The sequence below is a fragment of the Paenibacillus sp. FSL M7-0656 genome (assembly GCF_038003225.1).
Classification (GTDB): Bacteria; Bacillota; Bacilli; order Paenibacillales; family Paenibacillaceae; genus Paenibacillus; species Paenibacillus amylolyticus.
Map to the genome: position 1 here is coordinate 5,248,097 of NZ_JBBOOT010000001.1, position 57,671 is coordinate 5,305,767.

Genomic DNA, 57,671 nt, shown 5'->3' on the forward strand with positions numbered 1-57,671 from the left:
CGATGATCATGGTAGCAATACCTCCAAACAAGGCGATACCCACAATTAAAACATAAGGCAACCAGGTCATGAAAGGACCTCCTTCGCGAATAATATGATATGTCCTTATTGTACTTCAGGATAACCCTTGATGTAAGCTTTAGTTGAGAAATAAAGGAAAATGAAGTATCTATATTACAGTATGTATGTGGTCTTGGATCGGAAAGATCACTACAATTTTATATTTTTTTAATTCAAAAAAACCTTGATATAACAGGCGTTCGCAGCTTTCTTCACTGAAGGCTGTGAATTTTTTTTTGTCCACAGAGTGATCCAGAATAGAGAACCCTGCGTTACACCCTATGAAGACGACGACGAGGAAAGAAATTATACACACAACATAATCGAGGAGTGAACACGTAATGAAAATGAAAATGAAGAAGTTTATCGCACCTGTACTTAGCTTGACACTGTTGATGCCGGGGATCGCTGGAGCAGCTGCCGCACCACAGACACCAATGACCATGATGAAAGCATCCGTGAACACACCTGCGGCTGACCTGAGAGCAAACCTGGACCACCTGTTGTCCGAGCACTTTGCACTCGCAGTAACGGCAATGGCCAAAGCATATGACGGAGCAAAAGATGCAGATGCAGCCTACAAAGCACTCGACCAGAATGCACTGGATATGCAACCGGCAATCGCTTCCCTATACGGTGACGCAGGTGCCAAAGAATTCGAACGCATCTTCCGCGCTCATAACAAATACACAGATGATCTGGTGAAAGCAACCAAAATGGGCAACCAGGCTGGAATCAAACAAGCACAAGCAAACATCAACGGTTTCGTGGATGAGTTCTCCACATTCCTGAGCACAGCTACCGAAGGCAAGTTGCCAAAAGCAGCAGCCAAACAGGCGCTGAAAGTACATGAAGATCTCGTGCAAAAAGTATTTGATGAGTATGTAGCTGGAGATTACGCTGATGCATACAAGGCTTACCGTGAAGGTTTCAAAGAAATGTTCGACGTAAGTAAAGCACTCTCCACAGCAATTACGACACAAATGCCTGAGAAATTCGAAAATACCAAAGCGGATACAAAAGCAGCTGATCTGAGATCTGCACTCAACCACTTGGCTTCCGAGCACTTTGCACTTTCGGCTCTGCAAATGCAAGAGGAATTTGATGGACGCACAGCAGCTTCCAACGCACTGGTTACAGCTGAAGCTGGAAACACAACTGACTTCAAAGCAGCGATTGCTTCCGTTTACGGTAACGATGGTGCCAATGCATTCGAGAAAATTTGGGTAACGAACCACGTTAACGCACAAAGCGACTATGTAAAAGCTGTTAAAAACAACGATGCTACCGCTCGTGTAGCAGTAGAGAAACGTATTGCTGGATTTACAACAGAGTTCGCTACATTCCTGGATTCGGCAACAGCTGGCAATCTGCCAAAAGCAGCAGGACAACAAGCGCTGACAACGCATGAAAATCAAGTACAAAACGTATTGAATCAATATGCAGCAGGTAACTATGATGCTTCGTACACAACGAATCGTGAAGGCTTCAAAGTGATGTTTGGTGTAGGTCAAGCCTTGGGTAACGCAATTGTGACTCAATTCAACGACAAATTCCAAGAGCCAGCAACACCTGCACCAGCGCCAGAAATGACAACGGTGTGGATGCAACTGAACAGCAAAATGCTGAAAATTAACGATAAAACAACCAACATGGATACCACACCAGTGCTTTGGAAAAACACAACATACATTCCATTGCGTTTCCTGAGTGAAGGTATCGGTGCAACGGTGAAATGGGACAAAAAAGCACAACAAGTAACGGTAATGGCTGGCGATGATACCCTTGAATTCTGGGTGAACAACAACGTTATGGAAGTGAACGGTGTGAAGAAAAACGTGGGTGCAACGGTATTTGTAAATAAAGATGGACGTACGCAAGTGCCTCTGCGCTTCATTGCTGAACTTCTGAACTGGGACGTGAAATGGGCACAAAAAGATGGCTCCATTACGCTGACGAAATCGATGTAATAGTAGAGTGAAACAAGATTAAAACAAAAAGAGCTGCCCCATACGGCAGCTTTTTTGTATTCACCCAAAAGTTCAAATATTTGGTATAATCATCGAGTAATGACCTACATAACAGCTTGAATAGCCGATGGAGTCTAGAATGATGTATGATAATTTGGTATAAGCAAAATGAAGAGGGGGACAGAGGAATGAGTACATCATCAAAATCGGAGCGTCCAGCGAGAAATGTGGATACCCGGTTATTTGTCGCTTGGGCCGTTTCCGTTATCGCAACAGGGGGGAGTCTCTATTTCAGTGAGATCAAGGGCTTTCTTCCATGTGATCTGTGCTGGTACCAGCGCATATTCATGTATCCACTAACGATTTTGCTGGGCATTGCCTACTTTAAGGATGACGTGGGCATCACCAAATACGTACTCCCGCTTAGTTTCGTCGGTGGCGGCATTTCGTTATATCATGTAACGATCCAGCGTATTTTTTCGGCTACAGGTAATGCCGTCGCGTGCGGTAAGGTTCCATGTTATACCGACTATTTGAACTGGTTTGGTTTCATCACGATTCCATTACTGGCACTGATCGCCTTTATTATCATCATCGTGATGTTGTGGGGTATCGGCAAAACACCAAAATCTTCTTAATAAGAAAGGATAGATGGTGATGAGCGGACAAGCTCGTTGGTTCATGCCCTTCCTGGTGTTAATCCTTTTGGTCGCTGGCTGCTCCTATGAGGAGCAATCTGCTTCTGGGGAGATGCCGGAGATGATCCGGGTGAAACTCATGATGCCGGATAAGGCAAAAGTGAATGAAGAGGTCGCTTTGCAGATCAAGCTGACACAGGGAGAACAGCCTGTAAATGATGCGGATCATGTGCAGTTTCAGGTATGGAATGAGCAGGATGAACCCGAAGCCCCTTCATTCGATCAAGGAATGATGAGTGCCGAAGAACTTGAATCTCGAGGAGCGACGAAGGCTGTATCTATAGGCGATGGTGTATATGAAGTAAAACATGCGTTTCAGGAACCCGGAGTGTATGTCGTTCAGGCGCATGTAACCTCAGGAGCGATGCATACCATGCCTCGAACAAAGGTAACCGTGGAGTAATCGTTGTAGTTCACCCGATGAATATACCGTGCAAGCTCTTCCAAGTGGTACGGTATATTTACCGGGTGTTTCAGTGTGTCTACGATTTTTCGCATATATTCAGCCTTGACCTTGAAGTATACTTCAAGGTTTATTCTTTTTTTATCAAGAAACATTGGAGGCTGAATAATGAGAATTTTAGAATGGATTTTGGTAATCGTGACAGTTATTAGCGCAGTGGTTATTTGGGTGGCTCCCAAACATCGGGTAGTGGGGGGCGGTACGTTGTCGGCACTGGCACTGGCTATCCTTTTGCATGGGGGAATGGATCATTTTCGTTTGCAGTTGATGCCTACCTATATCGTGGCCTTTGTTTTACTGATTGTATTGTCCGTTCAATTATGGAAGTCACGGCGCAATATTCAGAATACACAGAAACAGAAACGTCGATCGTGGTTCAAAACCATTTTGGCATCCATTCTGGTGCTGGCTCTTAGTGCAGGTACAATGGTGTTGACGTCGTTATTCCCTGCATTCACGATGCCCGAATCGACGGGTTCATTTGCCATAGGAACCTTTTCGCAGCAGTTAACGGATGATTCCCGGGAAGAAACGAAATCGGTTGAACCGGGCGACAAGCGGGAACTCATGATCAATGTCTGGTATCCTGTAGATCAGGAAACAGCCAAAGGATTGCCGCTAGAGCATTATCCTGCCGAATTGGGAGAGGCGATCAGCCTGGTATTTGGTATTCCACCAGTGGTATTCAGTTACCTTGACACGATTCCGACGCATGTTGTTAAAGGTGCCGAGGTATCTGCCGCACAGAGCAAGTATCCTGTTTTACTGTTTTCACCAGGGATACGTTCTACTCGCTTTCAAAGTATGACCGCGATTGAGGAACTTGTGAGCAACGGCTACATTGTGGTTGGTATCGACCATCCGTATACATCTGCACAAGTTACATTCTCGGATGGCGATGTCGCTTCTTATCAGCCGGACCCTGACTTCCCAACCTCCAAAGAACTATATCAATATAATATAAAAGGTATAGGTATTCGTGCAGAGGATGCAAGCTTTGTACTGGACACTCTCACACAGTGGAATTCATATGATCCGAATCAATTGCTCGAAGGCAAGCTTGATCTGGATTCTGTCGGTATCTTTGGTCACTCCTACGGCGGTGCAACCACGGCGGAAGCGCTGGCTCAGGATGACCGTTTCAAAGCAGGACTTAGTTTGGAAGGCGGTTTCTGGGGTAAAGTATCCACAACAGCCTTGAAACAGCCGTTTATGTATATCATGTCGGGTGGGACAGCCAAAAGTCTGGACCCGGACGCCACTGCCAAGGATAAAGTATTTTATCCCGAGTTTGAGCCTGATTTGGATCGGGTGATGTCAAACAGTCTTAATGATACCTATTATCTGACAGTGGAGAATTTATTTCATCAAAGCTTTACGGATATTTCGTTAATTTCACCAAAAATGTTTGCCAGAGGTATGACGCCAGAACATAATGTGGATATTACCAGATCCTATACGCTGGCCTTCTTTGATCATTATTTGAAGGGGGAGGAGCAGCCGTTGTTGCAAGGCCCTTCATCTAAATTCCCTGAGGCCACTTATGATACCAAGTATACCAAGCTACGTCACCAAAAAGCGGAATAACCCAGCAGAAGGATGGAGGGTATCTATGGAAACCATGACAAGAGGAGAGCTGGCTAAGCGTACCGGTGTAAGTATGGCAACCCTCCGTTATTATGAGGACAGCGGGATTCTGCCCGCTCCCGGTCGTTCCTCCAACGGATACCGGGTGTATACTGAGGATTATTTGGTGAAGATTAAATTTATTAAGGATGCCCAGTCGCTGGGTTACTCTCTAAAGGAAATACAGGATACGTTACAGTTACTCAGTCAGGAAGACATGGAAAAGGAAACGTTAAAAACCCTTGTACGCGAACGCATCACTGACATTCAGAAGCATATTGACCATCTGGAACAGCTGCAGATTAATCTGGCACGACTGTTGCATACACCGGAGGACGATATCGACAATTATATTCAATCGTTCAGGGTGCAAAAGAAAGAGCCGTAATCGCGGCTCTTTTCCTGTTTAGCAGAAAACAGGAGTTGACTAACGAGCAGGGAATCGGAGATTTAGAAAGAATACATAGTGTAGTTTGCCAATACATAATGGTGTTTAACGTGATTTCAAAATTTCAATAATGAAACTCACACCACAAAAGGAGTAACATTTTCTATGAGGGATTTGCAAGGTTTTGTATCCGATTACATCAAAGGAAAGAAACATCTGCATCTTGAGATTGGCGTTATTACAAAGGGAGATATCGAATATCATTCATTGGGCAATCCCAAAAAGAAGAGCGTGGCTTCTCCTGAACACAGGTTGTTCGAAATCGGCTCTGTAACCAAAGTTTTTACATCGATCCTTCTGTTAGAATTGGAACGTGAACAGCAGCTTTCTACGGATGACACGGTTGGCAAGTACATATACAACGCTAAAAACGATTATTTGAATAAGGTTACCTTAAAAAGTCTTGCTACGCATACCTCTGGATTGCCTAGACTTGCCACAAATCTGAACCCCACGAAAAACCGATTGAATCCGTATTCAGATTATACGGAGGATGATTTACTTGCTTTTTTATCAGATGCTGACTATACGGATCAGATGGGTTCATTTGAGTACTCCAATACCGGCGTGGGCTTACTAGGTTATATCCTATGTAAAGTATCAGGAAGTACATATGATGATTTGCTGAAAAAATATATCACAGGTCCATTAAACATGACGGAGACAGCAGCTATGCTGAATGCAGAACAGAATGGCAGATTTGTGGACGGACATACGTCAACGGGGAAAAAGATGCCTCACTGGGATCTTAGTGTACATGCAGGGGCTGGGGCGATCAAGTCATCTGTTCACGATATGAGTTTATTTGTTCAGGCCAACCTTAATGATGATCATCCGATAGCCTCTGCAATACAAAAAAGTCATGTTCCTATAATGATTGGAGATTCGGACTTATATTTAGGATGGCATAAGGATAAGCTCTTAGATCAGAATATTCTCTGGCATAATGGGGGGACATTTGGTTTTAGCAGTTATTTAGCCTTAAACAAGGAACAGGGTATAGGCATCGTATTATTGTCCAATTATTGTTTTGGATCAGCCTCAATTGTGGATGAGTATCTGGATGCGATATTCAAGTTTATAACTAAAAAAGACCTTTATCCACTTATGCCGCTGGACCCTGTGGGTAATAAAATACTGGAAGCCATGATGCAGAGATAAAAAAACACCTCCAATAGAGATCACCTGAGGATGTACTTCGGCGCTCTCTGTTGGAGGTTTTTTTCGTTCTATCTTAATAGTCTTGATCATGACATACCCGCTTCACGCAGAAAATGGTGCACAATCTTCGTCTGATACTTGATACGGGTCGAGCGTTTCAGACTCCAACAGGTCTCCACTGTGACGGAACGGGCTTGTAATAGTCTTGAAGCCGCTGTACGGGCAGATCCCGGCAATTCATGTTGCTTGAGGTTAAAATGACGATCACGAATGGCAATCGACCGATTCATCCGTTCGATAACTCTTCTGCAAGCTGGAATCGTCTGACTGCCGGGATTAGTGATCAACGTCTGTCCAAGCACTCGTGAACTCAGTTGAGACAGGCCGTTGGCTTCATGCAGATCGAGCCACCAGTCGGCCCGATGTTCACGCGCCAGCTGAAAAACTGCCGCAGCGAGCGGATGCTTGGCCTTGCCTGACATACGGCGTGGAAACGTACGATTCAGATCTGGCTTGCCTCTGATTTTCTTAGCGTAGGCTTGTTGGTTCACGCGTGGCACGATAATTAGCAGCCCTCGCTGAATGGCGTGACGACCTGTCGCAATATCATCTGCGAGTTTTTGCGCAGCGGCCATACTCGCCGTTTCATTCCCGTGAACCCCGGATGTAATGAACATCACGGGTCCCGGCATCATGCCACGTACAATGAAGTAGGGAGTAGCGTGTACGGTGGATGCTAGAAGGACATGTTTGGTCACAAGCATGACGCTTCACCTCCGTTATTACAGTACGCCATGTCCCTCTTTCATGTAACGGCGTAAGAACAGGTCTTCATCCTATTTCCTCACAAGATGGGCCGACTAATACACCCGATGAATGATATCTTCAAAATCGGGTTCTTTCATCTCTACATCTTCAATCTCACCCCAGTGCTCCAACTGTTTCAGAATGTCCATTGTGCTCCATTCCTTCCGGTTCACTTCGACGGTGACAATTTGCCCTTCCACTCCTGTAATATGTATCGCGGACGATATAACATCCGGGATGTGAAACGCTCCTCGGAACGTTACCCGAATCAGCGTAGGTAGTCCGATGGTTTCGCGAAGTGACGAGATCGTACCGTCATATGTCAGTTGACCATGGTTAATCACCATGACCCGGCTGCATAACTGCTCAATGTCGTCCATGTCATGTGTGGTCAGCAAAATCGTTTTGCCAAACGTTTCATTTAATGTTCGTAGAAATTGACGAATGTTCCGCTTTGCGTTCACATCCAGTCCAATCGTTGGTTCATCGAGAAAAAGCAGTTCGGGATCATGCAGCATGGAAGCTGCGAGATCGGCACGCATGCGTTGCCCAAGCGAGAGCTTGCGGACAGGCGTGGCCCAGAACGATTCAAGGTCCAGCAGCTCGGCGAACTGGGACAGCCGTCTCTTTTTGTCCTCGGCACTGACACCGTACATCTCGGCTAGAATATCATATGAATCTTTCACGGGCAGATCCCACCAGAGCTGACTGCGCTGTCCAAACACAACGCCCAGTCGACCAACGGTCCTGCGCCTGTCCTGATGCGGGTTCATACCGTCAAGCCTTACCTCACCCGAGGTTGGGTGCAGAATACCTGTCAGCATTTTGATCGTGGTAGACTTGCCAGCCCCGTTCGGACCGATGTAACCCACAAACTCCCCTGGGCCGATATCAAAACTGATATCGCGTACCGCTTCCTTGGACACATACTCACGTGAAAATAACGTACGTAGACCTGAGAAACGTCCTTCGCGAATAACAGGAGTTTTGAATTCCTTTTGCAGATGCCGTGCTGTGATCATGTTCATGATTCGTTACGCCTCCTTAGCTACCTGTACTTTGATATTTGGTCATGCCGAATTGCCAGAAACGCAGACTTGCAGCCAAACTCAGTACGGCAACCGCCGCCACAGCAACAAGAATCCACGCTCCTCCTTCACCCCGTAGCAGGTACAGTGACGGAATGTAGTTGACGAATCCCACCGGAATCACCGTTAGCAGAATGCCAGACATCCATTTGGGATATAACGTTAGCGGATATTGGGCAGCTGTTCGTGCTGCATCCTCAGTGATCGTCTGTAATTCCTCGATACGTGTGGTCCAGAATCCGAGTGTGGCGGTAGCAAGTCCTATGGAAAAGAGAATGACTGCACCGGTCAGGATAATGAACAGGGAGAAGGGAATGGCTATCCAGCCAATCTGTCCGATATGCATCATGCCTGCCAATGACCAGCAGAGAATGAACCCGCCTTGCAGGACTTCTCCAGCCATGATGCGGAAGTTTTGCGGCAGCAGTGCCAGCAATACGGGCATGGGACGTGTTAACAGTTGATCAAGCTCACCATTAACCAGATATTTTTCCAGATGGTGAACCTCATTACCGAATGTCCGATACAGTGTTTTGGATAACGTCATGATGGCAAAGAGATAACCGATCTCATGGAGGGACCAGCCTTTAATTGCTCCGAATTTGTGCAGCACGAGAGCAACCATCAGAAACTCGGAGATCTGAATTAAAGCGGCCAGTACGGACGCCATGATGAAATTGAACTTGTATTGCATCCGACTGCGGATGCTTGTTCGAATGAGCATTTTATATAAATTGAACCAGGAAGTTCGCTTCATCCGCCTTGTACCTCCACTTTACGACGTAACACTTGGGTAATCGCAAGACAGATCAACGTCATAAAGACACACCAAAGCAAGGTTCCCCATAACAAGGAGCCATCTTCGAAACCAAGATAGATTCGGGTAGGTACATAGAGCAGGAAAGGGTAGGGTGATATCCAGGCAAGTTGTTCAAGCCAGTTCGGTAGCCATTCCAGCGGAATGAAAAAACCAGCCAGCAGATTCATCATCGCGTGATTGCCCCAGTGAAGCCAAGAGGACTCCGTGGTCCACATCGACGTGGCACCAATGATGTAGTTCATACAGATGGATAAGTATGCGGCGCCGGCAAGACCAAGTGCGGCATAGAATAGTGTTGAAACGTCTGAGGGCCAATGCAGGGAAAAGACAATGGAGAAGAGCAGGTAGATCGGAATACTTTTGTACACGAACTGGTAGGCAATCTGCCCCCATTCGCGTGCCATCAGGTGGGTGAACAGATGAACAGGCCTCATCAGATCCAGTGCGATCTGCCCTGTCCTGACGGATAAGGGAATACCCAATCCGTTCGTGAGAAAACCCGAGATCCAGAGAGAGGATTGCGTGAACGCAATGTAACTGATCATCCCCTGTGTCCCATATTCTCCGAGAGTATGGTCGGCCCCGATGCCGATCCAGAGGCAGGCATACATGTAACCAAACATGGCGCTTGCCAAGTTATGTACCATGTGTGCCCCGCGGTATTGCAGATTCCGGGAGTAGGCTTTGGAAGCCAGAGTGAAATAAAGCATGTGACACCTCCGATAAGTGGATTGAACGGCGTTTCCGTTCACTTCAGTCAAGGCGAAAAAGAGAGAAGGACAACAGCATACCAATTTATTCCTTCACAGGCAAGACATTTTTTTAGCTAATAATGGTATTAACAGGGGTGTTCATGATTGCGCCACAAGACAACGGTCTGTCCATTCATTTATAATTGAGACGTAGTATCGCAAACGTTTACAATGTGAAATATTCAAATTTTAAATAAACCGCCGGGCTTGTGCTTGACGATTGAGGATACAGAACGAACAATCCGGCAAGAGAGAAGGATGTCATGAAGAAAATTGCATGGGTCACCGATAGTACCAGTACACTGGATCCCGTTTTTGCGGAGCAAAATCATATCTACATCGTACCGCTGCGCATCGTATTTGGAGAGGAATGTTACCGGGAAACCGATGACATTACATCTGAAATGTTCTATGAGAAACTTGCGGAGGCTTCACGTGCGAGCAGTTCGCAGCCACCTATTGGCGAATTCATTGAACTGTATGAGTCGCTCAAAGACAAGTACGATGAGATTATTACGATTCATTGCTCTACAGAGCTTAGCGGAACGCTGCATACGTCCATGCAGGCTGCAGAGATTGCAGGAGTGACGGTGACCGCAATTGATTCGAAGGCAGGTGCCTATCCTCACCGTGAGATGATTATGCAAGGACTGGAATGGCAGAAGCAGGGATGTTCAGCTGCCGAGATCAAAGTAAACATTGAACAGATGATTGATAATATGTCCTTTTACCTCATACCGGCCAGTCTTCAACATCTTCACCGCAGTGGACGAGTGTCGGGCACACAGCTGATCATCAGTCAACTGCTCAAGATCCATCTGTTGCTTCGATTTGAAGAGGGCAAAGTGGTTGTGAATGAGAAGATTCGCACGTTCAAGCGGACAAAAGAGCGCATGCTGGATATGCTCAAGCTGGATGTGGAGAAAGTAAAGCATGTGTGCATTATGCATGCGAACAATCAGGAAGAAGCCGTCACGATCAAGAAGCAGATTGCCAATCTGCTCCCTAAATTAAAGACCGAAATCATGCCGTTTATCCCTGTGGTGAGTATTCATGCAGGTGCAGGAACCATTGGACTGTGCTGGATACACAGCGAGAACGGATATAGAGACTAGAAGCACCAGCATTGATCTACAGACACTCATAGACCTGGCAGGAAACACACTTATACCAAAGTGGTGCTCCTGTCAGGTTTTTTCGTATGTCATTGCCAATTCAAACAAACTGTGAGGTAATAAAGAAAACTGTTCATGTTGGAGGGAAACATGTGTTAAGTCACCGCTTGTTGCTTGTTGAAGATGATCGTTCAATTAGTGAGATGGTCGGGCCGTACTTGGAAAAAGAGGGCTACGACGTCACTTATGCATATGACGGCTTAGAGGCAGAACGTCAGTTCAGCCAGTCACAACCCGGGTATGATCTGGTTATTCTGGATCTGATGCTGCCCCGCAAAAGTGGGATGGATGTGCTGCAAACCATTCGGGCAGTCAGTCTGGTACCTGTGCTCATTCTGTCTGCGAAGGATGGGGAGGTGGACAAAGCATTAGGTCTGGGGTTCGGTGCAGATGATTACTTGAGCAAACCTTTCTCGTTAATAGAACTGACTGCCCGCATCAAAGCTGCGATTCGCCGCGCCAATTATACCACTCCGCCTGTGGCTGAAGTGGCTAAGGATCAGCGTATTCACATTGGAGGACTTGTAGTTGACATGGAGACGTACGAGGTGGAGCGTGAAGGGACACCCGTCAAACTGACATCCAAGGAATTTGGAATTCTGAAGCTGTTGGTTACCCATCCTGGCAAAGTGTTCACCAAGGCCCAGATCTACGCTTCCGTCTGGAACGATCATTATTATGGAGACGAAAATATCATTAACGTACATATGCGTCGTCTGCGTGAGAAACTGGAGGCAGACCCTTCGGCTCCCCAGTATATCAAGACACTCTGGGGCATCGGATATAAGCTGGAGGCGGAGCAGGGATGACACTGATTTTTGCCATCACGACGGGTATTCTGGCCATTGCCTTCATTGTATTGTGGTTGAAATTCCGGAAAAGAAACCAACACCTGACCTATATTCATCAGAAAATATCCGATATTTTGGATCAAGGCACCTTTGAGCGCTTGCTTGTATTCAATAGTGATGAACAAGTCAGTCAGCTTTTGAAAGACATGAACCAGCTGCTGGATCATGCGCACCGCGCGAAGGCTGGTTATACGAACCAGGAGAAGGAGATGCGTAATATGCTCTCCAACATTTCTCATGATCTGAAAACGCCACTCACGGTTGTGCTGGGTTATAGTGAGACCTTACTGCACAGCCCATCATTGACCGATCAGGAACGGAAGATGATGACGGAGAAAATACAAGATAAGGCGCAGGAAGTGCTGCGTTTGATCCATTCCTTTTTTGATCTGGCGAAGCTGGAATCCGGAGATACGGAACTGGTACTTAGTCGGGTGAATTTAAGTGAATTATGCCGGTTGAAGATGCTTTCCTTTTATGAAATGTTGACGAATCTGGGGTTGCACGTGGAGCTGGAGATACCTGATGGTGATATCTTCGTGCAAGCGAATGAAGAAGCCTTGGACCGTGTGCTGGATAATCTCATTACCAATGGAATGAAATATGGAGCAGAGGGTAAGGTACTGGGACTTTCACTTGATCATTCAATAGGTGCACCTGTGACGTTACAGATCTGGGATCAGGGAAAAGGGATTCCTGAGAGCGAGCATAGCCGTGTGTTTGAACGCATGTATACACTGGAGGATTCCCGCAATCGACTCTATCAAGGCAGTGGCCTGGGTCTGACCATTACGAAACGGCTAGTTGAGCGGATGGGTGGAAGTATTCACTTGCATAGTGTGCCACATCAACGGACTGTATTCTCGGTTACCTTAAAGGCTTGGTAGACCCTGCGTTGGCGTGTCCGGTCAGACTTAAGGTTTTTGTAAGATTTGATTAATAAAAAAGAAGACTTTTCTCTTTACAATATAGATATAGGAACCCGGACAGGGGACGTAAAGGAGAACAAGGACGATGAATTATATCGCACGAACAATAGATGTGACTAAAGTATATGAAGGGGTGGAGGTTGTATCCAACGTCAATATGAATATTAAGCAAGGTGAGATCTATGGATTCCTCGGTCCAAATGGTGCTGGTAAAACAACCATCATGAAGATGCTCACCAATCTCGTCAAACCAACCACAGGGGAGATAGAACTGTTTGGGGAGAAGCTTACGCCGACCTCGTATGAAGTGCTGAAGCGAATGGGCAGTATTATTGAATATCCTTTTTTCTACGATAGACTGTCTGCTCGCGAGAATCTGGAACTTCACTGTGAATACATGGGATTCTACAACAAAAAGATCATCGACAACACGATGGAAATGGTAGGGCTGAAGGATACGGGCAAGAAACCGGTCAAAGACTTCTCCTTGGGCATGAAGCAAAGGCTCGGACTGGCTCGTGCACTAATAACCACACCTGAACTGCTCATTCTGGATGAACCGATCAACGGATTGGATCCTGTAGGGATTCGGGAGATGCGAGATTTGTTCAAGCGCCTTAGCAATGAGTATCGCATTACCCTGCTGGTCTCCAGTCACATTCTTGGCGAGATAGAGCAGATTGCGGACACAGTTGGTGTCATTCGCGGCGGTCGCTTGGTGGAGGAAGTATCGATGGAGAGCATTCGTGGAAGTCAAAATGAGTACATCGAGTTACAGGCGGTGGATATCCGCAAAGCGACCTATGTCATTGAACACCAGCTTGGTTTGAGTAATTATAAACTGGTTGATGACCAAACGTTACGCATCTATGATCCGGGAATCATTCCATCGGAACTGAACACCAAGCTGATCCAACACGGCATTGAGATCGAATCGATATCCAAACGGGCTCATTCCCTGGAAGAACACTTCATGAAGCTTGTGAAAGGGGATGAAGACGTTGCTTAAACTAATCAGACTTGAGATGCGGAAGCACCGTTTTGCACGTAATTTTGCAGGAGCAGGTATTGCCAGTATAGCCATTCTTCTTTTCCTGATCATGATTGGATTCGTGGATGTGGGGGCAGAAGATTATGCCTATGCCGATTACCAGACCGCCTTTATGATTATCGATACGTTTGTGAGAGCGACCTTTATCATATTTGCAGGGGCTTTATTATCCAAGCTGGTGATCAGTGAGTATAGAAATAAAACGATGAACGTCATGTTCACCTATCCCATCCAGCGTCATAAAATCATCGCTGCCAAATTGATTATCGTGTTTGGTTTTACATTTGTGATGATTATGGTTAACGATCTGTTCATGGGCTCACTATTGTTGATTGTTAATCAATTCTACTCCTTCATTCCTGAATCACTGACGAATCGGGATATATTGGGACTTCTGGTGAAGTACAGTATAAGTTCTTTATCGGCTGCGTGTATGGCACTCATTCCCCTATTCTTCGGTATGCGTAAGCATTCTGTTACAACTACAATGGTCTCGTCCATTTTGCTGGTTTCGATTGTCTGCTCCGGATTCAACGGGTCGGAAGTTTCCATTCATTCTCTTATTATTATTCCTCTGACCCTTGGAGCAATAGGGATATGGATTGCTTCGATGTCCATGGTTCGTCTGGAGACAAAAGATGTGAACTGAATCATTCGGAAAACCATGCTCTGTATGGCTTCAGATGCCATTGACATCCGCTCGTACAAGGGATAGGATAATGTCAACTGAGACACGAAGGAGAATGCAACTACCATGACGATTCCAAAAACATTAACAATAGCTGGTTCGGACACGAGCGGCGGTGCAGGTATTCAAGCTGATTTGAAAACTTTTCAGGAGCTGGGTGTGTATGGCATGACCGTACTGACTACGGTTGTGGCAATGGAGCCCGAAACATGGGATCACCAGGTCTTTCCTGTTGAATTAAATGTAGTTGAAGCGCAGCTTCGCACGGTTCTGGACGGCATCGGTTTTGATGCAATGAAGACAGGTATGCTCGGTTCTGTAGATATTATTGAACTGGTAGCAAAACATATTCGCCGCAGCGGTCTGCCACAGATCGTTATCGATCCGGTAATGGTCTGCAAAGGTACGGACGAAGTACTGCAACCGGAAAATACGGAAGCGATGATCGAATTCCTGTTGCCAGGTGCCGATCTGGTTACACCTAATCTGTTCGAAGCATCCCAACTGGCGAAGAGTGGACCGATTCGCTCCAAGGAACAGATGGAAGCAGCGGCAGCAGCAATTCATGCCCATGGCTCGAAACATGTTCTGATCAAGGACAGAGGTGTCATTAGCCCGGGTAAAGCAATGGATCTACTCTATGATGGAACCAACTACGAATGGTTTGAAGCCGATGTTGTCGGCTCCGGATATACTCATGGTGCGGGCTGCACAACGTCTGCGGCGATTACCGCAGGATTGGCTCGTGGTCTTTCAGTGAAAGAGGCTGTTCGTGAAGGTAAAGCCTTCGTGACCAAAGCGATTGCCGGCGGATTCCCGCTAAACCGTTTTGTTGGCCCGACACTGCATGTGGCACACCGTCTGGAGCAACAACGTTAAGTGTTGCCAGGGAGCGCGCAGTAGCGCATCAATTCTGGATAACACACTTCGATTTCATTCAAGTAGCTGTCAATGAGCAGGAGCTTGCTCGTTGATGGCTTCTTTTTTATGCGAATTTTTATAAAAAATAGTAACTTTTGGCTTATATTAATCGTATATATCATGGGAGCATTCCAAAACATGTGTGGACACATGAACGACACATGGAATAGGTATGTTATCATCAGAAATCTAAAAGGAGAGTCGGCCATGATCAGAACAGTGCTTCTGGTGGAAGATGAAAGCCGCATTCGTGAGATTGTGGCCGATTATTTCATAAAAGAACAATGGAACGTCATAGAAGCAGAACATGGAGTACAGGCACTGGAACTGTTGGCTCTGCATGAGGTGGATTTGGTTATTCTGGATGTTTTGATGCCTGAAATGGATGGATGGACGTTATGTGGGCATATTCGATCCCAATCCACCGTACCTATTATCATGCTGACTGCACGGTCCGAGGATGACGATAAAATTCATGGATTTCAGCTGGGCGTAGACGATTACGTTACCAAGCCGTTTAGTCCACGTGTGCTGGTTGCACGTGCAGAGACATTAATGAAGCGTGTTGAAGGTGCATTTGGACGAGAGCAGGGTGTGATTCGTTTCGGACAGGTAACCCTTGATCCATGGGCCAGACGTCTGGAGAAGGACGGAATTGAAGTGGAACTTGCACCAAAGGAATATGATCTGTTGCTTTATTTGGTACGTAATGCAGGCATTGTGTTGTCCCGGGATGCCATTTTGAATCGGATCTGGGGATTTGATTTTGAAGGGGACTCACGTGTTGTAGATACCCACATCAAGAAGTTGCGCAGCAAACTGGGTGATGAAGCCAAGTGTATCCGGACGGTGATTGGCACTGGATATCGTTTCGAGGCAGAAGCATGAGAAGAAATGGCGTAACGATGAAGCTTTTCCTGGTCATGGCAGGATGTCTGGTTCTTCTATATGGGACGACGGTTTTTGCCCAGTTGTTCTGGTTCCCCGACTTCTATCAGCATCAAAAAGTCAGCAGTATGAAGAAAAAGCTGTCCAAGTTCGAACAGCAATATTCCAATGGACATTGGAGTGATCTACAGCTAGCCAAGGAGACCGGGAAGTTCATGCGTCAGAATCAATCACATCTGGTCATTCTGACGAATACCGGAAGACTGGTTAATGACCCGTTCCACATTACGTTGCTTCAAGAGGATGGAAGTCACGTGAAAGTGTCCTTGTCCTTGTTTATCAATAGTGAGAATGCTGGCTGGATTACATCCCATCTGAAATATGGGCAAGAACTGACGGTGAAAGGTCCGGCCAGCGAATCCATGGTCTATCCTTTCAAAATCCAGGATGCCACTTCCGCCGCATGGGGAACAGAAAGCTTTCAGGAATCAATTGAACCGGTAAAGGAATGGTCAGGCGTATTAACCGAGGTAGTTCTTCCCAATCTGGCAACGTGGAGTCAAAGGCAGGGACTGCTGGTGCAAGCACTGGATAGCCGGTTCCCATTATCCACCGAAGACCAACTTGCCTTGGCGAATGGCAAAATGCTCAATGAAGAATGGATGGATAGCTGGAGCGGTGTTCGCAATGTCATCACCATTGCTCCAGTGCATCGTTCCGGACCCGAGCAACAACTGATCTTTTCGCTCACCTCTCTACAGGAGATGAGGGAAGCGAATGAGGCAACACGTTTGTTCTATGCGTATTTTGGCATAGGGGCATTTATATTGATTCTGTTGCTGGCGTTGCTCCTGTCCCGAATTATAACGAAGCCGCTTTTGGCCTTGAACCATGTCGCCAAGAAAATGTCTACGCTGGATTTCACGGTGAAATCACCCATCCGGCGTAATGATGAGATCGGGAGTCTGTCTAACAGCCTCAATGCCTTATCGGGAACCTTGGGTCAGACACTGGAAGAGCTGAGGCAGGCCAACACGCAGATGCGTACAGATATGGAAATGAAGCAGGAGATTGAACAGCGTCAGCGCAAGTTTTTTGCCGATGCATCACATGAACTTAAGACTCCAATCAGCATTATTAAGGGATATTCTGAAGGGCTGAAGGATGGCGTGAGTGAGAGCAAACGGGAGCGTTACATTGAGATCATTGCCGATGAGGCGATCAAAATGGAAACGATGGTTGAAGAGATGCTGGATCTGGTGCGACTGGAATCCTCAGCGGTTCAATTGAATACGGATGCTGTTGCACTGGCTGACATGATTGAAGATATCGCTGGCCGTCTGGGTCCGCAACTGAAGGACAAAGGATTGGATGTAGTGCTTGTATCCACAACAGAACAGACGGTTGAGGGTGACCGAAGCAAGCTGGAGCAAGTTATTTTCAATATCATGATGAATGCTATACGTCATGCGATACCACATACCGATATAACTATTGAGATTAGCAGGCGTGAAGGTTTTGTCCATATTTCCATTGAAAACAAGGGTGAGCAGATTGCTGAAGCTGAGCGGCAGTATATATGGGAGAGGTTCTATCGGGTAGAGCGCTCACGTAATCGTAAAATGGGGGGGACCGGGCTTGGTCTGGCCATTGCGAAGCAGATTCTTGATCTGCATGGGTGCAGTTATGGAGTGGAGAATACACCGGATGGAGTCCGTTTTTATATTATTTTTCCTAAAGCCTAGTACGAAAGGGAGTCAAATCTTATGAAGTCTTTACCATCGATTTTAACCTTGGGGAATCTGAGTTCAGGCATGCTGGCAGTCATTATGGCTATTCATGGTGAATTTGCCCTGGCTGTGATGATGATATGGGTAGCGATGTTCTTTGATCTGTTTGACGGGTATGCGGCTCGTAAATTGCATTGTGAGGGTGAGTTCGGCAAGTCCCTGGACTCGCTTGCGGATGTAGTTTCATTCGGAACAGCGCCCGTGCTGATTCTGTACCTGAATTCCATGATTGAAGTGAGTGTGCTGGGGATGGCACTGACTGCATTGTTTCCGATTTGCGGTGCTTTGCGTCTGGCCCGTTATAACTGTCAGAAGACACCAAGCAGTGGTTTTGTCGGAATGCCGATTACATTTGCGGGAGGTCTGATGTCCTTTTTCGCACTCTGGAGTCCTTATTTCACACATGGTGTAGCCTATCTTGTCATTATTGTATTATCCGGTCTCATGGTGAGCCAAATCCGATTCCCGTCTCTAAAACAAGTGTTAGCCTCACATGAGAAGGATATTGTGGAACCGAAATAAGGAGCGAGTCAGTATGGAATTTGCAAAAGAATTTATTGGTCAATATGGTTATTTCGCAATATACGGACTACTGGCTCTCGGCGTTATTGGCATGCCAATTCCGGATGAGGTGATGATGACGTTTGTCGGTTATCTCGCCTCCATCTCGGTATTGAATTACTCCGTATCCATCGCCGTCAGTTTTGGTGGCGCATTTACCGGAGGGCTGCTTAGCTACATGATTGGCAAAAAAGCGGGCAGGCCGCTGGTTGAAAAATACGGCAAGTGGGTCGGCGTTAATGCCAAACGATTCAGCAGGGTGGAGTCGTGGTTCCTCAAATATGGGTATTGGTCCATCATCCTGGGTTACTTCATTCCAGGCATTCGTCATCTGATGTGTTGTTTCTCTGGAATTAGCAAGATGGCAATTGGCAGGTACGTAGTTGTATCGGGCATTGGTGCATTCGTCTGGTGTGTTGTCTTTATCTCGATTGGTTTTTATGTTGGCGTGTTAACTTAAAATAGGACAGCCTGTTGTAACAACAGGCAAAGATCGAAGACCTCTTGAGTGTAAGGTGGTCTTTTTTTGTTTTTCTATATATGGTCGGAGACCTCATTTTAAGTGATTTAATCGACTACAAGTAATTTATCCTTGGAGCTGTAGGCTAGCCCGCAAGCTATTTCAAGTAAATTCAAGCTCAGAGCTATTCCTCCGTGTAAATCTCCGTGTAACTCTCCATGTAACTCTCCATGTAACTCGTTGGTGACGCAAGTATCTGACACTCCAGTAGCTAAAGTGGTTCGCAATTAGGTTTAATAGTAGTAACTCCAAAAGTTATAATAATAACTCCAAAAGTTTCGGAGTCATTTCTAAAATTCTAACGAACTCAGGTGAGCTTATTATCGAGATAAGAGGCATGTTGGAATTCTAACGAATCCCAGCAAACTTATTTCACGAAAAGGCCCGAAAAAGTGCCCTGATCTACTTCATATCATCACAATAAGATGTCCTGAGTTCGTTAAAAAATGGATATGTACGATATCGGCGAAATAGAGTGTCTCATGTTCGTAAGATATACGTTCGATATCGTTGAGCGCCACTAGCGACATGTAATACTTGTTGATCAATCAGGCTGTGAAGAACTCTTCGAGCATGTTGATCCGTGATTCGCAGGTGTGTTGCTAGTTCCGAGGGGGCAAATGGACGGATGATGCGTCTGGCATAACGAACAGTCTCGGCTTCTAGCCAATTTAAGGATGTCGGAACGTCCGTAGCAATGAATTTTCCCATAAAAGAGAGCACAAGTTGTTGGCACCATTTCGGTTCGTCTTTAATGGAGAGATACGCGATCGGCAGAAAAATCCAATCATCAAGCGTTAGCAGACAATGCCGCCAGCATAAATCTTTAAAACGCCGTACATCCAGATCACGGGCATGTGGCCCGTATCCCTGAATCTCAATACCTCCCTTAACGCCGTTACCTGGCATGTATGCAAGATCCAAATACCGATAGGCGTTATGAAAGTCTCGAACTTCTCATTCGGGTTGCAAATGGTTAAAGTTTTTCATCACCGGAAACCAGACTGAACGCAAAAATTCCAACGTGCCATGTTCAAGTCCATTTTCAAGTCTGGACAGCACTCTGGGGTTCGTTTCCTTCTCCAGAAGGGAGTGCATCCAAACTTCGTAAGCCTCATCAAAATCAATGCTCATCGTCTTCATCTCCTCTAAAAATAAAATAAACGAACGTGAACGGGCTTTAGGTCGTCATGTCAAAATACAAAAAGCCGCTCTGACCATTTCCAACCTTCGCGTTGAAGGGGAGGAATTGATCAAAGCGGCGTGTGCTTCACGACCGATATGTTACATTTCTAGATCAAGTATAGCTTTAAATATGGAATGATTTCAATACCTTTTCCAATAGAGGATATCTCAAGCCAAGGTCTGAATGCCAGAACGAGACTGGACGTATTCCGAGCTAGTAGGTGCTACACTTTAAATGTGTGAGAACGCGTCCCTTAATGTGCGAGTAAGCGATATAGACGCTGTAAAAGTAGATTATTCTCGCCTTCAAGGCTGTTTACATTTAAATTAAGTTCTTCGTACCGCGGGTATGCGTCTTCTCTTGCTCATGCTTGGAAAGAAGCGTAGAGCGGGCAATAAGAGCTAAGGAATCTGAGAAACGTTATTTCGGAATGTACAGCCATTTTCAGCGTTTTGTTATGAAAATTTGGGAAATAAGGTGTCTGATGTTTCTTACAATTGAAAAAGAGAGCCAGAGGACCAAATAAGATGTACTGGGTTCCTTAGAAAAAATGAAGGGTTATTCTTAAGGCGCAGCCGGCCTACATTTCAGGAATTTTACGCCCGTTGATGCTTCAAGACCGTGTTAGTATGTGTGACGACTGGATGCCTTGGGTGTGCCAAATGCGAAAAGCTAAAAGTGCAGCATATCATCAAGACACAGCTTACCTGAGTCGCAAGACACTCATAGTAATTCTAGGGACACAACTGAAGTCTAGAGTTCAGAGTGCCACAATGGAATCTTTATTGTTAAGTTTTGAACTGAGACATACCTCACCCGTTCAAATGAGAATCTTCAATTCCTTTTTCAACCCGCTGCTCCCCTTTTTTACGTGCAAAGGTGATTTTGAGGAGTGGCGGAGTAACCAGTGTAGTCACAATAACCATGATCACAACGCTGGTAAAGTATTCCGAATCAAGCAAGCCCGAAGCAAGTCCGGTCGAAGCAATAATTAGAGCAACTTCCCCTCTGGAGATCATGCCTGCACCAATAGCAATAGAAGAGGAACGGTCGAACCCGGTCAGCCGGGCACCAGCTCCACCACCGATAAGTTTGGTAACAATGGCGATGAGGCTTATAACAACAATAAACCAAATCTGTGAACCCACACCATCAAAAGTGACATTTAAGCCGATACTGACAAAGAAAACTGGGACAAATATTCCGTAAGCAATCGGCTCGATTTTAGTTTCAACCTCATGTTTGTATTTGGTTTGGGAGATGGCGATACCAGCGGCAAATGCACCTATGATTCCAGCAACACCCATCCACTCTGCAAAGTATGAGAAGAGGAAACAGATAATGAGTCCTGTCGTAATCACGGTTTCCGTGACCCGCAGTGGGGCCATCCATTTCATGACCCGTGGCACAAGCCACCAGCCTGCTGCAAAGATGATGACAAAGAACAAAAGTTTCTTACCAATCAACAATCCAATAGAGACATCCCCTGCACCTGTGCCGAGCAAGCTCATCATCACGGCGAGCAGAACCACAACGAGCACATCATCCACAACGGCTGCACCCAGAATGGTGGTACCCTCCCGTGAACTCAGCTGATTCATATCCTTCAACGTCTGAACTGAGATACTGACGGAAGTAGCACAGAATAAAAGTCCAAAGAACAGCGCGTGTGTCTGTGACATACCAAATGCTATGGCCGAACCGTATCCTCCGATAAAAGGTAAAATAACACCGCCGACTGCTACGGCAAAGGCCGCCTTCCAGTTTTTCTTCAACTGCTCCAGATCGGTTTCCAGTCCCGCAATGAACATTAACAGCAATACCCCGATCTCAGCCATATAATGAACGAAATCCGTCTTCTCCACCCAACCGAGCAGCGCAGGTCCGAGGATGACACCGACAATCAATTTCCCCAAAACGGATGGCTGACCCAATCTTACGGATAGATCACCAGCGAGTTTGGTAAAGATTAAAATAAGTGCAAGAACCAAAATAAATTCCATAGGTGTTCTTCCCTCCAGTAGTAGCGTCAATAGGTTAACCAACCCAAGGGCGATCCATCCTCCGCTTCAAACAGACAAAAAGGCACAGAACGGCATTAGCAGAGTGCCGTTCTGTGCCTGAAAAAGACAAAGAGGGGCCCTTGGTGACAGGCTCCTCCAGTTTCAACGCGTATGTGATTAATTGCATTAATTATACCACAAATGTAGACTCGGGTAAATGGGAGCCGGTTTGGATTTGATTGAAAAAGGCCATAAAGGGGCATTTTATAGGGAAGTGTAGCGGCTTTTGTTCAGAGTGTTGTCACTTAACAGCCCGGAATTGGCGAGATATAATGATATAGAACATAGAAGTTAGGATATGAGGAGGATTTTGCATTGGGCAAAAATAACAAAGGGGAGCCGAACATTCCATCCCCGACGAGTAATAAAAATTTCGCAGGCATCATTATCACGATTTCCATTCTCGCTAATGTCATTATTTTATTATTGTTCTTCGCACCGTCGATTGGTTACAAAGGTGATGTAACCTTTGATATTACGGTGTTGCCGCGGTTTAATGCCGTGTTTAACAGCTTTACCTTCATATTCCTGCTCGCAGCGCTTATTGCTATTATTAAGCGGAATGTGAAGCTGCACAAACGATTTATTCTTGCTGCATTCTCAACAACACTGTTATTCCTCGTGACCTATCTGACGTTTCATTACCTCTCACCAGAGACGTCCAAATACGGCGGCGAGGGCATCATTCGTTCGATCTATTTCTTCATTCTGATTACCCATAGTATACTGGCAGCCCTGATTGTTCCATTGGCGTTGTTCACACTGGTATGGGGTTGGACGAATCAATTGAAGAAACACCGCAAAATTGCACGTTGGACGATGCCAATCTGGCTGTACGTCAGTTCTACAGGTGTCGTGGTATACCTGATGATGGCACCATATTATTAATGTGATGAACGTTTCACTGTGCTAATTAGTTGGACTTGTGGGTAATGTTTCCATGGAAGGAGGGTTCACGTTTATGTACAGAGTTGTTTTGATTCGCCATGGACAGAGCATGTGGAATGTAGAGAATCGTTTTACCGGATGGACTGATGTGGATCTGACGACGGATGGTTACGCAGAAGCACGTAAAGCAGGGAAGATCATGAAGGAACAGGGATTTGATTTTGATTACGCCTATGCATCCGTGCTGAAACGTTCTATCCGAACACTCGATATTGCGCTGGATGAAATGGACCTCATGTGGATTCCCATTGCGAAGACTTGGAAGCTGAATGAACGCCATTATGGTGCGCTGCAAGGACTGAATAAACAGCAGACTGCTCTGAAGTATGGGGAAGACCAAGTAAAGGAATGGAGACGATCCGTGAACGTATCTCCCCCGGCACTGGACGAAACCGATGACCGATATGTGCAGGATCTGGACAAGTACAAGCGGCTCGGATGCACCATCCCGTTTACGGAGAACCTGATGGATACCTCGAAGCGTGTACTGGATTACTGGAATGCGGAGATTAAACCGATGGTGTCTGCTGGCAAAAGAGTGCTGATCTCTGCGCATGGGAACACGCTCCGTTCACTCGTCATGCATCTGGACCAATTGTCCGAAGCAGACGTGATGGCGCTCAATATCCCGACAGGCATTCCGCTTGTCTACGAATTGGATGAAGATCTGCATCCCATCGGACACTTTTATCTGACAGCGGATGGTTCGACCTACAAACATGAAGAAATGACCCATGTGGCAACGCCATCTGATTAATTGGACATGGACGTTTGTCTTGATTGTACGAAAGCTTATATGATTTATCTCGTTCGGTTGATGTTTCAACAGGACGATTGAAAGATGACCGCTGAATTGAATTCGGAGGTCATCTTTTTTTCTGCGATCAAGCCTGTACTTCGTTTCGTTTTGCTCCCACAGGGTAATTGTCAAACAAGACACGATGTACATTTATCCTGAAGGAGGAGAAGCACATGTCTAAAAGAAGAGGAATACTCATGACGGCTATCGGCGCAGGTGTGACTTATCTGATGAGGAACAAACAAGCAAGAGATAAGCTGTTTAGCACTGTCTCGGGTATGATGAAAAACTCCAATTCGTCCAATGGAACAAGTAAAACCAGACCACGTGTGGAAGTGAAATAGATTGCGATAGTTCGTTTATCGATTGAATTTAAATGATGATCATGATAAACCTGGAGATGAAGTCGTTCCAGGTTTTTTTGTGCAGTTGAAAACTACCTTATGTTTCGGTGAGGCATGCGATTTTTGCCAGTAAGAATGATACAATGGATACTTGCAGAACGTATGGAGGGAGATGCACATATGAAGAAAAATCGTCTGGGTACATCCGAACTGATGGTGTCTGAGATTGGGCTGGGATGTATGTCACTTGGAACTGAAATGGAGCACGCTGTGGGCCTGGTTCATGAGGCTCTGGATCATGGGGTCAATCTGCTGGATACAGCCGATCTGTATGACGAAGGGCGTAATGAAGAGATTGTAGGACAAGCTATTAAAGGGCGTCGGGACCAAGTCATTGTGGCGACCAAAGTAGGTAATCGTCGTCTGCCTGGCAAAGAGGGCTGGTCATGGGACCCGTCCAAAGCCTACATTAAGCAGGCTGTACATGAAAGTCTGAAGCGTCTGCAGACCGATTACATCGATCTGTATCAGCTACATGGCGGGACCTTGGACGACCCCATCGAAGAGACGATCGAAGCGTTTGAGGAACTGAAGAAGGAAGGACTTATCCGATATTACGGAATTTCCTCCATTCGTCCCAATGTGATTCGGGAGTATGTAAAGAGGGCATCCATCGTCAGTGTGATGAACCAGTACAGCATTGCTGACCGCAGAGCGGAAGAAGAAGTGCTGCCTTTATTGGAACAAAAGGGGATCAGCGTAATTGCCCGCGGGCCCGTAGCTAGCGGTGTGCTTGCTGATTCCGGATCTGCCAAGGCAGACAAAGGTTATCTGGACTATACGCCAGAGCAACTATATACCATTCGGCAAGGGCTAAGTCGTCTTGTTACAGACCAACGCAGTATGGCTCAGACAGCTATCCGCTACGCGTTATCCCATCCTGCCGTAGCAACTGTTGTCCCTGGTGCCAGTTCAAGAGAGCAGTTGCTGCACAATATTGCTGTTTCGAATTCGCCTGCACTCACCGCTGCGGAAATTCAGGAAATACGAGAGCTCAGTCCCGCTAATCTGTACAAGCAGCATCGTTAACTCGATCCAGCCTATTTTCAATTGTAACTATACGAGGTACAATGAAGATCAGCCAAAAAAGGAACATATAAGGGAGAGAAGACATATGGAAAGAATTCAAAGTGAACAACAGTATTTGGATACAATTAATTCTGATGGTTTTACCGTCATTAAATTTGATACAACCTGGTGTCCGGATTGCAAAAACCTGGATCGTTTTATCGGGGATGTTATCGATCAACATACGGACAAAACCTTCTATGCCCTGGATGCAGAAAAGTTCCAGCCGTTTGCCGAAGAGAATGGTGTACGCGGCATTCCAAGCCTGCTCGTCTTCCAGAACGGCAAGAAAATCGCACATCTGCATAGCAAATGGGCTAAAACACCTGCTCAAATCTCCGAGTATCTGGAGACGCTTGAATCCAAAGTTTAAGCGTACGAGACTCAGCAGTTTATTTAATTAACTTAGTTAATTAAACCTCTTCCTGTCCTGCGACAGGAAGGGGTTTTTCTGCTTCATTCCAGCACGCATGATGTGCATTCAAGTGTGCACTCGAATAACTGAAGTTGAAAAGCAACGCTTGTTTAGAATTTGTTCAGTGCTCCCATGTATACTGTGAGAACAAACTGAATATTTGGAGTGAACAAGATCCGTATGAAGAATGAAATTTTTGAAGAAATGCACCAATTAAGTCACAATGATGACCGAAGATACCGATTGTTGATGATCGGGGTGAAGCAATTGCTGCAGGAACAAAAGGAGAATAGATATAATCTGCGTGAGAGATTAAAGAATCGAAAGAAACACCGGAACTTTCAAGTAAAAGAGTGGTATTAGACAGGCTGCTTTTCAGAAGTGAACATAAATATGGTTGTCCATGATACATAGTAAACCTAGTCGGCATCACCAACGATCCAACCCACTAAAGAAGGAAGTAATGAAGAATCAGACTTCTTCTAATTACGGATGTTCCTGTCTCTGGAGCAGTAACAGAAACATGAAGTAACGGAAGTATAGCAATATAAAATATGGCGGCCTCGCTTCCCAAGGGAACGTGAGGCCGCCATTGATTTTGCCTGTCTAATTACTTGAATTGTAATGCTTACATCAAAATAATAAAGAACACGGCTGCCAAGACAAAGCGATACACAGCAAAGACGGTCAGGCTCAATTTTTTCAAAATGGACAGGAACGTTTTGATCGCAAGCATGGCGACGATGAAAGCAGCGATGAATCCAATCGCAAAGATTGGGAAATCACTGCCGTTCAGGTGATCGATACTTTTGTACAGGTCATATCCCGTAGCACCAATCATAATTGGCACAGACACGAGGAATGTGAACTCCGCAGCGGCTACACGGCTTACCCCTGCAAAGAGACCGCCTGAGATCGTTGACCCGGAACGGGAGAAGCCTGGCCACAACGCCAAGATCTGAAATATACCCACCGCGAATGCCTGTTTGTAGGAAATATCATCGACATCATGGGTAGTAATCCGCCCACTCTTCCGGCTCCAGCGTTCGGCTACGATCATCAATATACCACCTATAACGAGGCTGTACAGCACTGTTTCCGGACCAAACAAATGTGCCTTGATCCAGTCGCGGAATACAAGTCCGATGACTACGGCAGGAACCATCGCCAGGAAAATATGTCCCAGATTGAGGCGGCGGGAGTAAGGTCTGCTCCCTCCGGTGAAGCGGAACATATCAATGAATTTGTTCCAGTACAGTACAACAACAGCAAGTACAGCTCCGAGTTGAACAACCACCTCAAACGTTTTGACTGACTCGTTGTCCTCCGATAAACCCAGCAAGTGGGCAGTCAGAATCATGTGTCCAGTAGAGGACACGGGCAAAAACTCAGTCAAACCTTCGATGATGCCCATAATAATGGATGATATAATGTCCAATTCTCTTCCTCCTTGAAATGCAGGTGACAGCACAGGCTGTCCTGCTTGACCATGCCTGTTCATTTGAACAAGGCTATCACCTATTATGATCACAAATGCACTCAACTTCAACTTATGCTTGTAACCATTTGTTTAAAACTATATTGACAAAAACCTAGTTATCCTATAGGATATAACTTAACTGACTGACTGATCAATCGGGAGGGTTACATGAATGACCAAAATTAACGGTTTGGAACCCGGTGAAGAACGCCGGGACCAAATAATACGCATAGCGATGGAGCGTTTTGCAACCCAAGGCTACCATCAGACGAAAATTTCCGATATCGTCCGCGAGGCCGGTGTGGCGCAAGGGACATTCTACTGGCACTTCAAGAGTAAAGAAGCCATTGCTTCGGAGATTGTCTTAACGGGCAAGGAGGAGTTACTTGAGTCGATTGGACAAGGGTACCGCAAGGATGCAGGATCGGTAGAAGATATGGTGAAAGCATCGGAAAGGCTGTTCACTGACTTGTTTTTGTTTGCCGCGCAGAATCGTTATTTTATGGAATTGTTGCTCAAAGGCATCGTGACGGAAGAGTCCGTACAACGCCTGGTTGAGGAGACACGTAATGCTGTGGAAACTGCGTTTCGTCACAATATGGAACGTGCCATCGAACTCGGCATGTTGCCTAAGGGCATGAATGTTCCACTTCGAGCAGCCCTATTGGTAAGCATGATTGAAGGCATGATATCACGCTGGTTGTTCGGTTCCGATGAGTTGCACAGCAAATTTTCAGCCATGACAGCTTCATCGCTGGCAGCTGAGGCAGCAAGCTTTGAGTTTTACGGACTGCTAGGCACATAACATTCACATGATTAAACAAATAGCAGGGAATAATGGGTACAACTGCGGTTTAGTCACAATAAAGTAACCCAATGTACATCCAGATTAATACACGACTGAGAGGAAGTTAACGTAATGAACAACACATATGGATCGAAAACTCGTAAAGGCTGGTCTTTGACAGCAATTCTGCTGATGACCGTGCTGGTACTTAGTGCTTGTGGAAGTAAGGCAACAGATGGTGGAAGCACAAATGGTGCACAGGCAAGTAATGAACTGGAGCAGATCAAGTCGGCTGGCGTTATCAAAGTGGGCATGATGGGCACATACGCACCGTACAACTTCCTGAACGATAAGAAAGAAATGGACGGCTACGATGCCGATATCGCACGTGAAGTTGCGAAGCGTCTGGGTGTAGAGGTTGAATTTGTATCCCAAGAGTTCTCCGGTTTGACACCAAGTCTGCAAGCGAAGAAGCTTGATGCCATTATCAGCCAAATGACGATTACCGATGATCGTAAGAAAGTACTGGATTTCAGTGATCCGTATATTACGAACCAAGTTAAAATTATTGTAAAAGAAGACAATAACGATATTACCAAACTGGAAGACTTCAAAGGTAAAACGATTGGCGTAGGTCTGGGTACAAATGATGAATCATATCTGCGTAATGAAGTGTTGCCAAAAGTGGGAGACTTCACGATTAAAACCTATGACGATGTCATCTCTTCACTCAAAGATCTGAATGCTGGACGGATTGACGCAACAATCAACAATATGTATGCTCTGAAACCGATTGTGGATGCCAACGGATTGAATATCAAAGCTGTAGGTGAAGCTATTAAGAGTGACCAGGCAGGTATTGCTGTTCGCAAAGACAATCCGGAACTCGTAGCAGCACTGAATGATGCTCTCAAAGGCATGAAAGATGATGGCACGTACAATACCATTTTCAAAAAATGGTTTGGTGAAGAGCCTGCGCAATAATGAACCTGCAAGGCGAAGGGAAGATTTGACCCATGGAACTAGTATTTGAGAATATCCCCTTCTTTCTGAAGGGGGCTTATTATACGCTGTATGTAACTGTGATCTCCATGTTTTTTGCGTTCATCATCGGGGTGCTTGTTGCAATTGCTCGTCTGAAGGGACCGATGTGGCTTAGGTTGATCGCAAGGTTTTATGTATCCATCATGCGGGGAACCCCGCTGCTGGTGCAATTATTCGTTATTTATTACGGATTGGTCGATTATGGAGTGACCTTGGGATCGCTCACCGCAGCGTGTCTGGGACTGAGTCTGAATGCAGGTGCATTTCTGTCGGAGACGTTCCGTGGAGCCATTCAGGCTGTGCCTAAAGGACAGACAGAAGCTGCATATGCAACGGGAATGACACCGGCTCAAGCGATGAGACGCATTATCTTCCCGCAGGCTGTGCGCATTGCCATCCCGCCGATGGGGAACACGTTTATTGGCATGTTGAAGGAAACATCACTTGTGGCGGCGATTGGTGTTACCGAGTTGTTGCGTTCAGCACAACTGCTGGTATCACAATATGCATTGAACATGCCATTTTATCTGGCGATTGGTGTGATCTACTGGATCATGAGTATCGGCTTCTCGGCCATTCTGGAACAAGTGGAGCGCCGGTTGGCTCGGGCTTACTGATGGGAGGAGAGAACCGATGATTACAACAACTGGACTTACTAAACGTTTTCAGCAAAATGAAGTACTTACGAACATCGATCTTCATGTCGATGCCAAAGATATTGTTGTATTGCTCGGCCCAAGTGGTTCAGGCAAGAGTACCTTGCTGCGCTGTCTGAATGGACTCGAAGAGTTGTCCGGAGGACAGATCGAAGTGAACGGCATTGTGGTCAACAGCGCAGATCCGCTGCGAGTCCAACGTGCCCGGGTACTGGAGATTCGTCGCCAGACCGGCATGGTATTCCAGCAATTTAATCTGTATCCGCACAAGACAGTGCTGGGTAATGTGATAGAAGGTCTTGTTACGGTGAAAAAAATCAAAAGGGACGAGGCGGCTGAACGCGGCCGGATTCTTCTGGATCGGGTGGGTCTGTCGGACAAGCAAGATCAGTATCCGTCCCGATTGTCTGGTGGGCAACAACAGCGGGTAGCCATTGCACGTGCACTTGCGATGGAGCCGGAAGTGATGCTGTTTGATGAGCCAACTTCAGCTCTTGATCCTGAATTGGTCGGAGAGGTACTTTCCGTCATGAAGGAACTGGCAGAGGAAGGCATGACGATGCTGGTTGTGACACATGAATTGAAGTTTGCCCGTAATGTGGCAAACAAAATCGTCTTTATGGCGGACGGGTCAATTGTGGAAGAAGCAAGTCCACAGGCGTTTTTTGAACATCCAAAGCAAGAGCGCACCCGTCGTTTCTTGCAACAGATTACTGAATTCTAATTACATTACTACAATTTATACTGATTGATACGATGATTACAGAGATAAGCTGCTGAGTGAAGGGGACGGAATCGATTCTGAAGAAGCGTAGCGCTCGCCTTTGTCTCCGAATATTGTCCTTTGTTAATAAAAATCAAAAATATTTGGAGACAACAGCGATCGGAAGAACGAGCCGTACCCGGAACGGAGTTCTGCAAATCGTAAACTATTGTAAGAAAGAAGGATCTAACATCATGAATGTAACAACCGTATGGAAAGGCAAACGCGCGTTTACTTCCGAAGGACCCTCTGGCTACGCCGTTGGCATGGATGCCACTGCTGCTTATGGTGGTGACAGCAAGGGTGCGACCCCGATGGAATTGTTGCTGGCGGGTCTCGGGGGCTGTATGGGAATCGATATTACGATGATTCTGGACGCTTTCCTGGACAAAATTGAGTCGATTGAGATTGAAGCGCAAGGCACACGCAGTGAAGAGATGCCCAAAGGCTTCACATCCATTGATCTGATCTTCAAAGTCGATGGCGATATCCCGGATTATCGCATCTGGAAAGCCATCCAGATGGCTGAGGAAAAATATTGTGCAGTTTCCGCTTCGTTGAGCGCCGATATTCATCCTAAACTGATCCTCAATGGGGTAAGTACACCTCGTCCTTAATAACATATGAGTAAATCTCTTATACTGAGAAGGCACTTCCAATCGTGGGAGTGCCTTTTTTGGCTTTTCCAACACTTCAACAGGGATTTCGCCCATCTAGGAGTCACTAAACTTCTGTCAGTAGAAAAAATTCGGTAAGCCCGGTCGCCATGTTAATGGCGGCCTCTTCTACTAGAGGTAGGTTGGCTTGCAGCCTGGCAATATAGTACCCATTGCAATGACAATCCGAATTCTGACGGTTATGTGGTATGATTAATTCTGAGGACAGAACATCCTGATCCTGCTGTTTATATGTAAGCGCTTATACAGATGACGGAAGGTGCAGACATGTTTAAAAGGCTGATACGAACCACTAATAATCTCAAATTAAAGCATAAATTGCTCATATCCTATGTACTGGTTGTCATGATTCCGGTCCTGATTGTTGGTCTTGCTGTGACCAGTTATTTTCGCCAGCAAGCCCTGGACAATGCAATAGGACAGACGATCATCAATGTGGACAAGATTAAGAGCCAGACGGCAACCATGCTACGTGTACCAACCGATATATCCAATCTTTTAATGTTTAATGCGGATCTCAAGGAGATCGTGAATAAACGGTACAAGAGCGTTGTGGAGTTAACCTCAGCGTATCTTGCATACAAAGACTTTCAGGAGTACAGGCGTTTGTACCGTGAGATAGCGGGCATTCGTTTTTACTCAACTAACCCAACATTGATCAACAACCTCGAGTTCATCCCGGTAGACAAGCAGACGGAAGAGAGCTACTGGTACCAACAGGCACTGAAAACAACCAGCATCGGTTGGTTCTACATTCCGGACAAGGAAGATAATCCTGTACACAAGCTCAGTCTGGTGCGCAAAGTACCTTTTGCCGAGTATCGGACAGAGGGTGTGTTGATGATTGTGATCAATCAGGATGAGCTGAATGGATTGTTGCGTCAGGAACAGTTTGAGACGATGATTACGGACGAGCAGGGGTATGTGGTTGCAGCCAAGAATACCGAACTGGTGGGTAAAACGCTGGACGAACTTGATTTTGGTGTTAATCTGCAGAATCAGGCAAAAGGCACCATAGAGGGTGATTTCCGGGGGGAACCGTCTAATATTGTTATTGATGAGCTGGGCCCTGGATCGAGTATGAATAGCCTGAAGGTGATTTCGGTTTTTGCCACCAAAAATATCGTCAAAGACGCCAACACGGTCAGCTTGATCGGCATGATTTTTATTATACTTGTGCTGGTCATTGCCCTACTTTTCGTATATATCATCTCGTTCCTCACTTCGAACCGATTGCTCCGGCTGAGTAAACACCTCAACAAGCTTGCACTAGGAGACCTGAACGTGACGTCAAGGATTGATGGAAACGATGAGATTGGGCAACTGTCACGACAGTTCAACTATATGGTGAAAAGTATCAATGAACTCATGACGCAGGTGGTAGAAGCGACCGAACAGAACAATCAATTGGAAATCGCCCAAAAAGAGATTAAATTGAAAATGATGGCGAGCCAGATCAATCCCCATTTCTTGTTTAATGCACTGGAGTCCATTCGGATGAAGGCGCATATCAAGGGAGAAGCAGAGATTGCCAACATCGTCAGGCTGTTGGGCAAGCTAATGCGCAAGAGTCTGGAGATTGGCAGTGGAAAAACAACTTTCCGGGCTGAACTTGAAATGGTACGTTCCTATTTGGAAATTCAAAAATTTCGTTACGGCGACCGCCTTGCATTCCAGATCCATATCGATCCCGAGGTGGAGAAGATGTACATTCCGCCTTTGATTATTCAACCTCTGGTTGAGAATGCGATTGTCCATGGTCTGGAGAACAAAGAGGGCACAGTCCGTGTTCATATAAGTATTCGTTTAGTAGAGAACATTGTGCAGATCCGTGTGGATGACAATGGTGCAGGCATAACGCCAGAACGACTGGCTGAGGTGATGCAGTTTATCTGTGGACCGGAGGAGCAGGAGAAGAGTCGGATCGGTATGCGTAATGTACATCAACGCTTAACCTTGACGTACGGGGAGCCGTATGGAATACAGATTAAGAGTGTATATGGGGAAGGAACAGAGGTTTCTTTCACTTTGCCAGCAGGAGGGGACCAACATGTATAAAGTGTTTTTGGTGGATGACGAACCGAGCATACGTGAGGGACTGACAACCATTATTGAGTGGGAAAAATACGGATTCCAGGTCATTGCTACAGCTGCCAGCGGGCGTGAGGCCATCTCCCGGTTTGAGGAATTGGAGCCTGATCTGACGATTATTGATATTCGCATGCCCGGTATGACCGGGCTGGATGTGATTGAAGAAGTGCGCCGGAATCATCCGGATTCGCACTTTTTGATATTGAGTGGTTACGCGGATTTTGATTATGCCAAGAAAGCCATCAGTTTTGGTGTGGATGGTTATCTGCTCAAACCGGTGGATGAAGAAGAGATTATTGGTGAGTTAGAGCGGATTGCTACGATCTTGACCCGTGAACGGGAGACAATGGCACGTCAAGCTGGTGAGGATACCGTCTTTAGGGAGCATCAGATCGAGGCTTTGCTCTTTGACAGTCTGGAGGGTGCGGGTAGCATGGAAGAAGATAGCCTGGGGCTGCACTGGCCTCACTATCAGATTGTGCTGCTTGAGATGCATATAACCCCCGATCTGCAACGGGGAAGTGTTATGAAACGCAAACTGATTGAAGCATTTGACCATAAAGACCGAGGCATTGTATTCTCGTTCCATTCTGGTCTGGGACTGTTAAGTAAGGAAATAATCACATCCGAGTCATCTGCAAGAAATCTGTATGATGAGCTGGAAGGACTTCTGGGAGAATGGGAGGTTCACATGTATGGTGCTGCAGGAGAACCCGTACATTCCACTTCTGAAATTGCGCAGTCATACACGCAGGCAAATCGTTTACTCGGGGAACGCTTCTTGTTCACGGAGCAACGCATCATTCTGTGGACTGAAGGCAGCGAAGGCCAAAGCGTTGTTAAACCAGAAGTTGAAGCTGTGGACGGAGCACATGAGCCAGTTGAGGACGAACTCGCGGACAAGCTGTATTATGCGTTAGACATCCGCAGTAGTGAGTCCGTTATGCGGGTGCTGGGTGAGATGGAAGAGCGCCTGGTTCCATATCACCGAACAGAGCAAGCGATTAAGACGGCGTTCTCACAGGTATTTTCCCTGGCTTTCAACAAACTTGCAGCGACGAATCAACATATGCACTCCATTATGCAGGAACATTCGGTTCTGATTAATGAAGTCTATCATCAATTTACGATGTCTGATCTCAAAGTCATGGCATCGGAACATTTGAATCGACTTATTCAACGTATGGGTGGGGGAAGCAAGGATACTGTATTGAAACAGATGATTGAATTTATCCAGCGTAACCCTGGCGAAAATCTCAAACTCGAAGTGCTGGCAGAAGTGTTTAACTATAACAGCAGTTACTTGGGTAAGTTGTTCAAGAATCATACTGGAGAATATTTCAATGCATTTCTGGACAAGGTTCGTATGGAAAAGGCCAAGGAATTGCTGGACGAAGGACTGAAGGTCCATCAGGTCGCGGCGAGAGTGGGATATGCTAATGTGGACTACTTCCACGGTAAATTCAAGAAGTATGTAGGGGAGAGCCCTTCCGCTTACAAACAGGCCAGAACCCAATCATCGATTAAAGGAACGGCTACAGATATAAACGAGGAATAAGTACGGAGTGCTGGGCCTTGCCCTTGCCTATTGTGTAAAACGTTTTCGATATTCCTGAGAAATTTCCAGATTCATCATATTGTCCATGCACTTCCCATGATAAGCAATGGTCACGGAATGTTTCACATTTTAGACTGGATTTACAAGAATCCAGATGAAGGGATGGCTATACGATATGAATTTGTCTGATATAGGCGCTGTACGTCATACATTGAACTTAAATGGAACATGGCAGTTTTGTTTGGATCTGGAGTCCGATATACTCGTTGAACAAGAGATATTACCGCCTTCACAGTGTAAAAATACATTATGGGAGACCATTCAGATTCCCGGTTCATGGGAAGAGCAAGGATACGGAGATGAGCCTGAATACGAAAGGCTCGATACCTGGACCAAGGTACGCGAGTATGAAGGCTCAGCCTGGTATGCTCAGGATGTTCATGTTCCATCAGACGATCCCGGATGCCACTATGTATTCAGATTGGAAGGTGTCCGATGGACAACGCATCTCTGGATCAATGGACAGTATGCCGGGCAGCAGGATAGTCTGGTGAATCTACAGAAGTGGGATGTTACCTATCTGGTGAAGCAGGGAGAAGTGAATCGGATAGAGATTCGCGTGGATAATACGATGAAACTTCCCCTGGCGGGTAGCCATATTCATTCATTGCATACGGCCACAGCCTGGGGTGGAATCACGGGTGGTGTTTATCTGGACAGTCTGCCCTCATGCCGATTACAGACGTTACGTATTCAACAAGATGCTGAGAACGGAACCGTTCTGGTGGATTGTACTGTAAGCGCTCCCGCGAATGAATCGGCTAGATCGATGCAATTACATGTGGATATCCAGCATCCGGACGGCACATGGCTTGATCGATATAGTTGTAATGTGAATCTGAGTGATCCATCACATGTGGATATAAGCTCAGCAGGGTTAACTGAAAGTAACGCTGTAATAGATCAGTGGCGATTGGAACTTGGAACAGAGAAGTCTATCGCAAGATGGTCGGATGAATCTCCTGAATTATACAAGGCTGTGATCCGTCTCTATGACGGTGAACAGGAACTGGATCGGCTGGAGCAATCATTTGGTGTACGCTCCTTTGCAACAAACGGGAAGCAGCTTGAGTTGAATGGGACACCAGTATATTTGCGTGGATACGTCGATTGCTGTATCTTTCCACTGACGGGTTATCCCGTCTGGGACAAGGAGCATTATCTTCAGCAATTTCGAATCGCCAGATCGTATGGCTTCAATCATGTCCGACTGCATGGGTGGAGCGCGCCGGAGCCTTTCTGGGATGCTGCTGATGAAGCAGGCATGCTGGTGCAGGCAGAACTTCCCCATTGGTCTCGTTTCTTTGAGCAATCGGATCAGTCTGCGCCAGCTGAAGTATTGTCCTATCTGACACAAGAACTGGATGGGTTGCTTCAGTCGCTGCATAGGCATCCTTCATTCGTCATGTTCTCCATGGGGAATGAACTCATTGGTCCGAACGGCCACCCTGAACTCAATGCATTAGTATCGAGGGCAAGGGATATGGACCCGACCCGGTTATATACGGACAATACAGGTTTTGGACAGCTTCCGACGCAAGGGCGGGAAGGTGATTATTATATTCAGTCGTTGAACTGGCATCCCCCGTTGGAATCCGCATATTCTGCTGTGCCGGATACCACGCTGGACTATCATGCAGTCACTCGGCTCGCGGAGCATCCCGTCATTGGGCACGAACATGCACAGTACACCATGTATGTGCGGCCCCAAGAGCGAGCGAAGTATACTGGCGTATTGCGTCCTAGTTGGTTACGACCGATCGAAGAATCGTTGACAAAAAAAGGTATGATGGGGGACCTGGAGCATTTTCAACAGGTCAGTGGTACCCATCTGGTACGTTCCTTAAAAGAAGCCATGGAGCGAATTCGGCGTACACCGGACGCTGCGGGCGTACAACTTCTGGACATTCGCGATTTTCCAGGGCAGGGACATGCTACGACGGGCATTCTGGATGTATTTTGGGATGACAAAGGCATTACAACACCAGAAGAATTCATGTGTTTCAACGCAGATGTGGTACTGTTGTTAAGCTGCAAGGAGCGTACATTTTACGCCGGAGAACCCATTCATGTCGATGTACGCATCTCTCACTACGGTAAGGAGCCGCTTGAGGACACGGTCATTCAGTGGAGGTTAATAAGCGATGATGTGATGCTTACTGAAGGGGCATGGAAGACCGGAGATATCCAATGTGGGTCCGTCATGTCACTGGGAAGCCTCGTCGCTACCGCTCCTCATGAAGGGGCAGTAGCTTTTCGGATCGAAGCGGAGCTGATATCAGGCGATTCGGAAAGAACTGTAGCGAATGTATGGCATGGCTGGTCGTTTCCTTTTTACGAGTCTCATCCGGATTCGAATCGGTTCTGGAATACCGTGGCAGAGTTGAAGCCATTATTGGGTGAAGCGCATGATAATTGCGTAGATCGCATCGATGGATTCCAGTTGTTGAAAAATCGGGAGATTGACTTGGTTATCGTTCAGTCGTTAACACCCAATGTCGTTGATTATGTGGTCAACGGGGGAAGTGTTTGGCTACAGGCAACCGCAGAAGGGTTATATGATTCAGTGGAGACCAAGTATCTGCCTGTATTCTGGAATTACCTGATGTTTGCTACACAGCCTGGTGCAACGATGGGCATGTATTTGAGAGATCAGCTAGCACTACTAGGCTCCTTCCCGCATGATGGGGCTTCGGACTGGCATTGGTATCACTTGGTGAACGGTACACCAGCGATATGTTTGGATACGTTGCCTGGGGTGGAGCCGCTGATTGAAGTGGTGGACCATTTCCATCGGGCCAAACGACTTGCTTATGCCTTTGAGGCAAAAGTAGGGAAGGGCAAGATTTTGATATCCTCACTTCCGTTTGCCAATCTGGCTGTAATGAAGCGTCCGGAAGCCGCCTACTTATTTCAGGAGATACTTGCCTATCTGAATGGAGATCAATTCCGTCCAGCAACCTCCATATCCGTAGCGCAATTACTCGGCATCGTTAAACTGCAAACCATTCAATTTACATTGTAATCAGAGGGACCCGAAAGGGTCCTTTTTGTATGCCATGTAATTGAAGTAAACGATTACTATAAAACGTTTTCGATATTTACCACTTTGAATAGTGCTTTACCTTAATATTACTTTTATATCATTTAAAAGTATAATTTATCACTGATTTTAACGAATTAATGTCTGATTATATATGTCTATATCTAATTTTTATATGATTTTCTCTAAAATCCAGATGGTATTTTGAAAACGCTCTATCGAGTATGATTATTTTATAAAACAGAGGAGGGGGAACGGAGATGGAAACGCTAACAAAAAAATCCGCTTCCGCGAACAGAAGCAGTGACCCCAAACCGCCTTTAAAGAATCGGCGGAACGGAATTTGGGACAGAATGAAACAGCAGAAATATCTCTATCTCATGTCATTGCCATTCGTAGCTTGGGTTTTCGTATTTAACTATCTGCCACTATGGGGATGGACGATGGCTTTCCAAAATTATAAACCTGCCAGATCGTTTGGTGATCAAGAGTGGGTTGGTTTTAAACACTTTGTAGAGCTGTTCAGTGATGATCGTTTCTATCTGGTACTTCGAAATACACTTGCAATGAGCTTGATGGGACTGGTTGTCGGTTTTATCGTGCCGATATTCTTCGCTATTCTCCTGAATGAAATGAGAGGCATGTTCTTCAAACGTGCCGTGCAAACGGTATCATATCTGCCTCACTTTGTATCCTGGGTTGTTGTAGCCGGGATCATTACAAAGATGCTCTCCACCGATGGAGGGATTATCAATGATCTATTGGTAGGACTGAACATTATCGATCAGCCGATCCAATTCATGGCCAAGGGGAACTTGTTCTGGTACATTGTAACCGCTTCAGATATGTGGAAGGAAACCGGTTGGAATGCCATCATCTATCTGGCGGCGATTACAGGTATCGACAATGAGCTGTATGAAGCTTCCCGTGTAGATGGAGCCAACCGCTGGAGACAGATGTGGCATATTACGCTGCCTGGCATACGGACCACGATTTCTGTACTTTTCATCATGTCGATTGGACATCTTATCAGTATCGGTTTCGAGAAGCAATTTTTGCTGCAAAACAGTCTGGTCACAGACTACTCGGAAGTACTTGATCTATACGCGCTCAATTATGGTTTGAATATGGGACGATTCTCGTATGGTACAGCAATAGGTATATTCAACTCCGTTGTCAGTATCATCCTTCTGTTTACTGCGAACGGCTTGTTCAAAAAATTCACAAAAGAAAGCATCATGTAGGGAGGGGACGACATTATGGCGAACAAAGCATTCAATGCTACTCGGGGCGATAAACTGTTCGATATATTCAACATCCTCGCGATGACCATGGTGCTGGTTGTAACACTTTATCCATTCCTTAACGTACTAGCCATCTCACTCAATAACTCGACAGATACAGTACGTGGCGGAATTTACTTGTGGCCTCGCGAATTCACATTACAGAACTACAAAACGATTTTCCAATATGATGGATTGTTACAAGGTTTGCAGATATCCATTCTGCGTACACTTGTAGGTACCGTGCTCGGATTGATCAGTTCATCTATGATCGCCTTTACACTGAGCAGACCTGACTTTGGACTTAGAAAATTTGTATCCACAACACTCGCACTCACGATGTATTTCTCCGGTGGTCTGATTCCGGTATACATCCTGATGCGTGACTTGGACCTGATCGGTACATTCTGGGTATATGTATTGCCTGGCATGATCAGTGCATTTAACGTGTTTATCATCCGTTCATTCATTGATGGCCTGCCATACTCATTGCAGGAATCCGCGAAGCTGGATGGAGCGAATGACTTTACAATCTATTACAGAATCATCTTGCCACTGTGTAAACCAGTGCTTGCTACCATCGCATTGTTCCTGGCTGTAGGTCAATGGAATGCGTGGTTTGATACGTACCTGTATAATGGTTCAAAGGCACATCTGACCACGCTCCAATATGAGCTGATGAAAGTATTGCAAAGTACACAGCAGGGCTCAGGTGCTGGACGAAATGCCAATGATATGGCGCAGCAAATGACACAGATTTCACCGGAATCGATCAAAATGGCGATTACGATCGTTGTGACGGTTCCAATCCTCATTGTATATCCATTCCTTCAGAAGTACTTTGTTGGTGGTATGACACTGGGCGCAGTAAAAGGTTAAACAATAGGGTACAGGCTGCCACATAGAGCGGCCGTACATCTACAAATGAAGCATCAGGATACCCGAAGCGCAGCCATTTGGTCTGCGCTTCACCGTATAGGGCTGCGGTGTGGTATTCATGAAGCTATAGACAGGGACAAAAAAGTCCCGGACAAACAGACATATGAAACAGGGAGGATTACCATTATGGCAAGTTCCAAAATGAAGATTGCACTGGCACCAGTGCTTGCAATGTCTTTACTCGCAGGTTGCGGTGGAGGAAGCGGCAGTGATACGTCGTTCAAGGATACAAGCGCAGAGACAACTCCACTTACTTTTGATTTCTTCAGCGTTGACCCCAGTCCGAACTGGAATGGCATGAAGGATGAAGTAGGTAAAGTCCTTACGGAAAAAACAGGGATAACCCTTAACGGTGAATTTGCCGTTAGTGGTGGTCAAGATAAAATATCCTTAATGGCGGCGAGCGGAGACTATCCGGATATTGTCTCCCCCAAAGGAGAACTCAGCAAACTGGTGGATGCCGGAGCAATGCTCGATCTGACAGATCTGATCGACCAATATGCTCCCAATCTGAAGAAGCTGTATGGTAATTACATGGACCGGTTGAAATACAGTAATGAAGATCAGGCTATTTATGTGCTGCCAACGTATTATGCGGTAGACCAAAAGTACTTTGATGCAGGTGGTGGATTTGGCATTCAGCACCGTGTACTGAAAGAACTCGGATATCCGGAAGTACGTACACTTCAGGATTACGAGAATGTATTGAAGGCGTACAAAGAAAAACACCCAACAATTGATGGTCAGCCAACCATCCCGTTAACACTGGACGCGGATGATTGGAGAATCATGATTACCGTAACGAACCCAGCCTTCCAGGCAACAGGAGCTCCGGATGATGGTGAATACTACATCGATCCAGAGACGTATGAAGCAAGTCTGCATTACAAACGTCCAGAGGAAAAAGAATACTTCCGCTGGTTGAACCATATGTACAACACTGGATTGCTGGATCAGGACAGCTTTATCCAGAAAACAGACCAATACAAATCCAAAATTGCAAGTGGACGTGTTCTGGGTGTCATTGACCAGGATTGGGGATATTCCGATGCAGAAAATGCATTGAAATCCGCTGGTAAGACTGAAGCAACGTATTCACACTTTCCAGTAACCCTGTCCGAGGATATCAAGGATCATGCCTACCAAGACCCTGGTTTTGTATCCGGTTGGGGTGTAGGGATTACAACATCGAATCCTGACCCGGTTCGTACGATCAAATTCTTCGATTACCTGGCTTCTGAAGAAGGGCAAGTGCTGATGAACTGGGGAATTGAGGGCAAACAGTATGAAGTGCAGGACGGCAAACGTGTCATTCCTGCCGACATTCTGGATCAGAAAACCAATAATGCAGCCGTATTCCAGAAAGAAACGGGTATTGGACTGTACACCAATATGTCCGGTCACTATGGAGACGGTGTGAAGGATTCAACGGATAACTACTACACTACGAATTTCCCTGAACAGATCGTGGCAGCATATTCCGATGCAGAGAAAGAAACACTCAAAGCTTACGGTGCTACGACGTGGAAAGATCTGTTCCCGAGTGAAGATGAATTCCCAATCAAACCATGGGGAGCAGCATACAATCTGCCAACACCAGGTGACTCCAACTACAACGTCATCTTCAAGAAAACACAGGATATCATTCGGAAACGTATCCCGGAAGCCATTCTGAGTACTCCTGAACAATTCGATGCGATCTATGACGGCATGATTGCAGAAGTGAACCAAGCAGGAGCAGAGGATATGGAGAAACAATATACAGAACTCGTTCAAAACCGTGTTCAATTGTGGAGCGGTGAAGAGGCTAAATAAACGATTAGCAATTCAGATCTAAAACGAAAAAGAACCCAGAATATTTGGGTTCTTTTTTTATCTAAAACGTTTTCTAAAAAACGTTTTCAATTTTATAAATTCACTATTGACAAGGGATATAGGAGCGATTATTATTCAAGTATGAAAGCACTTACATTTGCTTGTACAACACGTGGCATACACCTGAATCTCAAAGTAAACATTTGCAGAATGAAGAGGAAATAAGGAAAGAAGAACATTTTTTTATTTTTTAAGAAAACGCTTCTAATGTTATAAAAACAAGAAAATTACATTTGTTTCATCTGGTCACGGTATGTGCAGGTCAGCCTGTTATACAAATATACAGCTTCATTAATATCCATAAGGGGGATTACACATGAAGGGCAAAACACCAAAAACATTCGCAATGCTTCTGTTAGCCAGTGCTCTTGCAATTACAGCAGGATGCAGCGGCAGTGGAGGAGGAACTAACGCTTCAGAGAAACCGGTTGATTCCGGAGATACAACCAGTCCAGTGACCTTTACATTCTTTGGTGCAGACGCGAGTCCGAACTGGAATAACATGAAGGATGCTGTCGGTCAAGAAATTACTAAGGCAACGGGAGTTACAATTGAAGCTGAGTATGATGTGAATAATGGCGGTGACCAAAAGATTCCTTTGATGGCTGCCAGTGGTGATTACCCTGATATTATCTATCCTAAAGGCAACTTGTCTAAGCTTGTGGATGCAGGCGCGATGCTGGACCTGACCGATCTAATTGAGGAGCATGCTCCCAACTTGAAAAAAATCTATGGTGATCAGATGAACCGTCTGAAATACAGTTTGGAAGATCAAGCCATTTACACGATCCCGACCAACATGGGTGTAGATAACGTTTCATTTGACGCTACGGGCGGATTCGAAATTCAACAAAGAGTATTGAAAGAGCTTGGCTACCCTGAAGTAAAAACGCTTGAGGACTACGAGAACGTACTGAGAACGTATTATGAAAAACATCCAACGATTGATGGTCAACCGACGATTCCGTTAACATTGAATGCAGATGACTGGAAAATTATGATTACGGTAACGAACCCTGCATTCCAAGCTACGGGTGGACCGGATGACGGTGAGTATTATATCAACCCTGAGACGTATGAAGCCGTTCTACACTACAAACGTCCTGAAGAAAAAGAATATTTCCGTTGGTTGAACAAAATGTACAATGAGGGTCTGCTTGATAAAGATACATTTGTTCAAAAGGATGACCAATACAAATCCAAAATTGCCAGTGGCCGTGTACTTGGTCTAATTGACCAAGAGTGGAACTATGGTGAGGCGGAAAATGCTTTGAAATCATCTAACGGTGGCGACAAAACATATGCCCACTTCTCCGTATCCCTGAACAAGGATATTGTGGATCATACGTTCCAACCGACAGGATTTGACGGTTATGGTATCGGAATCACAACTTCGGCCAAAGATCCGGTACGTATCATCAAATTCATGGATTGGCTTGCTTCCGAGGAAGGTCAGGTCCTGAGAAACTGGGGTGTTGAAGGCCAACATTACCAAGTAGAGAATGGTAAACGCATCATTCCGGATGACGTACAAGATCGCAAAACCAATGATAACTCTGCTTTTACCAAAGAATCAGGCGTAGGCATGTATAACGTATTTAGCGCCAGATACGGTGATGGTGTGAAAGATGCCACAGATAACTATTACACAACGAATTTCCCTGAACAGATTCAAGCAGGTTACACTGCCGCTGAGAAGGAAACGTTGAAAGCATACGGTATTACAACATGGAAAGATTTCTATCCTTCCGAAGATGATCTGAAGCTGAAAGATTGGGGCGCAGCATACAACATGCCTGTACCATCTGACACGGATTACAACGTAACGTTCCAGAAAACACAGGATATCGTACGTAAACGTATTCCAGAAGCGATCCTTGCCAAACCTGAGAACTTCGACAGCGTATATGATAGTCTTCTGGCTGAACTCGATAAAGCGGGTGCAGTGGAGATGGAGAAACAATACACGGTTTGGATCAAAGAACGTGTAGCTCTCTGGACTGGAAAAGATGTGAAATAAGCTTGAAAACCAAGCATTAAAGTTAAGGATTTTCATAGCAAAAAAAGCCCTTTCTCAAGGGCTTTTTTTATTGTTGACGTGAGGTGATGGATAGCCTATAATCTATCATGTAAGCACTTTCAGTAAGCGGTTTATGTAATTTCCGAAAACGTTTTACGTTTGTTAGAAGAAGAATCTTTCTTTTTGCAGAATCGAAACGTCAGCTTTAGTGAACACGTCGGAATAGACGATACCGAAAGCGCATTCAAAAAAAGTGGTATCCTCAGGCATAAAGCCTGTTATACAGATAAAACCTTCATAAATAATAGGGGGAACTAGACAATGAGAGGCAAAATGAAAGGCAATACACCCAAGACGTTTGCAATGTTGATGCTCGCAAGTGCAATGTTGGTTACAGCTGGTTGTGGGAATTCGGGAACCAAAGAGACTACAGAGTCCAGCGGTACCGAACCAATTACAGTTACGTTCTTCGGGGGGGATGCTAGTCCGACCTGGAACAAGATGCAAGATGCTGTTGGTAAAAAGATTACGGAACAAACAGGCGTTACAATTGAAGCTGAATATGATGTAAACGATGGTGGTAACCAGAAGATTGCACTGATGGCTGCCAGTGGTGACTTTCCTGATATGATCTACCCTAAAGGTAACTTATCTAAGCTTGTGGATGCAGGCGCGATGCTGGATCTCACGGATCTGATTGAGGAGCATGCTCCCAATCTGAAAAAAATCTATGGGGAACAGATGAACCGTTTGAAATACAGTTTGGAAGATCAAGCGATATATACCATTCCAACCAATATGGGTGTTGATAATGTTACGTTTGACGCTACAGGTGGATTTGAAATTCAGCAAAGAGTATTGAAAGAGCTCGGATATCCTGAAGTGAAGACACTTGAGGATTACGAGAATGTACTTAGAGCCTATTATGAAAAACATCCAACCATTGATGGTCAACCAACCATTCCATTAACATTGAATGCAGATGATTGGAAAATCATGATCACGGTAACGAACCCGGCTTTCCAGGCAACAGGTGCACCGGATGATGGTGAATATTACATTGACCCTGAAACGTATGAAGCCAAATTGCACTATAAACGTCCAGAGGAAAGAGAATATTTCCGCTGGTTGAATAAAATGTACAATGAAGGCCTACTGGACAAAGATGCCTTTGTTCAAAAGGATGACCAATACAAGTCCAAAATTGCCAGTGGCCGTGTCCTCGGTCTGATTGACCAAGAGTGGAACTATCAAGAAGCGGAGAACGCGCTCAAATCATCGGGTAAGGATGATGCCACATACGCTCACTTCTCTGTATCACTTAACGATGAGATTGTGGATCATACGTTCCAACCAGCCGGATTTGACGGTTATGGCATCGGGATTACAACTTCGGCCAAAGATCCAGTGCGTATCATTAAATTCATGGATTGGCTTGCTTCCGATGAAGGACAAGTTCTGAGAAATTGGGGTATCGAAGGTGAACATTACAACGTAGAAGATGGTAAACGCGTGATTCCAGAAGACGTTCAAGACCGCAAAACGAATGACAACTCCAATTTCAGTAAGGAAACAGGAATTGGGATGTATAACATATTTAGCGCAAGATACGGTGATGGTGTAAAAGATTCTACGGATAACTATTACACAACAAACTTCCCTGAGCAGATTGTAGCTGGTTACACGGCTGCAGAGAAGGAAACGCTGAAAGCTTACGGTATCACGACTTGGAAAGAGTTCTATCCGGCTGAAGAAGATCTGCAAGTTAAGGATTGGGGCGCAGCGTATAACATGTCCGTACCTTCCGGTACAGACTATGAGGTAACGTTCCAGAAAACGCAGGATATCATCCGTAAACGGATTCCGGAAGCTGTTCTGACTACACCAGCAAACTTTGATGCAACCTATGACGCTTTACTGGCTGATTTGGACAAAGCGGGTGCAGTTGAAATGGAGAAACAATTTACGGTGTGGGTTAAGGAACGTGTCTCTCTGTGGACAGGAAAAGACGTAAAATAATATGAATTGTCTGTGATCCATGGTTACACAAGGAAAGGGCCCTATATGGGCCTTTTTTTTGTGGATTGCTGTGATGATTTGCATTGACGCAAATTTTGAAATCACATATAATTTTATTATTGTAAGCACTTACCGAAAACGTTTTATGACATAAGAAATATACTGCTTATTTAGGAACAGGAGCTAATCATGTCCCAACACAATAACGAACCTAAAATCAATCGTCTATGGTATCAACAACCGGCAAAACGCTGGGAAGAAGCATTGCCCATCGGAAACGGCCGTCTTGGAGGCATGGTGTACGGAGGCGCAGCAGATGAACGAATTCAGCTCAATGAAGATACATTATGGTCAGGGTTTCCACGGGATACGATTCAATACAGCAGTCAGCGGTATTTGAAGCAGACGCGAGAGTTGATCATGTCTGGGAAGTATGGTGAAGCTGAGGATTTGTTGAACCGTGAAATGCTTGGTCGTGATGTGGAGGCTTACCAGCCGATGGGTCATTTTCTATTGCACCATGAGGGTCTGGATGATCTTTCATATGATGCATTTGAACGGGAGCTTGATCTGGAATCGGGTATTGCAACCACAACCTACTCATTGGAAGGAACTCAATACGTACGTGAAGTGTATTCCAGTGCTTCGGATGATCTGATGGTCTGCACATTAACTGCTGATCAGAAGGGCGCTGTGAGTGTAAGTGTTACGCTAGACAGTCCCCATCCTTATCGCGTTGAGACTTCGGGAGATGCTCTAACCATGTTCAGTCGGTGCCCAAGTCATGTGGAGTCCAATTACTTCAGAGATCACCCGGAATCCGTCCTCTATGAAGAGGATCGGGGAACGGTTTATGCTGTCCGTGTAGCATTTACGGCATCTGGCGATCAGATGAAGGTCTCCAATCTGGAAGGCAAGTTACATATTCAGGGTGCTGATCAGGTTGTGTTTTATCTGGCAGCGGCTACCTCCTTTGAGAGTTACGATGTGTTACCTGTGAAGGATCATCTTGTATTGGAAAAGGAATGTAGGGAGATGATCTCCGAAGCGATCACACATGGTTCGGAAGTGCTTCGTGGCCGACATGTTCAAGATCATAGCGCGTTGTTTAACAGAGTCTTTATTGATTTAGGGGTATCGGCTAACGCCGAATTACCTACAGATGAGCGGTTGCAGGCTTATCAGACAGGGCAACAAGACCCTGGACTGGAGGCACTTTATTTTCAATATGGAAGATATCTGTTAATGGCTAGTTCGCGTCCGGGCAGCCAGCCAGCCAATCTGCAGGGAATCTGGAATCATCAGGTAGAGCCGCCATGGCACAGTGACTACACGATCAACATCAACACGGAGATGAATTACTGGCCAGCAGAAGTCTGCAATCTCAGTGAATGTCATGAGCCACTGTTCGATATGCTGACCGATCTCAGTGATATAGGACGAAGAACGGCGCGGATTCTGTATGGAGCCCGTGGATGGACTGCTCATCATAACGTGGATATCTGGAGAACTACCACACCTACAGGTGGAGACGCGAGCTGGGCATTTTGGCCGATGGGCGGTGTGTGGCTGACCTCGCATCTATGGGAACATTACCAGTTTACCGGAGATCAGCGTTTTCTTGAGGAACGTGCGTATCCCATCATGAAAGAGGCGGCGCTGTTCTGTCTCGATTGGCTGGTGGAAGGGCCCGATGGTTATCTGGTTACGATTCCATCCACTTCACCAGAGAATAAGTTTCTCACAGATGCTGGGGAGGCACGCAGTATATCCATGGCTTCAACGATGGATATGACGTTAATTCGTGAACTGTTCAGCCGCTGTATTGAGGCCTCGAAGCAACTAAATATAGATGAGTCGTTGGCAAGCGAGTGGAGTGAGGCTCTGGAGAAACTCTATCCATTCCGAATTGGAAGCGAAGGACAATTGCTGGAGTGGTTTAAGGATTTTGCCGAATCCGAGCCAGGGCATCGTCACGTCTCCCATCTGTATGGACTGTATCCGGGAGAGCAGATCAATCGAGTGCACACACCAGAACTTGTGGAAGCTGCAAGGGTATCGCTTGAACGTCGTATCTCACAAGGTGGCGGGCATACAGGATGGAGCTGTGCATGGTTGATCAATCTGTATGCACGACTGCTGGATGGCAGCCAGGCACATCAGTTTGTGCGCACGTTGCTGGCCCGATCCACACATCCGAATCTGTTTGACGATCATCCGCCGTTCCAGATCGATGGTAACTTTGGAGGCACGGCTGGAATAGCCGAGATGTTGTTGCAGAGTCACTTGAACGAGTTACATTTACTGCCGGCACTGCCTGAACTCTGGACTCAAGGTCGAGTTGAAGGGCTTCGTGCAAGAGGTAGTTATACAGTGGGAATAACATGGGCGGACAACAAGCTTGCGTCAGCAGTCATCAAAGCAGAACGAAGTGACACGCTGATCGTTCGCAGTGCTTATCCGCTGCGTGTGGAAGGAAACGAACAAGCCAAGGCAGAGCTTACGCCTCAGGGCGATTATGTAATTATTTTAACGATGACCGCAGGACAGATGATCCGCGTGTCATTATGAGACGGAGGAGCCAACCATGACCATTTTTAAATTTCCGCAAGATTTTCGCTGGGGAACAGCAACAGCTTCCTATCAAATAGAAGGAGCTGCACAGGAAGGTGGACGCGGGGTATCCATCTGGGATACGTTTGCGCGCACACCTGGCAAGGTATATAACGGAGACAATGGGGATGTCGCATGTGACAGTTACCACCGTTACGAGGAAGACATCGAACTGATGAAGAAACTCGGGATTAATACGTACCGGTTCTCCATTGCGTGGCCGCGCATTATTCCTGACGGAGATGGTGAGATCAATCGGGAAGGTCTGGACTTCTACCACCGCTTCGTGGATACATTGATCGAGGCTGGAATTGAACCGTTCCTTACCCTGTATCACTGGGATCTTCCGCAAACGCTGGAAGATGACGGGGGCTGGGGAAACCATAGAACTGTAGACGCTTTTGTGAAATATGCGGAAGTGATTTTCAAAGAATTCTCGGGCAAAATCAACTTCTGGCTGACATTCAACGAACCATGGTGTATCGCGTTCCTGTCGAACCTTCTGGGGATTCATGCGCCAGGAAACAAAGACCTGCAAACTTCTATTAATGTGGCACACGGATTACTGGTTGCTCATGGTAAAGCCGTTCAATCCTTCCGTCGCTTGGGAACAACCGGTCAGATTGGTATTGCTCCGAACGTGTGCTGGGCTGAGCCGTACAGCAAATCTCCCGAGGACCAAGCTGCGTGTGACCGATCAATTGCGCTTAATACCGATTGGTTCCTTGATCCAATCTACAAAGGTTCATATCCGCAGTTTATGGTGGATTGGTTTGCAGAAGCGGGGGCTACTGTGCCAATTCAGGAAGGCGATATGGAGATCATCTCGCAACCAATCGATCTGCTCGGCATTAACTATTACACGATGGGGATCAATCGCTTCAATCCGGAGGCAGGTGCTCTGCAATCGGAAGAAGTTGATATGGGCCTCACCAAAACTGATATTGGCTGGCCTGTGGAATCACGTGGTTTGTATGAATTTATGCATTACTTGCAAAAGTACGGCAATGTGGATGTATATATCACAGAGAATGGTGCCTGCATCAATGATGACCTGGAGAACGGAAAAATTAACGATGATCGCCGGATTTCATATTATGAGCAGCATTTGGCCCAAATTCACCGCATCATTAATGACGGCATTAACTTGAAAGGGTACATGGCATGGTCACTGATGGATAATTTCGAGTGGGCAGAAGGCTACCGGATGCGTTTTGGTCTTGTTCATATGGACTATCGTTCACTCGTGAGAACACCGAAGGAGAGTTATTACTGGTATCAGAGCGTCATCAAGAATAATTGGTTGGAGACACGGAACGAACATAATCCCCAATAGCTTGGGTGGCAGGTTTCAAGGGTAAAGCAGGTCCGCATTATATATGGTTCCCTTATTAAAACTGAGAACGACGGTAACATTGGAGTATTCCAATGTGCCGTCTTTTTTTGTATTTTTACCGTTGGAAATGAGTAGTTCATAAAGGTTTCATAAGGTCAAGTGCAGTTCCTGTTATGAAGAGACGTTTTTTGGGTTATAAGAAGTATGAAAGAATTTAATAATGTTTTGTCAATGGTCGAAATGAAAATAAAGTGTCCAAATTGCGAATAAAATTTGAACATTTGTTGACTAAAAATCATACTGATGTGGTATATTGGTATAAGGAAAGCACTTACAAAAAGGGAAAAGGAAGTGTTTACTATGGCATCGAAGACAGCAATGGTCAGCCAATTGGAGCGCAAAGACAAAAATATGCGGCGCGCCGTCTTGACGATGACAGTTCTGGCATGGGTCGCACTCATTACGGGAGTGATCATGTGTCTGATCAATCTGAACGAATTTAATGATCGTAATCTTGGCTTGATGGTTGGTATTGGATTCCTTGTAGGTAGTGTGTTTATTTACGTTATTGCCAAAGCGATTGGCCTTGTTCATACACGCCGGGAAGACGAAGGCGCCGATTGATTATAATCCTGCGTTAATTCGTTCATAATAAGACTGGATGAGTTCCCGGAATCCAGTCAATAAAGCCCTTTGCGGATTCGTTGACACTGTTCAACGGGACTGCAAAGGGTTTTATTTTGTGACTTGATGTGTAAAGATTACGAAGTACAAATATCAAGCATGCAAGCGATTTGTGAGAAAAAATTCACACATTTAAGGTGTAAAATCGACAAATTTGTTAACAAGAACAAAAAAGTTGTTCATTTCTGATATCTTTAGTATGAAGAGAGTAGTATACTGATTTTTCAGTATGAGCGAATTTAAGGAGAGGGGATCAAAATGAACAAGAAACCTAGGTCGCTAATCCGGATTATCATTCCGGTTGTCCTGACGTTGGTTACAATTGCATTGATTGTCTGGCCAATGCTGGCAGGCGGACAGTACGTTGTTCTGGATCCGAAGGGGCCAATTGGCGCTTCGCAGAGAGATTTGATTGTCATCTCGACAATTTTGTGTGCTGTCATTATTGTGCCAGTACTCATTTTGGCTGCCGTAATCGTATGGCGTTACCGTGAGAAACCGGACAACAAAGCAGCATATGAACCTAACTGGGCTCATAGCACCAAAGCGGAGGTTGTATGGTGGACCATTCCAATTATTATTATTGGAATACTTGCAATTGTAACGATTCGTTACACGTATGTTCTGGAACCTTCGAAGCCGTTGGCTCACGAGAAAGCACCAATTACCATCCAAGTGTCTTCACTGGACTGGAAATGGCTGTTTATGTATCCAGAACAAGGAATTGCAACGGTTAATACGTTGAATATTCCGGCAGACCGGCCCGTGAAATTTGAACTCACTGCGGATTCACCGATGAACTCATTCTGGATTCCGCAACTTGGAGGACAGATTTATACGATGTCGGGTATGGCGATGACCTTGTATCTGCAGGCAGATCATGAAGGCAAGTACTGGGGTTCAGGCGCTAACTTCACAGGTGAGCATTTTGGAGAAATGCGTTTTGATGTGAATGCTACATCGGACGAAGATTTTGACAATTGGGTAGCTGAAGTGAAACAGAGTTCTCAGGCGTTGACTACAGAAGGTTACAAAGCACTGGCTGAGCCAGGCACAAGCAACGTTGCTTATTATTCTGCCTTCCCAGAAGGATTGTTCCAAAATATTGTGACCAAGTATGTAGTAGATGGTCAAAGTGCTCACAGTAAGCATGGAACTTCAAAAGAAGCTTCTGGAGCCATTCAAAATGCAACTGATACGTCCAATCAAGACGAGGACGAGAGTGCTAACTAAAGATTCGAAAGGAGGCCCCCAATGTTAGAGGGACTTAAAGAGTTTGCATCGGAGTTTTTCGTAACCGGTGATCCGCTCATTTATGGTGCGATGGTAGCTATCGGAATTACCATGATTACTATTGTAGCGGTGCTAACTTATTTCAAAAAATGGGGCTGGCTCTGGCGTAACTGGTTAACGACTGTCGATCACAAAAAGATCGGTATCATGTATATCATTGCTTCCATTATCATGTTGTTCCGTGGTGGTGTGGATGCGCTAATGATGCGCCTTCAGCTAGCTATGCCTAACAATGAATTTCTGAATCCTGAGCATTATAATCAGGTCTTTACAACTCACGGTACGATCATGATCTTGTTCATGGCGATGCCATTTATGTTTGGTCTATTTAACGTTATCGTGCCATTACAGATCGGAGCAAGGGACGTTGCGTTCCCGTTCCTGAATGCACTGAGCTTCTGGTTATTCTTCCTGGGAGCAATGCTGTTTAACCTGTCATTCGTTATCGGTGGTTCACCGGATGCAGGATGGCTGAGTTATCCGCCTCTATCGGAGCTGTCACACAGTCCGGGGGTAGGACAGAACTTCTATATATGGGGTATACAGATATCGGGTATCGGTTCCTTGGCTACCGGTATCAACTTCCTGGTTACCATCATTAAAATGCGTGCGCCAGGCATGAGATGGATGAAAATGCCGATGTTCACATGGTCGGTATTCTCCACTTGTATCATTATCTTGTTTGCTTTCCCGATCTTGACCGTGACACTTGCATTGTTATTCCTCGACAGGTTTGCCGGGGCGCATTTCTTCACACTTGATCTGGGCGGTAACCCAATGATGTATATCAACTTGATCTGGATGTGGGGTCACCCTGAGGTATACATTGTCGTCTTGCCGGCATTCGGTGTTTTCTCCGAGATTGTGAGTACCTTCTCTCGGAAAAAACTGTTTGGCTACAAATCGATGGTATTCGCGATGTTAATCATCAGCTTCCTGTCCTTCTTCACATGGGCGCATCACTTCTTCACGATGGGTTCCGGAGCAGACGTGAATGCATTCTTCGCCGTAACTACGATGTTGATTGCTATTCCAACAGGGGTTAAGATATTCAACTGGCTGTTTACCATGTATCGAGGAAGGATTCGCATGGCGACTCCGATGATGTGGACACTTGCCTTTATCCCGTGCTTTATTGTCGGGGGTATGACAGGCGTTCTGTTATCCGTTGCTCCTGCTGACTTCCAGTTCCACAACAGTTACTTCCTGATTGCCCACTTCCACCAAGTATTGATCGGTGGTGTTGTCTTCGGATACTTCGCAGGTCTGTACTACTGGTGGCCTAAAATGTTCGGTTTCCAACTCGAAGAGAAACTGGGCAAATGGGCATTCTGGACTTGGAATATTGGTTTCTATGTCTGCTTCATGCCGCAGTACGCTGTCGGTCTGATGGGTATGACACGTCGTCTGAGCACGTACGGCTGGGATACTGGTTGGTGGGAACTGAACTTTGTATCCACAATCGGGGCATTCCTGATGGGTGTCGGATTCCTGTTCCAAGTTGCACAAATCGCAGATGGTATTCGCAAATACAAATCACTCAAAGCTTCCGCCGATCCATGGGATGGCCGTACGCTGGAGTGGTCAATTCCTTCACCAGCTCCTGAATACAACTTCGCCGTTACACCGCGCGGAGATGATATTGATGAGTGGTGGGAAGAGAAAGAACGTCGTGCCAAAGGCATCTATCCGCCTGAGCAACCGCTTGAGCCGATTCATATGCCGAAGAACTCTGGAATTCCGTTCATCATGTCTGTCTTCTGGTTCATCGCCGGTTTCGGCTTTGTCTTCGGATGGTTGTGGATGGCAATTCTCGGACTCGCTGGCGTAGGGATCTGTATGATCGCCCGTTCATTCTCATACGATACGGATTATTACATTCCGGTCGACGAAATTAAACGTACCGAAGCGTCGTTAAGGGGGTCGGTATAGATGGCTCAAGCAGCCGCTAAGCACGGTGAGAATCATGCACATGGTCACGACCATGGACATCATGATCCACAGGAAATGAAAATTCTCGGTTTCTGGTTCTTCCTGATTTCCGACGTTATCCTGTTCTCCGTATTGTTCGCAACCTTCATTGTGTTGCGTGACAATACGGCGGGCGGACCGATTTTGTCTGAATTGATCAAAATGCCTGGTGTTATTGCCGAAACGTTTATCTTGCTCACAAGTTCATTCACGAGCGGACTAGCCGTACTGGCGATGAATCAAGGCAAAGTAAAACAATTAATCAGTTGGCTGGCAGTTACAGCCGTTCTGGGTGCAAGCTTTATCGCACTGGAAGTATATGAGTTTATTGAGTTGATTCACGAAGGGTTCAGCTTTACAACGAGTGCTGCTTCTGGCGCATTCTTTACCCTTGTGGGAACTCACGGACTTCACGTATCGCTTGGTCTGATCTGGATGATTGGACTTATGTTACAACTGAAAAAACGTGGTATTACTGATGTTACTCGCGGTAAAATCAACGTCATCAGTTTGTACTGGCACTTCTTGGACGTCGTATGGATTTTCCTCCTGTCGATCGTCTATCTCATGGGGGTGATGTAGATGGCAGAGCACAACTCACATGATTCCCACGGCCATGAACAACATGGCTCACTGAAGTCTTATGTCATCGGCTTCATTCTGTCCGTCGTACTGACAATCATTCCACTTGTGGTGGTTTTGAACGACATGATGGGCAAAACAGGAACACTCATTGTGATTCTTGGTACAGCAGCACTTCAGTTTGTGGTTCAACTCTTCTTCTTCATGCATATCCGTGAAACAGGGAAACCACGCTGGAATGTGATGGCACTTATTTTCGGATTACTGATTATGATGACTATCGTGATTGGTTCGATCTGGATCATGCTTAACAACGCTGTTGCACATTAATTCACATGATGAAGAGCTTCACGACCTTGGAATTCAAGGTTGTGGGGCTCTTTTTTTGTTCCAAGCAGAAGTTATCGCATATTTTAATGAAAAAGTTGTATTATATCTTAATAAGTCGTTTATGAAATAATTTACCAGTGATACTATTGTCATACACTCTGGAAATATATTCAATATTTTAGTTAGAGAAATTTTAGAAAAATTATTTTAGGAGATGTACCAATGAAAGCAAGGGTAATCCGTTATTATCGTTTTGGCGAACCAAGTGAAGTGTTATGTATGGAAGAAAAAGATGTGATACCCCCTGGACCCGGTGAATTAGCAGTGAGGATGTATGCTCGGCCTATTAATCCCTCCGATATTATTCCTGTTCGAGGAGCTTACCCGCATCGTACCCGATTACCAGCTGTTCCCGGGTTTGAGGGTATGGGGATAGTAGAAGCAGTAGGATTGGGAGTATCCAATCAAATGTTGGGGCGCCGCGTCTTGCCACTAAAAGGCGAGAATACTTGGCAGGACGTCGTGAAGACTTTGGAGCGACATACAATTATTGTGCCGAATGATATCGATGATCACTCAGCCAGCCAGCTCTATATTAATCCGGTTACGGCTTGGTTGATCTGTACAGAGGTGCTTAAGCTTACGTATGGTGATACCCTGATTGTGAATGCAGGGGGATCTGCAATCGGGCGAATCTTTGCACAGATCTCAAAAATTTATGGATTTAAATTGATTGCGCTTACGAGAGATGATTGTCATACTGCTGAACTGTATCGTCTTGGAGCAGTTTCTGTTATCAATACAACGAAAGAGTTGCTACAGTCTAAAATTACGGAATTAACAGAGGGATACGGTGCTGATGCAGCCGTGGATTGTATTGGAGGGACAGACGGGGAACAATTGGTGAGTTGCCTTAAACCAAATGGGACGGTCATCAGTGTAGGACTGCTTTCGGGGATCACACCGTTATGGCATGAAGTAACCCGGGGAACACAAGTTCATGTGAAACTTTTCTGGTTAAAACATTGGGTGGAACGCTGTTCGCAAGAACGCTGGGAACAGGTATTTCATGAGGTGATGGAGCTGGTCAGAGCAGGGAGACTTGTCATGGCAAACATTGGGGCGACTTATGAACTAACGAATGTACAACAGGCTATTACAGCGGCTGAATCGGGTATCGAGGGGAAGGTTCTCTTAATACAGTAGTACATAAGACTTGGAAAAAAGTCTTAAGCTCATTATCACATAAATTACTTTTTCAAAAATAAAGGTACACAAAAGATACATAATGAACTAAAATGAACTTATATGAACATTATCAAACTCAATCCCAACTAATTTAAATGACGAAAGGAATGGATTAATAATGGAAAATCGTTATGCTGCACATCCCAATGAAGTGAAAACGTATGATACATCTCGCCTGCGTGAGGAATTTTTGATGGAGCAACTGTTTGCAACCGATGAATTGGTAACGGTGTATTCTCATGTGGATCGTTATATTGTGGGAACGGCTGTACCTGAGAGCAAGGACATTACCCTTGAAGTGAACCTGAAAGATATCGGAACGAACTTTTTCCTGGAGCGTCGTGAAATCGGTATCATTAATGTCGGTGGTCACGGAACAGTGACAGCGGACGGACAAGGTTATGAGATTGGAGCGAAGGAATGTCTCTACATCGGTAGAGGTGTGAAGGAAGTTGTGTTCACAAGCAGTGACAAGGCTCAACCTGCCCAATTCTATTTTGTATCCACACCGGCTCATCACACCTATCCAACAGTTAAAGCAACGCAAGAACAAGCTCAGCCAAATCATCTGGGCAGCATCGAAACATCCAATGAGCGTACGATCTATCGTTACATTCACCAAGGAGAAGGTGGAATTCAGAGTTGTCAGTTGGTGATGGGCATTACCGAACTCGACAAGGGTAACATGTGGAACACGATGCCTGCACATACCCATAACCGCCGTTCCGAAGTATACTTGTACTGGAACTTGCCTGAAGACGGTGTTGTATTCCATATGATGGGTGAGCCAAACGAAACACGCCATCTGGTTGTACGCGACCGTCAGGCGATCATTTCCCCAAGCTGGTCCATTCACAGTGGTGTGGGTACAAGCAATTACACCTTCTGTTGGGCGATGGCTGGTGAGAACCAGACGTTCGAAGATATGGACGGCGTAGCGATGAAAGACCTGAAATAATAAATTACAGATGTCTGAGTTAAATTGACAGGGTAGACACTAGAACGGAGGGTACAGAAAGGACCAGAAGAAGCGAAGCGTGCGCCTTTATCACCAGATTTCTCCCTTTAAATAAGGGATCAAAGGAAATATGGGGATAAGAGTGATCGGAAGGTTTTCTGTACCCGAAGTGTAAGTGCGAAACTACCATTTAACTCAGGTGGTATAGGAA

51 protein-coding genes and 1 pseudogene (1 of these 52 cut by a window edge) are annotated in these 57,671 nt (G+C 45.7%); 44 read left to right on the top strand and 8 right to left on the bottom strand.

What is annotated here, in order from left to right:
- Positions 1-70, bottom strand: the start of a protein-coding gene (locus tag MHI01_RS23025; protein ID WP_017692174.1) for a hypothetical protein. It extends 137 nt beyond the left edge of the window; only the first 70 of its 207 coding nucleotides appear in the window; the start codon lies at positions 68-70; the stop codon falls past the left edge of the window.
- 337 nt (positions 71-407) lie between these two features.
- Here MHI01_RS23025 and MHI01_RS23030 point away from each other — a divergent pair, with 337 nt between their 5' ends.
- From MHI01_RS23030 to MHI01_RS23055, 6 genes are all read left to right on the top strand, one after another.
- Positions 408-2,030, top strand: a complete 1,623-nt coding sequence (locus tag MHI01_RS23030) for a copper amine oxidase N-terminal domain-containing protein (RefSeq protein WP_047841683.1) — start codon at positions 408-410, stop codon at positions 2,028-2,030.
- Positions 2,031-2,218: 188 nt separating this feature from the next.
- Positions 2,219-2,668 (top strand): disulfide oxidoreductase, encoded by a 450-nt coding sequence (locus MHI01_RS23035; protein ID WP_047841622.1) that lies wholly within the window; start codon positions 2,219-2,221, stop codon positions 2,666-2,668.
- A 19-nt stretch (positions 2,669-2,687) separates the two neighbouring features.
- Positions 2,688-3,131, top strand: a complete 444-nt coding sequence (locus tag MHI01_RS23040; RefSeq protein ID WP_282320186.1) for a FixH family protein — start codon at positions 2,688-2,690, stop codon at positions 3,129-3,131.
- 168 nt (positions 3,132-3,299) lie between these two features.
- Positions 3,300-4,778 carry an alpha/beta hydrolase family protein gene (locus tag MHI01_RS23045; RefSeq protein ID WP_282320188.1) on the top strand — a complete coding sequence of 493 codons (1,479 nt, stop codon included), beginning with the start codon at positions 3,300-3,302 and terminating at the stop codon, positions 4,776-4,778.
- A gap of 25 nt (positions 4,779-4,803) precedes the next feature.
- Positions 4,804-5,205: a MerR family transcriptional regulator gene (locus MHI01_RS23050; RefSeq protein WP_036606833.1), complete on the top strand. Its 402-nt coding sequence runs from the start codon at positions 4,804-4,806 to the stop codon at positions 5,203-5,205.
- A gap of 165 nt (positions 5,206-5,370) precedes the next feature.
- Complete coding sequence (locus MHI01_RS23055) at positions 5,371-6,426, top strand: serine hydrolase domain-containing protein (RefSeq protein ID WP_340984215.1); 1,056 nt, start codon at positions 5,371-5,373, stop codon at positions 6,424-6,426.
- 86 nt (positions 6,427-6,512) lie between these two features.
- Here MHI01_RS23055 and MHI01_RS23060 read toward each other — a convergent pair whose 3' ends face one another.
- The 4 genes from MHI01_RS23060 to MHI01_RS23075 form a co-directional block, all read right to left on the bottom strand.
- Positions 6,513-7,190, bottom strand: a complete 678-nt coding sequence (locus MHI01_RS23060) for a succinylglutamate desuccinylase/aspartoacylase family protein (protein ID WP_282320190.1) — start codon at positions 7,188-7,190, stop codon at positions 6,513-6,515.
- 96 nt (positions 7,191-7,286) lie between these two features.
- Complete coding sequence (locus MHI01_RS23065) at positions 7,287-8,255, bottom strand: ABC transporter ATP-binding protein (protein WP_340984895.1); 969 nt, start codon at positions 8,253-8,255, stop codon at positions 7,287-7,289.
- A 22-nt stretch (positions 8,256-8,277) separates the two neighbouring features.
- Positions 8,278-9,078 carry an ABC transporter permease gene (locus MHI01_RS23070; protein WP_340984216.1) on the bottom strand — a complete coding sequence of 267 codons (801 nt, stop codon included), beginning with the start codon at positions 9,076-9,078 and terminating at the stop codon, positions 8,278-8,280.
- Complete coding sequence (locus tag MHI01_RS23075; RefSeq protein WP_036606839.1) at positions 9,075-9,851, bottom strand: ABC transporter permease; 777 nt, start codon at positions 9,849-9,851, stop codon at positions 9,075-9,077. Before MHI01_RS23075 ends, MHI01_RS23070 begins: the two co-directional genes overlap by 4 nt.
- A gap of 305 nt (positions 9,852-10,156) precedes the next feature.
- Here MHI01_RS23075 and MHI01_RS23080 point away from each other — a divergent pair, with 305 nt between their 5' ends.
- From MHI01_RS23080 to MHI01_RS23125, 10 genes are all read left to right on the top strand, one after another.
- A complete protein-coding gene (locus tag MHI01_RS23080) occupies positions 10,157-11,008 on the top strand; it encodes a DegV family protein (RefSeq protein WP_036606840.1) in 852 nt (283 codons plus the stop codon).
- Between the two features lie 152 nt (positions 11,009-11,160).
- Complete coding sequence (locus MHI01_RS23085; protein ID WP_282320191.1) at positions 11,161-11,877, top strand: response regulator transcription factor; 717 nt, start codon at positions 11,161-11,163, stop codon at positions 11,875-11,877.
- Positions 11,874-12,806, top strand: coding sequence for a sensor histidine kinase (locus MHI01_RS23090; protein WP_340984218.1), 933 nt, complete (start codon positions 11,874-11,876; stop codon positions 12,804-12,806). The genes MHI01_RS23085 and MHI01_RS23090 overlap by 4 nt, the downstream gene beginning before the upstream one ends.
- A gap of 127 nt (positions 12,807-12,933) precedes the next feature.
- A complete protein-coding gene (locus MHI01_RS23095; protein ID WP_036606847.1) occupies positions 12,934-13,857 on the top strand; it encodes an ABC transporter ATP-binding protein in 924 nt (307 codons plus the stop codon).
- Positions 13,850-14,548: an ABC transporter permease gene (locus MHI01_RS23100; protein ID WP_076319681.1), complete on the top strand. Its 699-nt coding sequence runs from the start codon at positions 13,850-13,852 to the stop codon at positions 14,546-14,548. Before MHI01_RS23095 ends, MHI01_RS23100 begins: the two co-directional genes overlap by 8 nt.
- 105 nt (positions 14,549-14,653) lie before the next feature.
- Positions 14,654-15,466 (top strand): bifunctional hydroxymethylpyrimidine kinase/phosphomethylpyrimidine kinase, encoded by an 813-nt coding sequence (gene thiD, locus MHI01_RS23105; RefSeq protein ID WP_017692191.1) that lies wholly within the window; start codon positions 14,654-14,656, stop codon positions 15,464-15,466.
- 249 nt (positions 15,467-15,715) lie between these two features.
- Entirely contained in the window at positions 15,716-16,396 is a 681-nt protein-coding gene (locus MHI01_RS23110) for a response regulator transcription factor (RefSeq protein ID WP_036606855.1), read from the top strand.
- A complete protein-coding gene (locus MHI01_RS23115; RefSeq protein ID WP_282320196.1) occupies positions 16,393-18,141 on the top strand; it encodes a sensor histidine kinase in 1,749 nt (582 codons plus the stop codon). The genes MHI01_RS23110 and MHI01_RS23115 overlap by 4 nt, the downstream gene beginning before the upstream one ends.
- Positions 18,142-18,162: 21 nt before the next feature.
- Positions 18,163-18,708: a CDP-diacylglycerol--serine O-phosphatidyltransferase gene (pssA, locus tag MHI01_RS23120; RefSeq protein WP_036668080.1), complete on the top strand. Its 546-nt coding sequence runs from the start codon at positions 18,163-18,165 to the stop codon at positions 18,706-18,708.
- A 13-nt stretch (positions 18,709-18,721) separates the two neighbouring features.
- Entirely contained in the window at positions 18,722-19,207 is a 486-nt protein-coding gene (locus MHI01_RS23125) for a DedA family protein (RefSeq protein WP_036606861.1), read from the top strand.
- Between the two features lie 540 nt (positions 19,208-19,747).
- Here MHI01_RS23125 and MHI01_RS23130 read toward each other — a convergent pair.
- Both MHI01_RS23130 and MHI01_RS23135 read right to left on the bottom strand, forming a co-directional pair.
- Positions 19,748-20,401 (bottom strand): annotated as a pseudogene (locus tag MHI01_RS23130) (transcriptional regulator).
- An 864-nt stretch (positions 20,402-21,265) separates the two neighbouring features.
- On the bottom strand, positions 21,266-22,456 hold the full coding sequence (locus MHI01_RS23135) for a cation:proton antiporter (protein ID WP_340984220.1): 1,191 nt from the start codon (positions 22,454-22,456) through the stop codon (positions 21,266-21,268).
- Between the two features lie 375 nt (positions 22,457-22,831).
- Between MHI01_RS23135 and MHI01_RS23140 the strand changes: the two genes are divergently transcribed.
- From MHI01_RS23140 to MHI01_RS23165, 6 genes are all read left to right on the top strand, one after another.
- The gene (locus tag MHI01_RS23140) at positions 22,832-23,404 is read left to right on the top strand and encodes a DUF420 domain-containing protein (RefSeq protein ID WP_017692198.1); all 573 of its coding nucleotides are present in this window, start codon (positions 22,832-22,834) and stop codon (positions 23,402-23,404) included.
- A 73-nt stretch (positions 23,405-23,477) separates the two neighbouring features.
- Entirely contained in the window at positions 23,478-24,221 is a 744-nt protein-coding gene (gene gpmA / locus MHI01_RS23145) for a 2,3-diphosphoglycerate-dependent phosphoglycerate mutase (protein WP_340984221.1), read from the top strand.
- A gap of 215 nt (positions 24,222-24,436) precedes the next feature.
- A complete protein-coding gene (locus MHI01_RS23150; RefSeq protein WP_167350917.1) occupies positions 24,437-24,607 on the top strand; it encodes a hypothetical protein in 171 nt (56 codons plus the stop codon).
- 180 nt (positions 24,608-24,787) lie between these two features.
- Positions 24,788-25,696, top strand: coding sequence for an aldo/keto reductase (locus tag MHI01_RS23155; protein WP_340984222.1), 909 nt, complete (start codon positions 24,788-24,790; stop codon positions 25,694-25,696).
- Between the two features lie 85 nt (positions 25,697-25,781).
- Positions 25,782-26,108 carry a thioredoxin family protein gene (locus tag MHI01_RS23160; RefSeq protein ID WP_017692202.1) on the top strand — a complete coding sequence of 109 codons (327 nt, stop codon included), beginning with the start codon at positions 25,782-25,784 and terminating at the stop codon, positions 26,106-26,108.
- Positions 26,109-26,330: 222 nt separating this feature from the next.
- Positions 26,331-26,513, top strand: coding sequence for a hypothetical protein (locus MHI01_RS23165; RefSeq protein ID WP_124118151.1), 183 nt, complete (start codon positions 26,331-26,333; stop codon positions 26,511-26,513).
- Positions 26,514-26,778: 265 nt separating this feature from the next.
- Here the strand turns inward: MHI01_RS23165 and bacA are convergent, their stop codons facing one another.
- Complete coding sequence (gene bacA, locus MHI01_RS23170) at positions 26,779-27,588, bottom strand: undecaprenyl-diphosphate phosphatase (RefSeq protein WP_017692204.1); 810 nt, start codon at positions 27,586-27,588, stop codon at positions 26,779-26,781.
- Between the two features lie 214 nt (positions 27,589-27,802).
- Between bacA and MHI01_RS23175 the strand changes: the two genes are divergently transcribed.
- The 22 genes from MHI01_RS23175 (at position 27,803) to kduI (ending at position 57,460) form a co-directional block, all read left to right on the top strand.
- Entirely contained in the window at positions 27,803-28,435 is a 633-nt protein-coding gene (locus MHI01_RS23175) for a TetR/AcrR family transcriptional regulator (RefSeq protein ID WP_340984223.1), read from the top strand.
- A 114-nt stretch (positions 28,436-28,549) separates the two neighbouring features.
- On the top strand, positions 28,550-29,401 hold the full coding sequence (locus MHI01_RS23180) for a substrate-binding periplasmic protein (RefSeq protein ID WP_076253558.1): 852 nt from the start codon (positions 28,550-28,552) through the stop codon (positions 29,399-29,401).
- Between the two features lie 32 nt (positions 29,402-29,433).
- Positions 29,434-30,078 (top strand): amino acid ABC transporter permease, encoded by a 645-nt coding sequence (locus MHI01_RS23185; protein ID WP_017692207.1) that lies wholly within the window; start codon positions 29,434-29,436, stop codon positions 30,076-30,078.
- A 16-nt stretch (positions 30,079-30,094) separates the two neighbouring features.
- Positions 30,095-30,841, top strand: a complete 747-nt coding sequence (locus tag MHI01_RS23190; protein WP_340984224.1) for an amino acid ABC transporter ATP-binding protein — start codon at positions 30,095-30,097, stop codon at positions 30,839-30,841.
- Between the two features lie 233 nt (positions 30,842-31,074).
- The gene (locus MHI01_RS23195) at positions 31,075-31,497 is read left to right on the top strand and encodes an OsmC family protein (protein ID WP_036606882.1); all 423 of its coding nucleotides are present in this window, start codon (positions 31,075-31,077) and stop codon (positions 31,495-31,497) included.
- 327 nt (positions 31,498-31,824) lie between these two features.
- Positions 31,825-33,615 carry a sensor histidine kinase gene (locus MHI01_RS23200; RefSeq protein ID WP_340984225.1) on the top strand — a complete coding sequence of 597 codons (1,791 nt, stop codon included), beginning with the start codon at positions 31,825-31,827 and terminating at the stop codon, positions 33,613-33,615.
- The gene (locus MHI01_RS23205) at positions 33,608-35,206 is read left to right on the top strand and encodes a response regulator transcription factor (RefSeq protein WP_340984226.1); all 1,599 of its coding nucleotides are present in this window, start codon (positions 33,608-33,610) and stop codon (positions 35,204-35,206) included. Before MHI01_RS23200 ends, MHI01_RS23205 begins: the two co-directional genes overlap by 8 nt.
- 175 nt (positions 35,207-35,381) lie before the next feature.
- On the top strand, positions 35,382-38,291 hold the full coding sequence (locus MHI01_RS23210) for a glycoside hydrolase family 2 protein (RefSeq protein WP_340984228.1): 2,910 nt from the start codon (positions 35,382-35,384) through the stop codon (positions 38,289-38,291).
- Positions 38,292-38,569: 278 nt separating this feature from the next.
- Positions 38,570-39,553: an ABC transporter permease gene (locus MHI01_RS23215; RefSeq protein ID WP_127546607.1), complete on the top strand. Its 984-nt coding sequence runs from the start codon at positions 38,570-38,572 to the stop codon at positions 39,551-39,553.
- 15 nt (positions 39,554-39,568) lie between these two features.
- Positions 39,569-40,471 carry a carbohydrate ABC transporter permease gene (locus tag MHI01_RS23220; RefSeq protein WP_127546605.1) on the top strand — a complete coding sequence of 301 codons (903 nt, stop codon included), beginning with the start codon at positions 39,569-39,571 and terminating at the stop codon, positions 40,469-40,471.
- Positions 40,472-40,657: 186 nt separating this feature from the next.
- Positions 40,658-42,346 carry an ABC transporter substrate-binding protein gene (locus MHI01_RS23225; RefSeq protein WP_282320204.1) on the top strand — a complete coding sequence of 563 codons (1,689 nt, stop codon included), beginning with the start codon at positions 40,658-40,660 and terminating at the stop codon, positions 42,344-42,346.
- Between the two features lie 376 nt (positions 42,347-42,722).
- The gene (locus MHI01_RS23230; protein ID WP_340984230.1) at positions 42,723-44,426 is read left to right on the top strand and encodes an ABC transporter substrate-binding protein; all 1,704 of its coding nucleotides are present in this window, start codon (positions 42,723-42,725) and stop codon (positions 44,424-44,426) included.
- A gap of 333 nt (positions 44,427-44,759) precedes the next feature.
- Positions 44,760-46,445, top strand: coding sequence for an ABC transporter substrate-binding protein (locus MHI01_RS23235; protein WP_340984896.1), 1,686 nt, complete (start codon positions 44,760-44,762; stop codon positions 46,443-46,445).
- A 189-nt stretch (positions 46,446-46,634) separates the two neighbouring features.
- Positions 46,635-49,016 (top strand): glycoside hydrolase family 95 protein, encoded by a 2,382-nt coding sequence (locus MHI01_RS23240; RefSeq protein WP_340984231.1) that lies wholly within the window; start codon positions 46,635-46,637, stop codon positions 49,014-49,016.
- A gap of 16 nt (positions 49,017-49,032) precedes the next feature.
- On the top strand, positions 49,033-50,394 hold the full coding sequence (locus tag MHI01_RS23245; RefSeq protein WP_340984232.1) for a GH1 family beta-glucosidase: 1,362 nt from the start codon (positions 49,033-49,035) through the stop codon (positions 50,392-50,394).
- Between the two features lie 360 nt (positions 50,395-50,754).
- Entirely contained in the window at positions 50,755-51,018 is a 264-nt protein-coding gene (locus MHI01_RS23250) for a hypothetical protein (RefSeq protein WP_036606904.1), read from the top strand.
- 318 nt (positions 51,019-51,336) lie between these two features.
- A complete protein-coding gene (gene cyoA, locus MHI01_RS23255; RefSeq protein WP_076253565.1) occupies positions 51,337-52,311 on the top strand; it encodes a ubiquinol oxidase subunit II in 975 nt (324 codons plus the stop codon).
- 21 nt (positions 52,312-52,332) lie between these two features.
- On the top strand, positions 52,333-54,303 hold the full coding sequence (locus tag MHI01_RS23260; RefSeq protein ID WP_036606909.1) for a cbb3-type cytochrome c oxidase subunit I: 1,971 nt from the start codon (positions 52,333-52,335) through the stop codon (positions 54,301-54,303).
- On the top strand, positions 54,304-54,924 hold the full coding sequence (cyoC, locus tag MHI01_RS23265) for a cytochrome o ubiquinol oxidase subunit III (protein WP_036606911.1): 621 nt from the start codon (positions 54,304-54,306) through the stop codon (positions 54,922-54,924).
- Positions 54,925-55,254 carry a cytochrome o ubiquinol oxidase subunit IV gene (gene cyoD / locus MHI01_RS23270; protein ID WP_074096476.1) on the top strand — a complete coding sequence of 110 codons (330 nt, stop codon included), beginning with the start codon at positions 54,925-54,927 and terminating at the stop codon, positions 55,252-55,254.
- A 222-nt stretch (positions 55,255-55,476) separates the two neighbouring features.
- Positions 55,477-56,460: a zinc-dependent alcohol dehydrogenase family protein gene (locus tag MHI01_RS23275; RefSeq protein ID WP_340984233.1), complete on the top strand. Its 984-nt coding sequence runs from the start codon at positions 55,477-55,479 to the stop codon at positions 56,458-56,460.
- 160 nt (positions 56,461-56,620) lie between these two features.
- Positions 56,621-57,460, top strand: coding sequence for a 5-dehydro-4-deoxy-D-glucuronate isomerase (kduI, locus tag MHI01_RS23280; protein ID WP_036606918.1), 840 nt, complete (start codon positions 56,621-56,623; stop codon positions 57,458-57,460).
- The last annotated feature ends 211 nt before the right edge of the window (positions 57,461-57,671 follow it).

Coding starts and splice junctions, on each gene's coding strand:
- MHI01_RS23035 (WP_047841622.1), top strand. CDS start 2,219: ATGAGTACATCATCAAAATCGGAGCGTCCAGCGAGAAATGTGGATACC.
- MHI01_RS23235 (WP_340984896.1), top strand. CDS start 44,760: ATGAAAGGCAATACACCCAAGACGTTTGCAATGTTGATGCTCGCAAGT.
- pssA (WP_036668080.1), top strand. CDS start 18,163: ATGAAGTCTTTACCATCGATTTTAACCTTGGGGAATCTGAGTTCAGGC.
- MHI01_RS23215 (WP_127546607.1), top strand. CDS start 38,570: ATGGAAACGCTAACAAAAAAATCCGCTTCCGCGAACAGAAGCAGTGAC.
- MHI01_RS23180 (WP_076253558.1), top strand. CDS start 28,550: ATGAACAACACATATGGATCGAAAACTCGTAAAGGCTGGTCTTTGACA.
- MHI01_RS23050 (WP_036606833.1), top strand. CDS start 4,804: ATGGAAACCATGACAAGAGGAGAGCTGGCTAAGCGTACCGGTGTAAGT.
- MHI01_RS23115 (WP_282320196.1), top strand. CDS start 16,393: ATGAGAAGAAATGGCGTAACGATGAAGCTTTTCCTGGTCATGGCAGGA.
- MHI01_RS23045 (WP_282320188.1), top strand. CDS start 3,300: ATGAGAATTTTAGAATGGATTTTGGTAATCGTGACAGTTATTAGCGCA.
- cyoD (WP_074096476.1), top strand. CDS start 54,925: ATGGCAGAGCACAACTCACATGATTCCCACGGCCATGAACAACATGGC.
- kduI (WP_036606918.1), top strand. CDS start 56,621: ATGGAAAATCGTTATGCTGCACATCCCAATGAAGTGAAAACGTATGAT.
- MHI01_RS23150 (WP_167350917.1), top strand. CDS start 24,437: ATGTCTAAAAGAAGAGGAATACTCATGACGGCTATCGGCGCAGGTGTG.
- MHI01_RS23275 (WP_340984233.1), top strand. CDS start 55,477: ATGAAAGCAAGGGTAATCCGTTATTATCGTTTTGGCGAACCAAGTGAA.
- MHI01_RS23155 (WP_340984222.1), top strand. CDS start 24,788: ATGAAGAAAAATCGTCTGGGTACATCCGAACTGATGGTGTCTGAGATT.
- cyoA (WP_076253565.1), top strand. CDS start 51,337: ATGAACAAGAAACCTAGGTCGCTAATCCGGATTATCATTCCGGTTGTC.
- MHI01_RS23260 (WP_036606909.1), top strand. CDS start 52,333: ATGTTAGAGGGACTTAAAGAGTTTGCATCGGAGTTTTTCGTAACCGGT.
- MHI01_RS23065 (WP_340984895.1), bottom strand. CDS start 8,255: ATGATCACAGCACGGCATCTGCAAAAGGAATTCAAAACTCCTGTTATT.
- MHI01_RS23230 (WP_340984230.1), top strand. CDS start 42,723: ATGAAGGGCAAAACACCAAAAACATTCGCAATGCTTCTGTTAGCCAGT.
- MHI01_RS23055 (WP_340984215.1), top strand. CDS start 5,371: ATGAGGGATTTGCAAGGTTTTGTATCCGATTACATCAAAGGAAAGAAA.
- MHI01_RS23070 (WP_340984216.1), bottom strand. CDS start 9,078: ATGAAGCGAACTTCCTGGTTCAATTTATATAAAATGCTCATTCGAACA.
- MHI01_RS23220 (WP_127546605.1), top strand. CDS start 39,569: ATGGCGAACAAAGCATTCAATGCTACTCGGGGCGATAAACTGTTCGAT.
- MHI01_RS23200 (WP_340984225.1), top strand. CDS start 31,825: ATGTTTAAAAGGCTGATACGAACCACTAATAATCTCAAATTAAAGCAT.
- MHI01_RS23185 (WP_017692207.1), top strand. CDS start 29,434: ATGGAACTAGTATTTGAGAATATCCCCTTCTTTCTGAAGGGGGCTTAT.
- MHI01_RS23125 (WP_036606861.1), top strand. CDS start 18,722: ATGGAATTTGCAAAAGAATTTATTGGTCAATATGGTTATTTCGCAATA.
- MHI01_RS23090 (WP_340984218.1), top strand. CDS start 11,874: ATGACACTGATTTTTGCCATCACGACGGGTATTCTGGCCATTGCCTTC.
- MHI01_RS23225 (WP_282320204.1), top strand. CDS start 40,658: ATGGCAAGTTCCAAAATGAAGATTGCACTGGCACCAGTGCTTGCAATG.
- MHI01_RS23195 (WP_036606882.1), top strand. CDS start 31,075: ATGAATGTAACAACCGTATGGAAAGGCAAACGCGCGTTTACTTCCGAA.
- MHI01_RS23210 (WP_340984228.1), top strand. CDS start 35,382: ATGAATTTGTCTGATATAGGCGCTGTACGTCATACATTGAACTTAAAT.
- MHI01_RS23075 (WP_036606839.1), bottom strand. CDS start 9,851: ATGCTTTATTTCACTCTGGCTTCCAAAGCCTACTCCCGGAATCTGCAA.
- MHI01_RS23060 (WP_282320190.1), bottom strand. CDS start 7,190: ATGCTTGTGACCAAACATGTCCTTCTAGCATCCACCGTACACGCTACT.
- MHI01_RS23030 (WP_047841683.1), top strand. CDS start 408: ATGAAAATGAAGAAGTTTATCGCACCTGTACTTAGCTTGACACTGTTG.
- MHI01_RS23080 (WP_036606840.1), top strand. CDS start 10,157: ATGAAGAAAATTGCATGGGTCACCGATAGTACCAGTACACTGGATCCC.
- MHI01_RS23245 (WP_340984232.1), top strand. CDS start 49,033: ATGACCATTTTTAAATTTCCGCAAGATTTTCGCTGGGGAACAGCAACA.
- thiD (WP_017692191.1), top strand. CDS start 14,654: ATGACGATTCCAAAAACATTAACAATAGCTGGTTCGGACACGAGCGGC.
- gpmA (WP_340984221.1), top strand. CDS start 23,478: ATGTACAGAGTTGTTTTGATTCGCCATGGACAGAGCATGTGGAATGTA.
- MHI01_RS23240 (WP_340984231.1), top strand. CDS start 46,635: ATGTCCCAACACAATAACGAACCTAAAATCAATCGTCTATGGTATCAA.
- MHI01_RS23135 (WP_340984220.1), bottom strand. CDS start 22,456: ATGGAATTTATTTTGGTTCTTGCACTTATTTTAATCTTTACCAAACTC.
- MHI01_RS23040 (WP_282320186.1), top strand. CDS start 2,688: ATGAGCGGACAAGCTCGTTGGTTCATGCCCTTCCTGGTGTTAATCCTT.
- MHI01_RS23095 (WP_036606847.1), top strand. CDS start 12,934: ATGAATTATATCGCACGAACAATAGATGTGACTAAAGTATATGAAGGG.
- MHI01_RS23190 (WP_340984224.1), top strand. CDS start 30,095: ATGATTACAACAACTGGACTTACTAAACGTTTTCAGCAAAATGAAGTA.
- MHI01_RS23175 (WP_340984223.1), top strand. CDS start 27,803: ATGACCAAAATTAACGGTTTGGAACCCGGTGAAGAACGCCGGGACCAA.
- MHI01_RS23160 (WP_017692202.1), top strand. CDS start 25,782: ATGGAAAGAATTCAAAGTGAACAACAGTATTTGGATACAATTAATTCT.
- cyoC (WP_036606911.1), top strand. CDS start 54,304: ATGGCTCAAGCAGCCGCTAAGCACGGTGAGAATCATGCACATGGTCAC.
- MHI01_RS23205 (WP_340984226.1), top strand. CDS start 33,608: ATGTATAAAGTGTTTTTGGTGGATGACGAACCGAGCATACGTGAGGGA.
- MHI01_RS23165 (WP_124118151.1), top strand. CDS start 26,331: ATGAAGAATGAAATTTTTGAAGAAATGCACCAATTAAGTCACAATGAT.
- MHI01_RS23250 (WP_036606904.1), top strand. CDS start 50,755: ATGGCATCGAAGACAGCAATGGTCAGCCAATTGGAGCGCAAAGACAAA.
- MHI01_RS23110 (WP_036606855.1), top strand. CDS start 15,716: ATGATCAGAACAGTGCTTCTGGTGGAAGATGAAAGCCGCATTCGTGAG.